Genomic DNA, 55,577 nt, shown 5'->3' on the forward strand with positions numbered 1-55,577 from the left:
GCGCCGACGAGGCCGAAGAAGCGCTCGAATCCGCCAAGCGCGAGGGCGAGGCGTACTTCTCGAACGACTCGGTGTACCTCGAGCGCTACCTCCAGACCCCCCGCCACGTCGAGGTCCAGATCGTCGCGGACGACCCGGCGGCCGCGGGGTCCGACGGCGGGAGCGGCGACGGGGACGCCTCGGTGTCCGAGAGCGACGTGGTCCACCTCGGGGAGCGCGACTGCTCGCTCCAGCGCCGCCACCAGAAGGTGATCGAGGAGGGGCCCTCCCCCGCGCTCTCCGACGAACTGCGCGAACAGATCGGCGAGGCGGCCCGCCGAGGGGTCGCCGCCGCGGACTACACCAACGCCGGGACGGTCGAGTTCCTCGTCGAGGAGGACCCCGACCGCGACCCGTCGGAGCCGCTCGGCCCGGACACGCCGTTCTACTTCCTCGAAGTCAACACGCGGATCCAGGTCGAACACACCGTCACCGAGGAGCTGACGGGGATCGACATCGTGAAGGAACAGCTCCGGGTCGCGAGCGGCGAGGGGCTCTCCGTCTCGCAGGACGACGTCGAGCTGGAGGGCCACGCGATCGAGTTCCGGATCAACGCCGAGGACGCCGCGGACGAGTTCCAGCCCGCGAACGAGGGGTCGCTGGAGACGTACGACCCGCCGGGCGGGATCGGCGTCCGCGTCGACGACGCGCTCCGGCAGGGCGACGAGCTCGTCACCGACTACGACTCGATGATCGCGAAGCTGATAGTCTGGGCCCCGGACCGCGAGGAGTGTCTCGCGCGGTCGAAGCGCGCGCTCGCGGAGTACGACCTGGAGGGCGTCGTCACCATCGTCCCGTTCCACCGCCTGATGCTCGACGATCGGCGCTTCGTCGACGGGACGCACACGACGAAGTACCTCGACGAGGAGCTCGACCGCGAGCTGGTCGCCGAGGCGCAGGAGAAGTGGGGGACGGAGTCCGTCTCCGCGGGCGACGGGGACGACGAGGAAGTCACCGAGCGCGAGTTCACGGTCGAGGTGAACGGGAAGCGCTTCGACGTCGAGCTAGAGGAGCGCGGCGCGCCCGCGATCCCGGTGCCGGAGGGCGGCGGGGGCGGCGGAAGCGGCGGACAGCAGCGCCCCCCGCAGGCGAAGCCGGACGACGGCGGGGACGACGGCGGCGTCGACGTCGCGGAGGGCGGCGAGGCCATCGACGCGGAGATGCAGGGGACGATCCTCTCGGTCGACGTCGCCGAGGGCGACGAGGTCGCCGCCGGCGACGTGGTCTGCGTCCTCGAGGCGATGAAGATGGAGAACGACGTGGTCGCCGAGCGCGGCGGCACCGTCGCGAGCGTCCACGTCGACGAGGGCGACAGCGTCGACATGGGCGACGTGCTGATCGTGCTGGAGTGAGGTCGGGATTCTCAGGACGCGGCTATTTGTAATAGTGGACGGCGTTGCGGTGAGCCGTTCTGAGGCTAAGCTGTTCACTTGGCTTCGCTGAAATCCGCAGTGAGTGACATACGCAGCTCTCTGCCGGTCAGTACAGAGCGTGCGTATATCCCTAATCCCCGTTGCGATGTCAGAATCCCCTAACTACTTAGCTGCTGTTCATCTGTGGATCTCCACGCCCACTGTATTGCTCGTAGTCAATATACGGTCGGACAAGTTCGTCTTCTTTGTACACGGCCACCTCAAGCAGTCGGGGGCCTTCCACGGAGTCGTCGGGGTTCGGAAAGTAGTGATAATGCTGTGTTACGTCTCGGTAGCCACCGAGCGATGCTCGAATGAGGTAGCGTTGCTCATCGACCACGGGTGGGTCCGGGAACTGGTAGATACCCCCGGTATCGCTCGCCTCCAGTTCGAAAAATCGGTCGAACACGACGGCCTCATCTCTCGTTTCCTCGTCAGTCCGGAGGAGTTCGATTTCAAGTCCCTGTGGCTCTGCGGTGGCATTGCTAGGTAGAATTTCGAGTTGGGAGGGTGAAGAAGACGAAAACGGGAGTTGATTACATCCCGACAGAGCCCCAAGTATGACTGAACCACTTCCAGCGAGAGCTCTTCGTCTGGAACACGGGCTGGTCATGACTCTTGACAAGAACGAACTAATGATATACCTAGTGAAATAAACTACGGCGATGAATTTGTAAGCGAATTCTACCGGCTGTTTCAGTCGAAAACACATCTGAAAATGGAATTTCAACGGAAGCCATTGTTTATAAATAGCCGCTGGCGGATCGACGGTGAGTACCGCCAAAGCTCCAGCCGCTCGCTTATAAATAGCCGTTACCAGGCCGACGGCGAGGACCGCCAAAGCCCCAGTCGCGAAGCGGCCGCACACTCGCTGCGCTCCTCGCTCGCGCTGCTCGCTGCGGTGCTTGCGTCGTCTGCGGCCGCTTCGCGACTGCCCCTTTGAGTCCCACCCCTACAGCACCGCACCTCACGCCTCCCCAGCCTCGTCAGTCGCCGTCGCTTCGCTCCGGCGACTGACTCCCTCGCGCGGTGCCGTTCGCGGCCGCCGATGGCGACCGCTCACGGGCACGCGCCACCGCGTCGTTCATTTATAGTCAATCGTCGCCGTCTCTCGGGTGTTTTAAATACCGTCTCGCTATCGAGGCTCGCGTCGCGCACTCAGGTTACCGACCGCGTAGCCCCAGTAGCTCCCGCGTCTGCTCGGGCGTCGCCACGGGCCGACCCAGTTCCTCGGCGAGCCGCGCCGCCCGCGCCACGAGCTGCTCGTTCGTCGCCAGTTCGCCCCGCTCGTAGTACCGGTTGTCCTCTAAGCCCACCCGGACGTGGCCCCCGAGCAGCAGCGACTGCGTCGTCAGCGGGAGCTGGTGCGGGCCGAACCCGATCACGTTGAACTCGACGCCCTCGGGCAGGGCCTCGACCCGATTCATCAGGTTCCGCGGGTGCGGCGGGGTGGTGGTCCCGCCGCCGAACAGGAAGTTGAGGTACGGCGGGTCGTCGAGCTCGTCGAGAATCGCCAGCGACTCGTTGAGGTGGCCGTCGTTGAACACCTCCAGCTCGGGCTTGATGCCCCGCTCTTTCATCTCCGCGTGGAGGGAGGAGACGAGTTCGCGCGTGTTCTCGGAGGTGAGCCGGTCGTAGCGGTTGAGCGGCCCCATGTCGAGCGACGCCATCTCGGGCGCGGGGTCGGTCCGGAGCGGCTCGTGTCGGAGGGCGTCCGGCGCCGCCGTCCCCCCGGTGGAGTGCTGGAGGACGGCGTCGTCGGTCGCCTCGCGGACCGCGTCCGTCACCTCCTGAAACCGCTCGGCCGAGAAGGCGCGCTCCCCGTTGTCGCGGCGTGCGTGGAGGTGGAGGACGCTCGCGCCCGCGTCCTCGCAGGCCGCCGCGGCCGCCGCGATCTCCGCGGGCGTCTCCGGGAGGTCCGGATGCGCCTCCTTCCCGTGGACGCCGCCGGTAAGCGCCGCGGTGATGACGACGGGCTTCCCGTCGAGGTAGTCGTCGTAGCTCATCGGTCGGCGTCGGGCGCGTCGGGCGCGTTCGACTCGGCGTCCGGCGCCGCCTCCGAGTCCGGTTCGACGTAGAACTCGCAGTCCGTCGCGGGGTCGAGCTCGTACCGGGCGTTACAGACGTCGGCGCGCATGGACTGGACGAACGACTCCGTCACGGTACAGAACGCGCGGGCCGTGTCGAACGACTTCCCGTCTCCCTCCTCGCGATACGACAGGTGCTGGCACGTCTCGTCCATGGCGGACGGAGGCGGGCGAGCGGCTTGAAACCACGCGTCGGAAGTTTCGCCCCCGTCCGGCGCGGCCCGCGCCGGCGCGCCCCCGATCCGACCGACGCTGTTTAACCGAACGCCCGAGAACGGGCGGGCATGGAGCCGGTCGACGACTGGCGGTCGGCGATCGAGGAGGCCGGGGAGCTGACCGGCCCGATCGCGGCGGCCATCGTCGAGGCCCACGGCGACCGCGGGCAGCGCGCCATCGAGGCCGTCGGCGAGGGGCGGGTGAAACGCTACCGCGATTTCACCGTCGTCGTGGGGCACGAGGACGAGTACGTGGTCGAGGAGGGGGAGTGTACCTGCGCGGACGCGACGTACAACCTCGACGCGGATGACCCCGACGACCGCTGCTGGCACGCCATCGCGGTCGACGTCGCGGACGCGCTCGACGCCGTGGACCACCACGACATGTGGTACTCGGAGGTCCGCGAGTTCCTCTGACCCGTCTCGGCGGCCCTCCGCTCCCCGGGTCGCAAATTCGGCTATCGAGCAGCCGCCGCTCGGCCGCGTGACGCGCCCGTTTTCGCGAAGCTCGGTCTGAGAGTCGAAAACGTTTACAACGGCGGCCGGTCTCCCCTACGGTATGGCGGACTGTCCACTCGCAGACGACTGCCCCAGCTTCGACGAACGGATCGAGGGGATGGGGTGTCAACACTACGGCAACAAGGGCGGCGCGGAGTGGTGTAACCACTACGACATGCCGATCTACGAGCTGAAACAGCAGCCGGTCCAGCCCGGCGAGGCGGTCGTCGTCGAGGTCGACGACATCCACGAGAGCGGTGCCGGCGTCGGCCGCACCGACGACGGGTTCATCGTCCTCGTCGACGGCCTCCTCCCCCCGGCGCGCGCCGAGGTCAAGATCCACCGCGTGAAGTCCAGTCACGCGACGGCCCAAGAGGTGGTCGAGCGCCTCCCCGACGACCCGGAAGCGGAGGAGGGGGACGACGAGGCCGTGGAGGGCGACGAGGCGGGAGACGAGGACGGAGACGACGACCGCAGCCGCCGCGACCGCCCGGACCGCGAACGGCTCGGCAGCCGCGAGAACTTCTGGGGCAAGTGACGGCGTCTCGGGGGAGCCCCGCCCCACGGACAGTCCGGACGCCGTCGATCCGCCGACCGCTCTCGGAGGCCGATCGATCCGCCGCGCGACCTCGCGCGACGAAACCGCCGTTTTTTGAGCGACCGGCCCGTCGGTGAACGCATGGCAGACGACGGGCGACCCGACCCCGCCGACGTCGACGCCGACTCCATCCTCGAACGGGCCGGGTTCGACGCCGACGAGGGCGTTCTCACCCGCCGGCAGGCCGAGGTGTTAGCGCTCCGCGAGCGCGGGCTCCGGCAGTCGGACATCGCGGACCGGCTCGGCACCTCGCGCGCGAACGTCTCCAGCGTCGAGGCGAGCGCCCGCGACAACGTCGAGCGCGCCCGCGAGACGGTCGCGTTCGCGGAGGCGCTGTCGGCGCCGGTCCGCGTCGAGATCGAGGCGGGAACCGACCTCTACGACGCGCCCAAGCGCGTGTACGACGCCTGCGACGAGGCGGGCGTGAAGGTGAACCAGACCGCGCCCGAGCTGATGAAGTCGATCGGCGACCGCGCGGGCGACGCGGTCCGCGGGCGCGAGGTCCATCGCCGGCTGTTCGTCACGGTCGCGGCCGACGGGCAGATCCGGGTCCGCCGGCCGTAGCATCGGTCCCTCGACCCCTCCGCCGTCAGTCCCCGTCGATCCGCTCCGCGACCCCGACGAGCGTCGCGCCCGCGGCCACGGTCGCCTCCCGGGCGACCGAGTACGCGATCCCGTCGCGGTCGGCGCGCGCGACCTGGAGCGTCTCGAACGTCGTCGGGTCGAACACCTCGCCGACGCGCTCGCCCTCGCGCACCCGGTCGCCGACGGCGAGGTCGGGCTCCGGGACGAACAGCCCGGAGTCGTCGGCGATGGCGCGCCCGAGGTGGTTGCGCGCGACGACGCCGTCCCACGGGTCGGACTCGCCGTCGAGCAGCCCCTCGTGGCGGAGGGCGCCGACCATCCCCGCCACGCCGGTCTCGACCGCCGCCGCCACGATTTCGCGGCTGTGGGCGAGCTCGGGCGTGATCGTCGGGATCCCCTCGCGCGTGGCCGCGACGCGGAGCTTCCCCGCGAACCCGCGCTCGTCCCATTCGGTGTCGGCGTCGTCACCCGCGGCCTCCGCGAGCAGGAGGTCGGTGCCGAACGCCTCCGCGAGCCCGCGGCAGGCCTCGTCGCCGCGCATGTACACCGCGTGCGTCGCCATCGACGGCGACCCCGTGTGGAGGTCGACGATCGCGTCCGCCGCGCCCGCGAACCGCCAGAGCCGGGCCGCCATCCGCTCGTGGAGCGACCCCTCCGCGTCGCCGGGCCAGCAGCGGTTCATGTTCGGCTGCCGCGAGTCGAGCGACTCCGGCGTCGTGTACGAGACGCGATCGAAGGTGAGCGGGTCCGCGACGGGAACCGTCACGAGCGTCCCGTCGAGGTCGGCGGCGGTCGGCCCGTCGCTCGCTCCGCCGGCGTCGGCGCTTCCGGACGCGTTCCCGACGAGGCGGTCGTGAAGCCGCCGCAGGACCGCGACACCGTTCACCTCTCGCCCGTGCTGGGCGGCCTGCGCGTACACGACGGGACCGTCGCCGGGCGCGTCGAGTTCGGGGCCGTCGTCGCCGTCGACGAGTTCGCCCTCGCCGTACGCGTGGACCGTCGTCCGGATCGGCACGCCCGAGGGGAGCCGAGCGAGGGTGAGGGTGCGACTGGTGTGCATGGTCCGGATCCGAGCGGCTCGGAGTTATACGTCGGGGTTGTGGTCGCGGCGCGGTCGCGTCGGTCTCCGACTTCCGCCCGCCGATCCCGACGGGTCCGACCGCGGACGCTAAGGCCGTGGCCCGCGGAGCGGGATCCGTCATGCGGGTCACCCTCCTCGGGACGGGCGACACGACGGGGACGCCGACCGTCGGCTGCGACTGCGACACCTGCGAGGCGGCCCGCGAGCGCGGGGTGTCGCGGTCGCGCTTCTCCGTCCACGTCGCCAACGAGCGCACCGGCGAGTCGCTGCTCGTCGACTTCAGTCCCGACTTCCGACAGCAGTTCCTCGCGGCCGACGTCCCGCTCCCCGACGCCGGGCTGGTGACGCACATCCACTTCGACCACCTCGACGGGCTGGGGAACGTCTACCGGCTCGTCGACGGGCTCCCGGTTCACGCGCCGAACGAGACCGACCCCGCCACCGACCGGAGCGTCGCCGGGACGATCCGCGACAAGTACGACTACCTCGAAGACCGGATCGGCGTCCACGCCCGCGACCCGTTCGAGCCGTTCGAGACCTGCGGGTTCGAGGTGCGGTTCGTCCCGGTCGACCACCCGCCGCTCCTCTGTTACGGCGTCGTGATCGAGGACCCGGAGACGGGCGCGACGCTCTCGCTCACCGGCGACACCAGCTACGACGTCCCCGAGCGCTCCCGCGAGGCGCTCGCCGGCGCGGACCTGCTGCTCGCCGACGCCATCGTCCCCGCCTCGCTGTGCGAGCACCACCCGATCGGCGGCCGCCACGCGGGCCCGGACGGCGTCCCGCGCACCTTCGGCACGAAGCACATGACCCGGGAGGGGGCGCTCGCGCTCGCCGACGAGCTCGACGCCGACCGCACGCGGCTCGTCCACCTCGCGCACTACTACCCCGCCGACGAGGCGTTCGAGGAGCCGCTGGCGGTCGACGGCGAGACCTACGAGCTGTGACTCGGGTCGTCGCGCGCCGAACGCCGCGGTCGACCGGCCGCACCGTTTTGTCTCGCCAGCCCGTAGTCCGTTCCGAGATGGCCGTGACGGACCGCTTCCGGACCGCACTCGACCGCCTGGAGCCGCCGCCGCGCGCGGTCGACTGGTCGCTGTTCGCGTTCGTCGTCGCCGAGGCGGTCACGGGGCTGGTCTCGTTCACCGTCGGCGTCCCCGAGGGGTGGCCCCTCTTCTGGCTCCACCGCGCGCTCGGGCTCGGGATCGTCGCGCTGCTCGGGTGGAAGCTCGCGCGAGTCCGCCGCCGGCTCACCGATCCCGACCTGTGGCAGCGGTCGACGGCGCTGTCCGTCCTCACGCTCGTCGCGGCGCTCGGCGCCATCGGCACCGGCGTCGCGTGGGTGTTCGGCCTCGACGTGCGGCTCTCCTACTGGACCCTCCTCTCGGTTCACGTCGGGTTCGGCCTCGCCTTGGTCCCGCTCGTCGCCGCGCACGCGGCGACCCGGTTCCGGCTCCCCCGCCGCGTCGACTTCGAGCGCCGGCGGACCGCGGTGCGTTACTTCGCGCTCCTCGCCGCCGGCGGCGCGACCTACCGCCTCCAGCAAGGGGTCAACGACGCGCTCGACACCGCCGGCGCCGACCGCCGATTCACCGGCTCCCAGCCCCGCGAGGGCGAGGGGAACGGCGCGTTCCCGATCACCTCGTGGGTCGCGGACGACCCCGATCCGATCGACCGCGACGACTACCGGCTCACGGTCGAGGGGCTCGTGAGCGATCCCGTCGAACTGACGGCGGACGAGCTGGGGGCGGGCCACGAGACCGAGGCCCTGCTCGACTGTACGAGCGGCTGGTACACGGTCCAAGAATGGGGCGGGATCCGGGTCGGCGACCTGCTCGACGGGGCCGGCGACCTCGACGACGACGCGGCCTACGTCCGGTTCACCTCCGTGACGGGCTACCGCTGGAGTCTCCCGATCGGGGAGGCAGAGAACGCGCTGCTCGCGACGCACGTCGGCGGCGAGCGGCTGAGCCACGGTCACGGCGCGCCGGCCCGACTCGTCGCGCCCGACAAGCGGGGGTTCCAGTGGGTGAAGTGGGTAACGCGCGTGGAGGTCCGGTCGGAGTACGACCTCGGACAGTGGGTGGTGACGCTGGTGAGCGGGTTCGACTGATCGGCGGTCGCGTTCACGACCCCGCTGCGCCCGGCTATTCGTACTCGCTCCCGACGACCTCGCGGATGCGCTCCGCGGTCACCGGGCCGACGCCCTCGACCTCCAGCAGGTCGTCCTCGGGCGCGGTCATCACGGCCTCGACGGTGCCGAAGTGCTCCAACAGCGATCGGGCGGTGACCGGGCCGATGTCCGCGATGGAGGAGACGACGTACTCCTGCTGTTCGGCGCGCGTCTTCGTCGTCTTCTCGCCGTGGACGCTCACCTCGCGGTCGCGCGTCTCCTGCTCGCGTTTGGCGATCGTCGCCAGCAGCTCGGTGGTGTCGTCCTCGCCTTCGGTGCGGAGCACGCTCACGTCGAAGTCGACCGCGAGCGACGCGAGCGCGCCGCGGATCGCGTTGGGGTCGATGTCGCGCTGGCCGTAGAGGTTCGTCCCCTCGACGACCATCACGGGGCGGGCGTACGCCCGCGAGAGCTCGCCCACCTGCTCGAACATCGAGCGGTCGGCGTCGAGCATCGAGTCGACGAAGTCGGCCGCCGACTTGCGCTCGACGGCGACGCGGTCGGAGAGCACGTAGTCGCCGACCGCCAGCGTCTCCAGCCGGGTGACGAGCCCGTCGCGGGTCGAGAGGTCCTTCGCGATGGAGGAGTCGAGCTCGCGCTGGTCGACGACGACCTCGACGCCCTCGTCGACGCCCGCGGTCGCGACGAGAGCGTCGTCGTCGGAATCGGCCGCGGTTTCCTCGCTCTCGGCGGTGTCGTCGCCGGCGGCGTCGCTTTCGTCGCTTTCCCCGTCGTCGCGCTCGCGTACCTCCTCGGCGAAGTCGGTGAGGCCGGCGTCGTCGTCGCTCGTGTCGGCACCCTCGGTCGCGGCGGCGCCGTCTGCCGCGCCGTCCTCGTCGCTCGTCGCGTCGGCGTCGTCGTCGGACTCCCCGGATCCCCCGCCGAACGCGTCGAGGCCGGCCTGTCCGTCGTCGCCGACGGACTCCTCGATGTCGTCGGTGGCCTCCTTCAGCTCCGCGAGCTGGCTGGCCATCTCCTTCTCGCGGCGCCGCGAGATCCAGAAGAACGCCTCGTCGCGGGTGTCCTCGGCCATCAGGACGACGACCTTCCCCTCCGCCTGCCGGCCGGTCCGGCCCTTGCGCTGGATCGAGCGGATCGCGGTCGGGACCGGCTCGTAGAAGCAGACGAGGTCCACCTCGGGCACGTCGAGCCCCTCCTCCGCGACGCTCGTGGAGACGAGCACCTCGAACTCGCCGGCCTTGAACTCGTCGAGCGTCTCCTGCTGCTGTGTCTGGCTCATCCCGTCCGAGCCCTCCTTGTCGCCCTGCCCGACGAACTTCCGCACGTCGAAGCTGGCGGAGAGGAACTCCACGAGCGCCTCCGCGGTGTCGCGCGACTCCGTGAACAGGATCGCGCGCTCGCCGCCGTCGATGCCGAGGGTCTCGGCCAGCAGGATCCGGGCCTTCGAGAACTTCGGGTGGAGCCCGTCGAACGACTCCGCCTTCCGCATCGCCTCGCGCACCTTCGGGTCCGCGACCATGCGCTGGCTCGCCTTCGACGCGCCCGACGAGCGGGCGGCCTCGCGCTGGCGCTCGAAGTAGCGCCGGACGGACTCGACGGACTGCGTCTCGACCAGCTCGGTCGCGCGCCGGAGCTTCATCACCTCGGCGTGGGTACTCATCCCCTTGTACCCCTCCGACTGGTCGTTGTCCATCATCTGCTTCAGCTGCCCGCGCATCTTGTTGAGGTCCTTCTGCGAGAGGTCCGGGTTCGTCGTGTTCGTCACGCCCAGCGACTTGAGCTTCTCCAGCCGGTCCGTGATCACCTCGTTGAGCGCGTCGCGGATCTCGAGGACCTCGTCAGGGAGCGTGACTCGCTCCCATCGGACGTCGGTGTCGTGGGTGTACTCGTCGACGTCGGCGTCCGCTTCGGTCATCACCTCGACGTTCGAGAGCCCGAGGTTCTCACAGACCGTCTCGATCTCATCGGTGTCGCCGCCGGGCGAGGCCGACATCCCCGTCACGAGCGGGTCGGCCGCGTCGGCGTGGTACCGCTCCGCGATGTAGACGTACGCGTAGTCGCCGGTCGCGCGGTGGCACTCGTCGAAGGTCAGGTGGGTCACGTCGCGCAGCGAGATCCGGTTGCCGACGAGGTCGTTCTCGACGACCTGCGGGGTCGCGATCACGATCCGGGCGTCGTCCCACAGCGCGGCGCGGTCGTCGGGCTTCACGTCGCCGGTGAACACGACGATCTCGTCGTCCGGAATCCGCAGCGCCTCGCGGTAGAAGTCCGCGTGCTGCTGGACGAGGGGTTTGGTGGGGGCCAAAAAGAGGGCCTTCCCGCCGACCTCGCTGAGCCGTTCGGCGGTGACGAGCAGGCTGACCGTCGTCTTGCCGAGGCCGGTCGGGAGACAGACCAGCGTGTGCTCGTCGGCGGCGGCGTCCGCCAGCTGGAGCTGGTAGCGCCGCCGCTGGAGGAAGTCGTCGACGAGCAGATCCCTGTCGATCCCGGCGGCCTCGGTCGCCATCGGCGGTGCTTCGCCGCCGTCGGCCTAAAGCCTTCGCGAAGCGCGGTGAAAGTTATCGGTCGGCGGAGCGCTCCTCGCGGAGCTCGTCGGGCACGTCCTCGTCGACCAGCTCCGCCCACTCGGCGAGCCGGTCGTCGGATCGGGTTTGCGCACTCATCACGCGACGGATCTCCGTGATACGTCTTAACAGTTACCCCGATTCTACATGATCTAGCATCGATCCGAGCGGATCCCACCGCTCGATCGCCCACGACGCGCGCCGTTCCGGGCCGGAGGGCCCGCGCTCTCCTTCGGGCCGACTCGCACGCCTTTTACCGCTCACGCGCCTCCGGCCGCCATGAGCAACCTCGACGAGTTCCTCGCGGGCGAGCGGCTCGACGACGTGGTCTTCTACGTGAGCGACGCGTACCTCGACGACGACTCCCGACTGCGCGAGGTCGGGGCCGAGACCGACGGCGGCGTCCGGCTGATCCTCGACGGCGAGACCGGACGGTCCGCGTTCCAGGCCGGCACCGGCATGGGCGCGATGGAGTTCGCGAAGACGGCGATGGACGCCGAGGGGGAGATCGCGCGCACCCTCGACGACGGGGCGTGCCCGTTCGCGGGCGAGGCCGACGACGCGAACGACGCGGGCGAAGGTCCCGACGGCGACCACGCGATCCGGTTCGTCTTCGCGTTCGCGGAGGCGCAAAACGAGGAGGTCGGCGGCCTCTACGCCGAGGGCGACGTGGTCCACGCGTACGCCCACTGTACGTGCGGCGAGAGCTACTCGCACAAGTGGGTCGTCGGCGACCGCGACGACTGAGAAATCGGTTCGGGACGGACGGGTACGCCCGGCGGCGCGTTACTCCCCGTCGGGCGCGTCGTCCTCCGGCACCGCGCCCTCGACGAGCGACTGGTCGCCGTACTGCTCGCGGAGGTCCTTCTTCGAGAACTTCCCGGTGGCGGTCTTCGGCACCTCGTCGATGAACTCCACCGCGTCCGGCACCCACCACTTGGGGTACTCGTCGCGGAGGCCGGCCTCGATCCGCTCGACGAGCTCGTCGCGGTCGACGCCGTCGGCCACGACGACGAAGGCGACGGGCCGCTCCTGCCAGCGCTCGTGGGGCACGCCGACCACGGCCGCCTCGCTGACGCCGTCGTAGGCCATGATCGCGTTCTCCAGCTCGACGCTGGAGATCCACTCGCCGCCGGACTTGATCACGTCCTTGGTGCGGTCGACGAGCTGCACGTAGCCGTCCTCGTCGACGGTGACCACGTCGCCGGTCTTCAGCCAGCCGTCGACGAACTCCTCTTCGCTGGCCTCCGGACGCGCGAAGTACTCCTTCGTGACCCACGGGCCGCGGATCCGCAGCTCGCCGAAGTCCTCGCCGTTCCACGGCACCTCCTCGCCGTTCTCGTCGATAACTTCGAACTCCAGGCCGGGGGCGACGAGCCCCTGCTTCGCGCGCTTGTTCACCTGCGTCTCGTAGTCGGCGCCGCGCAAGTCGTCCTTGAGGTGCGAGACGGTGCCGATCGGTGAGAGCTCGGTCATCCCCCACGCGTGGAGCACCTCGACGTCGCGCTCGTCGTACCACTCGATGAGCGCCTGCGGCGCGGCCGCGCCGCCGATGATCACGGTGTCGAGCGTCGAGAGGTCGACGTCGTTCCCCTCTTCGATGTACTCGCGCAGGCCGAGCCACACCGTCGGGACGCCGGCGGAGATCGTCACGCCCTCCTCCTCGATCAGCGCCGCGAGGTCGGCCGGGTCCGGCGAGGGGCCGGGGTAGACGTGCTTCGCGCCCGCGGCGGCCGCGGTGAACGGCATCCCCCACGCGTTGACGTGGAACATGGGAACGACGGGCATCACGACGTCGGAGTCCTCCATCGGGATCCCCTGCGGCGTCTGGGAGGCCATCGTGTGGCTCCACAGCATCGACTGGGTGTACTCGACGCCCTTCGGGCGCCCCGTCGTGCCGGAGGTGTAACACAACCCGGCGGGCTGGTCGCCGTCGAGGTCGGGCCAGTCGTACTCGGTCGAGTAGTCGCCGATGAACTCCTCGTAGGCCGGCGCGTCGAGCGCGTCGATCCCCTCCGACCCCATCGCGACGAAGTCGACGTCCTCGAACTCCTCCGCGCCCTCCGCGGCGCCAGCGATCTTCTCGGCTAGCGACGGGTCGACGAAGACGATCTCGTCGTCGGCGTCGTCGACGATGTACCGGATGTGTTCGTCGGGCAGCAGCGGGTTGATCGTGTGGAGCTGCGCGCCCGTGTTCGGGACGCCGAAGTACGTCTCGAAGTGCCGCGTGTGGTTCCAGCAGAACGTCGCGACGCGGTCGCCGCGCTCGATCCCGTAGTCCTGGAGCGCGTTCGCGAGCCGCGCCGTCCGGTCGGCGTACTCGGCGTAGGTGTGCCGCGTGCGCCCCTCGTGGGTACGCGAGACGATCTCGGTGTCCGGGTACAGTCGCTCCGCGCGCCACATGAACGGTCGCAGGGTCTGGGCGTGTCCGCCTGGCATACCTTACACACCACGGGGCCGGGAACTATGAACGTTATCATGATTGATCGTGATTTTTCGGAGAGAGCGACACTCCCGCATCGGTCGCGCGGTTATATTTCGACGTTGCTACCGCGGAGGCTACCACCGAAGCCCCAGCGGTTCGGCCGTACGATTGTGGCGGTTATACATACCCGATCGTCACGAATACCGCCTCGCGGCTGGGGCTTCGAGTCCCGCCCAGCACCGTAACCGCGGCCTCACGCCTCCCCAGCCTCGTCACCGGACTACGTCCGGTTTCAAGCGAGAGCGAAGCTCTCGCCCTGTCGGTCGCCCGTCGCTCCGCTCCGGGCGACCGACTCCCTCGCGCGGTGCCGTTCGCGGCCGCCTCCGGCGGCCGCTCACGGGCACGCGCCACCGCACAGACGTCGTTTAAATGGTGGTTTACCCCCGGAACAGGCTCGCGTGGACGGGCGCGTGGTCGGAGTCGGGCCGGGGGTCGTCGCCGTCGGAGCCGCCCTCGTCGGAGACCGCGCGGCCGTCGACGCCGTCGGCGAGGAAGTCGCGGACGGGCGGGCCGACGTGTTCCGGCTCGACGAGGAACGCGTCGTGGCCGTGGTCGGAGTCGACCACGTGGTGCGCGACCGGGACGTCGGTCTCGCGGAAGGCGTCCGCGAGGGAGGCGGACTGCTCGACGGTGAAGTGCCAGTCGGCGGTGAAGCTCATGAGGAGGGTCTCGCCCTCGAAGGCCCCGAGCGCGTCGGCGTCGGTGCCGTGGCCCGCGGCGAGGTCGTACTCGTCCATCGCGCGCGTGAGGTAGAGGTAGCTGTTCGCGTCGAACCGGTCCCCGAACCCCTCCGCCTGGTAGTCGAGGTACGACTCCACCTCGCGGTACGGGAAGAAGCCGGCGGTCGGCTCCGGCGGCAGCCCGAGGTCGCCGTCCTCGCGCGTCAGGGAGTCGCGGCCCGCGGAGCGCCGCCCGAACTTCCGCTCCATCGACGCCTTCGAGAGGTACATGATATGGCCGATCTGACGCGCGATCGCGAGCCCCTCGGTCGGGTCCGGGCGGTCGTCGCCGTAGTAGCCGCCCCCGTTCCAGTCCGCGTCCGCGCGGATGGCGCGGCGCGCGACCGCGTCGAGCGCGAGACACTGCGCGTCGAGCCGCCCGGCGGTCGCGATGGCCACCACGCGGTCGACGTCGTCCGGGTACCGCTTCGCCCACTCCAAGGCGTTCATCCCGCCGACGCTCCCGCCGACGACCGCCCGCAGCCGCCCCACGCCGAGGCGGTCGAGGAGGCGGCGCTGCGCCCGCGCCCAGTCCTCGACCTGGACCGGCGGGAACGCGGTCCCCCAGCGGTCGTGGTCGGGCTCCTCGCGTAAGTCGAGGTCCGCGGGCCGCTCGCTGGCCGGGCCGGTCGTCCCGTAACAGGAGCCGGGGACGTTCGCGCAGACGACGTAGTACTCGGTCGTGTCGATCGCCTTCCCCGGGCCGACGACGTCGTCCCACCACGCTCGGGCCTGCCCGGCCTGTCCGGCGCCGGTGGTCTCGGCGTCCCGCTCCGGCTCCGGGGAGCGCGCGACGTTCTGGCTCCCGGTGAGCGCGTGGCAGATCAGCACGACGTTGTCGCCGTCGAACTCCCCGTGTGTCTCGTAGGCGACCTCGAGGTCCGGCACCGACTGCCCGCACTCGAAGGCGAACTCGCCGAGCGAGGCGACCCCGTGGTCGGTCGGCACCGCGCTCATCGGTTCACTCCCCGCCCCCGCTCGCGGTTCGCTCCCCGCCCGCGGCGCGCTCTCCCCCCGCGGCCCGCTCGCCCGCCGCCAGCCCCGCGTCGAGGTCGGCGATCACGTCGTCGGCGTCCTCGATGCCGACCGAGAGCCGGAGCATCTCCGGGTAGACGCCGGCGAGCCTTTGCTGGGTCTCGTCCATCTGCGCGTGCGTCGTGGAGGCCGGGTGGATGACGAGCGTCTTCGCGTCGCCGATGTTCGCGAGGAAGCTCGTCAGCTCGACCGACTCGCAGAACGTCTTGGCGGCCTCGTAGCCGCCGTCGACCCCGAAGGTGACCATCCCGCCGAAGCCGTCGAGGTACTCGGCCGCGTTGCCGTGGCTCTCGTGGTTCTCGAAGCCGGGGTAGCTCACCCAGTCGACGCGGCCGTCCTCGCGGAGGAACTCCGCGACCCGCCGCGCGTTCTCGCAGTGGCGCTCCATCCGCAGCGGGAGCGTGTTGAGCCCCTGGATCGTCTGCCACGCGTCGAAGGGGGACTGCTGACCGCCGGTCGGGCGCACGCCGCGCTGGCGGACCACGTTGGCGAACGCGGCGTCGCCGAACTGTTCCACGAAGTCGATCGGGAACGCGGGCGACTCCCCGTCCAGCTCGTCGTAGTCGGCGTCGGGGTGGTCCCACGGGAACTGCCCCCCGTCGACGACGACCCCGCCGACGGTGGTGCCGTTGCCGGTGATCCACTTCGTCGTCGACTCCCAGACGACGTCGGCGCCGTGCTCGAACGGCCGACAGCAGTACGGCGTCGCGAACGTGTTGTCGACGACGAGCGGGACGGCGTTCTCGTGGGCGATCTCGGCGAGCCGCTCGAAGTCGGGCGTGACGAGCGAGGGGTTCGCGATCGTCTCGACGTGGACGAACGCGGTGTCGTCGTCGACCGCGTCCGCGTACGCCTCGTAGTCGAGCGTGTCGACGAGCCGCGACTCGATCCCGCGGCGGTCCGCGATCGTGGTGAGGTACGCCGCGGTCCCGCCGTACATCTCGGAGCTGGCGACGACGTTGTCGCCCGCGCTCGCGAGGACGGTCGTGATCGCGTCGAACGCGGCCATGCCCGACCCGGTCGCCACCGCGTCCGACCCGCCGGAGAGGTCGGCTATCCGCTCCTCCAAGACGTTCACCGTCGGGTTCGAGAGCCGGGAGTAGATGTGGCCCTCCGCCCGGAGCGCGTACATCTCCGCCGCCGTGTCCGCGTCGTCGAAGACGTACGAGGTCGTCTGGTGGATCGGGGTGGCGCGGGCGCCGGTGGCCGAATCGGGCTCGGCGCCGGCGTGGAGACTCCGGGTGTTGAACCCACGTGTCATGTTTGTTGCTCATACGTCTACGCACGTCTATAACTGTCAGTTACGGCAATTGATGCCCCTTCGCCGGACGGCGTCCGCGAGGTCGCCCGACGACTCTCTCGCGCCGGTCCGCGCCGGTCCGCGCCCGCCGCACCGAAGCGTGCGTTTATGCCCGATCGGGCGCCAACCGGTGGTAATGGCAGTCGCCGCCCCAGTCCCCGACCTCGCCGACCGCGCGACCGACTGCGCCGACCGCCTGCGCGAGGCCGGCCGCGTGCTGCTCGCGTCGCACATCGACGCCGACGGGATCACGAGCGCCGCGATCGCCTCTACCGCGCTCGCCCGGGCCGGGATCGACCACGAGGTCGTCTTCGAGAAGCAGCTCGACGCCGACTCGATCGCCGGGATCGCCGCCCGCGAGTTCGACGTCGTCTGCTTCACCGACTTCGGCTCCGGCCAGCTCGACGCCATCGCCGACCACGAGGAGCGCGGCGACTTCGTCCCCGTCATCGCCGACCACCACCAGCCCGCGGACCGCGACACGCGCTACCACCTCAACCCCCTGCTGGAGGGGATCGACGGCGCGAGCGAACTCTCCGGCGCCGGCGCGAGCTACCTCCTGGCCCGCGCGCTGGAGGGGCCCGACGGCGACAACCGCGACCTCGCCGCGCTCGCGGTCGTCGGCGCGGTCGGCGACATGCAGGACTCCGACGGCGGCCTCGTCGGCGCCAACGAGTCGATCGTCGCCGACGGCGTCGACGCGGGCGTCCTCGAGGCCCGGACCGACCTCGACCTGTACGGCAGACAGACCCGACCGCTCCCCAAGCTCTTGGAGTACGCCTCCGACGTGACGATCCCGGGGATCTCGAACGACGAGGTGGGCGCTATCTCCTTCCTCACCGACCTCGACGTCGACGTGAAACGCGACGGGGAGTGGCGGCGCTGGGTCGACCTCGACGCCGAGGAGCGGCGGACCCTCGCGTCGGCGCTGATGCGCCGCGCCGTGGCCTCCGGCGTCCCCTCCGACCGGGTCGAGGCGCTCGTCGGCACCTCCTACACGCTGGTCGACGAGGAGCCCGGAACGGAGCTCCGAGATGTCAGCGAGTTCTCCACGCTGCTCAACGCGACCGCGCGCTACGAGCGCGGCGACGTCGGACTCGCGGTGTGTCTCGGCGACCGCGGCGACGCGCTCGCGGAGGCGCGCCGGTTGCTCCGTACCCACCGGCAGAACCTCTCCGAGGGGCTCCAGTGGGTCAAAACCGAGGGCGTCACTCACGAGGAGCACCTCCAGTGGTTCGACGCCGGCTCGCGCATCCGCGAGACGATCGTCGGCATCGTCGCCGGGATGGCGGTCGGCTCGCCGGCGGTCGACCGCTCGAAGCCGGTGATCGCGTTCGCCGAGGAGAGCGCCGAGGAACTGAAGGTTTCCTCGCGCGGCTCGCACGGACTCGTCCGGCGCGGACTCGACCTCTCCGCGGTGATGCGCGAGGCGAGCCGGGCCGTCGGCGGCGACGGCGGGGGCCACGACGTGGCCGCGGGCGCGACGATCCCGACCGAGGAGCGCGACGCGTTCCTCGCCGAGGCGGACCGGATCGTCGGCGAGCAGCTCTCGTGAGCCGGTCCGGCCGTCGCTCTGGAGCCCGAAGCGACCCGTCCGCCCGTCACTTCAGCGTGGCGTAGGTCAGCAGCGAGACGGCGAGCAGCTCCAGCACGCTCATCGCGAGCACGACCCGTCCCACGAGCGGGTCCATCGCGTACAGCGTCCGCATGTTCGCGAAGAAGAAGGCGACCGAGACCAGGTTCTCGACCAACAGCACGGCGCTGAAGCCCACCAGCCCCAACAGGAGCGTCGACCCGAACTCGCGGTAGTTGCGGATCCATACCGTCGCCAGCACCGCCAGCAGCGCGCTGTTGACGATCCCGATCAACACGGCGATCCCGGTCGGCGACGCCGGGTTCATTCGGCGTCCACCTCCGCGGTGATCTCCTCGAACGCCTCCGCGTGCTGCTCGAAGCGGTCGGTCAGGAAGTAGAGCTTCCCGTAGTCGTGGTCGCTCGGCTCGACGACGTCGTGGTCTTTCAACATTTCGAGGTGGTGGGTGATCGTGTTGTAATCGACGTCCAGTTCTTCCGCGAGCTCGTTCGCGTTCCGGGGGCGAGCGCGGAGCTCCCGGACGATCCGGACCCTGTTGGCGCCACCGCGGCTCGCGACGAACAGGTACCACAGGGCCTTCTTCATCTAGCGTACTGGTGTGTCGAGTAGGCGCTGAAAGTCGTTTCGGCCGGGACGAAGCGGTCCGGACGCGCTCGCGGGACGGAGGGGGACGCGTCACCCGACGGTTCGGCGGACCCACCCCGACGCGCCGCTCGGGACGGAGCCGGACGACTCCCGGGTCTGAAGGGTCCCCGTCCCGTCGGTCGCGCGGACGACGACCTCGTGCTCGCCGTCGGGGGCGAAGACGTGCCGCCACTGCCGCCAGACGTCCGCGTCGGGGAGCGGGGCGGAGAGCTCGGCGTCGGTCCACGAGTCGCCGCCGTCGGTCGACACCTCGACGCGCTCGATCCCGCGCGTCCCGGCGTAGGCGTGGCCGGCCAGCTCGATCCGACCGTCGTCGAGCTCCGTGATCCCCTCGTCCCAGAGCTTGGCGACCGTCTTCACCTCGCCGGTCCCCTCCCAGCCGCGCTCCTCCCAGTAACCGTCGTCCTCGACGTTCAGCAGTTCGATCTCCGAGAGCCACTTCACGTTCGTCTCTCCCCAGTGACCCGGGATAAGCACCCGGACCGGGTGGCCGTGGCCGGTCGGGAGCTCCTTCCCGTTCATCCCCCACGCGAGGAACCCCTCGGCGAGCACGTCGACCGGGAACTGGACGTAGTACCCGTCCTCGCCGCGCAACATCGCGCAGTTGCAGTCCCCCTGCGGGTCGACGGACTCGAGCAGCGGGCGGATCGGGGTCCCCGTCCAGACGGCGTTGTCCAGCTTGCGGCCGTTCAGGTCCTCGCCGACGCACCGCAGCGTCACCGCGCGGTGTTCGACGGGTCGGTCGATCAGCTCGTCGAAGGCGACCGTCCGCTCGCTTCCGGTTTCGCCGGTGAACGTCAGCGACCACTCGGCGGCCGTCACCTCCGGGTCGAACTCCGCGATGTCGACGTTGTAGAACTCCCCGATCGGGCTCACCAGCCCCTGGAGGCCGTCGCTTTCCAGCTCCAGCGAGGCCGAGTCGAGCTCCCGAAGCCGCGCGGCCGAGCCCTCGGACCGCGGGGCGTCGGCGAGGGGCTCGTCGTCCGTCGCGAACGACCGCCGGCCCACGGCGGCCGCGGCGACGAACCCGAGCGCCCCGGCGACGACCCCGAGGGTCCGGCGGCGCACCGCGTCCGCGACTGCCGACGAGTCCCCCTCGGTCGAGGCGTCGCTCTCGGACGGGACCGCGGACGGGGATAACCACCCGATCCCGACGACGGCCGCGGCGGGGAGCGCCGCGCCCAGCGCCCCCGCCGAGACGCCCGTCAGCCCGGCGGCGAGCAGCCAGGATCCGACGCCGGAGACCGCGGCACCGGCGGCGCGGCGGTCGGTGCGCGTAGCGAGTCGAAGGCCCGCGAACGCGACCGCACCGAACAGCCCGACCGCGACCGCGAACGCCATGGCGATGTGAATCAGGTGGCCCGCGTCGCCGAACGTCTCGATCGCGAACGTCACGATCGGCCCGGGCGTCAGGTTGACGACGGTCTGGTCGACGGGCCGGACGACGAACGACGGCGTCCACCCCGTGACGAGGTACGAGCCGGCGACCGCGGCCGTGCCGGCCGCCGCCGCGAGGAGCCCGTCTCGGCGTTCGCTAACGCTGATCATGGATAACCTCTGGGTTACAGTCACTTGAACCACGTCCTCGACGGCCGGGTACTCGTGGCCGTCGTCGATCTCGCTCAGTCGGCGCACGGTGCCGCCCTCGTCGACGCCCTAGTCGGGAGCGTCCTGCGCGGGGGCCTGGTCGGGAGCGTCCTGCGCGGGAGCCTGGTCGGGGACGGTTCCCGGAGCCCCCGCGTTCGGCTCCGTCTCCGCGGCCCGTCCCGTCACTCGCCTCTCCGTCGCTTCCGCCTTCGCCGAGGCGACCGGCGAGCGTCGGCGCCGCGAGTCCCCCGCTCGTCGCCAGGACCCGTCGCCGCGTGTCTCGTCCCGTCATGGTCACGGCGAGGTCCGCGACGGGGATATAGATTTTTCAACTACCGGACAAATTCGGTGCGGAGTCGGGGCGAGGTTCGTTCAGACTTCGTTCGGTATCCCGCCGCGGTCGGCGGTTCGCTGCGATCGCTCGACGCCGTCGTCGACGGAACGCGGTGACACCGAAACCGACGGGAGCCGTGTCGAGCCGAACGACGCCGCGTCAGGCCTCGCCGAGGTCGCGGAACATCGCGCGGTAATCGTCGGTCGACAGCGACTCGCCGAGGTCGTCGATGTCGGCGTCCAACTCCTCCAAGCGCTCGACGAGGTCGGCGTACGCCTCGTTCCCCTCGCGCTGTGCGGCCGGCTTCTGCGAACTGAGCACGGCGCGCTTGCTGGCGAGCGCGGCGGCCTCCTGGACGAGGTCGTCGTACTCGCTGCGGGTCAGGAGGGTGTCGATGGCCGCGAGCAGCTTCGATCGGCTCACCGGCTTGGTGAGATAGAGGTCGAACCCCATGTCGATGATGTCGAAGTCGGGTTCGACCGCGGTGACCATCGCCACCCGGCAGTCGTACCCCTCCCCGCGGATGTATTCCAAGACGTCGTCGCCGCTTCCGTCCGGCAGCCGGCGGTCGAGGAGGACCACGTCGACGGCGGCGTCGACCCGGTCGATCGCCTCGGCGGCGGTCTCGGTGACGTCGACGGCGTACCGCTCCTCTAAGAAGCCGGCGTACAGCGCCGCGATGTCGGGCTCGTCCTCGACGACGAGTATCGACGGGTCGCTCACCGTCGACCACCGTCGACAGCGACGAGGCACGCTTCACCGGGCATACACGAACGAGCGGCATGTCGAGAGATAAAACTGTCGCCGTGCGTTCGGCCGATGCGCTGAACCGTCTTTTATATACTCCGACCGCCAAAGGGGAGACGAATGTCAGAACTCGTCTCCACCGGGGTCGAGGGGCTCGACTCCATCCTCACCGGCGGCATCACCGAGCGGTCGACGGTCCTCGTCTCCGGGAACCCGGGCACCGGCAAGAGCATCTTCGGAATCCAGTACCTCCATCACGGCGTCTCAGAACACGACGAGCGCGGCGTCTACGTCTCCTTCGAGGAGGACGAGGCCGACATCCGCGGCGCGGCCGAGTCCGTCGGCTTCGAGGGGTTCGACGAGATGGTCGACGACGGCGACATCGTCATCTTGGACAAACGCGAGATGCTTCGGGAGACCGACTTCTCGACCGCGGTCGACCGCCTGCTCGACACCGTCGAGGACGGCGAGTTCGACCGGCTCGTCCTCGACTCGCTGTCGATGTTCCAGCTGTTCTTCGACGCCGAACAGGAGAAGCGCACGTACCTGCTGAAGTTCTCGGACATCCTCAAGGCCAACGGGCTCACCTCGCTGCTCATCAACGAGCAGGGCGCCGTCTTCCCCGACACCGAGGTCGGCTTGGAGAACTTCCTCACCGACGGGAACATCTACTTCATCCAGACGCCGACCGACTCCGGCGTCAACCGCTACGTCTGGGTGGCGAAGATGCGGAAACAGGACATCGACACCGACATCTTCCCGATGGAGATCGGCCAGGGCGGGATCACGGTCCACGAGCGCGCGGGCGGCTTCTCGATGATGGGCGGCTCCGACGACCAGCCGTCGTTCTGACTCGCTCGCCTTCCGCTTCGGTTCGGCGAGACCGCGCCGCGGTCAGTCCCCGGACGAGAGGTCGCGCCAGACGTCGTCGAGGCGGTTCTTCACCGCCGACCGCTCCTCGACCTCGATGGTGAGCCCGTCGCGGAAGTCGACCTCGACGCCGTCGACCTTCCGGCGGTACACCTTCACGCGCCGGTGTTCGTCGGAGAGCGGTCGGTCGTGTAGCTCGAGGAGGTCCGCTTCCTCTAACTCGTTGATCCGTCGGTAACACGTCGCGATCGGGACGTCCAACTGGTCGCTGAGGTCCTGCGCCGACTTCGCGTCGCCCGTCGCCGTCAGGATCTCCGTGTTGTATTTGTTACCGAGTACGGTGATCAGATCGTCCCCCACCATTCACGTTATCGAGATTGATTTCTTTGGTTTATAATGGTACCGGTGGTCGACTCGATTGCCGAATGTCTCTATTCGACGTGCGGGAGGGGACCGCGACCGGTTCGGCGCTCCGCCCCGCGGAACCGTGTTATCGCCGCTGATACCCGCCACCGTGGGTTTATTATCCGCGTTCCAGCAGGGCGTGTATGGAACTCATCGAGGGGTTGTACCTGATGACGACCACCGTGTTGGCCGGCGCGAGCGTGACGCTCGTCGCGTTCGCGGTCGCGGCGTACCGCTCGTCCGGCCGCACGGCGATGGCGTACCTGGCGGTCGGTTTCGGGCTCGTCGTCGTCGCGGCGGTCGGCACGCCCGCGGCCGCCTTCCGGACGGGATTCGGCAACGCGGAGGCGCTACTCCTCGTCAACACCGGGTTGATCGCGGCGTCGATGGCACTCGTCGCGGGGAGCCTCGCGGTCTACGAACCGGGGACGCAGGAGTTCGTGATACCCGAGTCGGAGCTGTCACGACTGCGCGACCGCTGAGCTGGACGCGACCCGGCCAGTCCGGACCGGGACGACTTCGCTACCCCCGCGTGGATGTCGAACCGATCCCGAACTTATTCGTCCGCGAACGAGCCGATAACGCCCCTCCCCGACGGCCTTTTGATTTCCCGCCACGTAGCGATCCCGATGACGGATCGCCGCCGGAACGAGTGCGTGGACGCGGGCGTGCGGGCGGCTCCGCGACCGGACCGACCCGCCGACCCACCTCGGTGTTCGGGGCCACCGCGATGACGACCGCCGACGCCCACGCCGACCGCTCGACGGTCGCTCGGCTCTCGGATCTCATCGCGCGCGCCGGCGTCGGTGCTGGAGTCACGATGCTCGTGAGCGTCCTGCCGGTCGTCGGCCTGATCGCGCCCGCGGTCGGCGCCGGCGTGGCGAGCTGGACCGACGAGTCCGAGACGCCTCGCGGCCCGCGGATCGGCGCCGCGACGGGCGCGCTGGTCGCGCTGCTGTCGCTGCCGCTGACGTTCTTCGCGGTCTGGATCGCCGCCGCGGTGTCGCCGGCGGCGACGGTTGGCGTCCTCGCGCTCACGCTGTTCGGCGCGGCGTACGTCGTCGGCAGCGGCGCGCTCGGCGGGTACCTCGCGGATCGGATCGCGGCGGAGCGCGACGCGTCTCGTTCGGGCGCCGATCGCGTGGAACCGACGACCCCGGTCGAGCGGCTCAAACACCGCTACGTCGAGGGCGAACTCACCGACGCGGAGTTCGAGCGACGTCTCGACCGACTGCTGGCCGCCGACCGCGAGCGGGACCGCTCCGAAGTGCGGTCACAGTCTGAACCGGCGAACTCGAAGACGCGCGAACGCGAACGCTGACGAGCCTCCAAACTCCTGACGCGGACGCGTGGCCTGACCCGCGAGACGCTCTCCCTACCGATTTGATCGGTGATTCGCCCCGTCACCGACTGTCCGACATCGAAACGCGCTATTCGCCCGTTCGTTGTTCCCAGCAGATCCAAATTTGATACCGACGCAGAGATTTCGTTAATATATTCTGTAACTAAGTCTATACAAATAACACCAAAATCGCAAGAAGACAGATGTTTATCAGCCTAGATAACCGGAGACGTAATCTTAAGTAGGAATTCCCCATCGCTACCGATAACGCCCGCCGGGCAGGCCGGGGGCCGACGCAACACACAATGTTCGAAACCATACTGGACGAGGAAGAGCGCGGGCAAGTGGGGATCGGGACCCTCATCGTGTTCATCGCGATGGTGCTGGTGGCGGCGATTGCCGCCGGCGTCCTGATCAACACGGCCGGCTTCCTCCAGACGCAGGCGGAAGCAACGGGCGAAGAGAGTACGAGTCAGGTCTCCGACCGGCTTCAGGTCGTGAGCACCTCCGGGAACGTGACTGAGAACGGAAGTACGGGGAACTACGTCGTTGACAACGTCACCTTTGTCGTCGCGAAAGCGCCTGGTGCTGGGCTGGTTGACTTAGGGGAAACTACCGTCCAAGTTATCGGTCAAGATGGTCAGAATAGTACTCAGCTCGGGGATCTCAATGCTGACATTGAGAATGTTCTCGGTGTTAATAACGATGTTCTAACTGACAACAGTGATCGCGCTGCGGTTCACATTAACTTCTCCGCCCCTGGTGACTTCGCTAACTACAACCTTCTTGAACCTGGACACAGGATGAGTGTCACATTCACGACACCATCTGGTGCGTCCACAACGAAAGAAATTCGCGTCCCGACGACGCTCACGCAGGATCAGGACTCGGTGAGGCTGTAACAATGTTCGAATTCATCACTAACGACGAGGACCGCGGGCAAGTGGGGATCGGGACCCTCATCGTGTTCATCGCGATGGTGCTGGTGGCGGCGATCGCCGCCGGCGTCCTGATCAACACGGCCGGCTTCCTCCAGTCGCAGGCGGAAGCGACGGGTCAGGAGAGTACCGATCTCGTTTCCGAGCGGATCGACGTGACGAGCGAAGTCGGGATCGTCGAATCTGAGAGTAACCCCACAAATCTCAGTGCGATCCGCGTTACCGTGGCCGGCGCTGCCGGTGCCGACCAGATTGACCTAAATAAGACGACAATTCAGGCCGTCGGACCGAACGGTCAGGAAACGCTTACGTTTAATCGTACCAAGGTTACCAATGGTGCCGCCAGCATCCAGCCTGAATCCTTCGCGGTTCAAGACGCGTCCGGTTCGTACGTCACATCTTCGGAGGCGGTACTCAATTCGACTAACTCGTTCACCATTATTCTCAACCCAGAGAGCCGCCCGTTCGGCGGAGCTAACGCGACGTTCGGGCAGGGCGACTCCTCGTCGCTCGACATCGTCTCGCCGGCCGGTGCGACGACGACCGTCGAACTGAACGCTCCCGACCTGTTCAGTAAGAAAGGCGCGGCGGTCCGGCTCTAACGAGTCAAACAGCGCAGTAACCAGTTCGCGGCGGCTCGGCCGCCCGCAACACCTATTTTTCGGCGTGCGCTACCACGACTCATGAGTGACGACGACGCGGTCCCGGCCGACCCGGACGAGCTCGACTTCACCGACGACGAGGACGTCGTCGAGATCGGGGAGGGCCGCTACGTCGTCGGGACGAACGGCCGCCCCAACGTCGGCCGGTCGCGGGGCCAGCGCCGCGCGCCGCCCGAGGACGACTCCGGCTTCACCGCGGCCGACCCGACGAATCCGTCGGAGCGGCGCCCCGCCGGCGACGACCCGCGGTCGAGCGCGGCCGGGCCCGGCGTCGGCGAGCGCGGACAGCAGGGCGGACAGCCCGGCGGCGGTCAACCCGACGCACAGCCCGGCGGGGGACAGCAGTCCGGGGCCCAACCGGCCGGCGGCGGACAGCCGCCGCCGAACGCGCAGGGGCAGCGTCGAAACCAGGCCGCAGCGGGCGGTAACGCGGTCGACCGACAGGCGGTGAGCCGGTGGCTGGCGACCTCCTTCGACGGCGACGGGTTCGACTACGGTATCGACGCGACGCTCCACGCGAACGGCGACACCACCCGCCAGCGGATGGTGTCGAACGACGTGACCGCGACGTTCGACACGCTCGTCACGTGGTTCGCGTCGAACGCCGGCCCGAACTCGCCGACGCCGGAGGCGATCGGGCTGCTGCTCGCGGCCTCCGAGACCACCGTCGACATCCCCCCGGTGATGATAAAGCGGTTCGCGGCGAGTCAGGGGCTCTCCGCGAGCGACAGCATCGGCGACCTAGTGCGCGCCGCCGAGGACGCGGGCGGGTTCCGGATCGAGTGATCGTCGTCGAAGTGCTATCGCCGTCGAAAGACGATAAGACGCCTTCTACTCACCTTACAGCAGCACGAACAGCGCGATCCCGATCAGCGCGAACACCGCGTACAGCCCCGCCATCACCTCGCGTTTCAGCGGGCTGCCGAGCGGCTCCGCGGTGAGCCGTCGAATCGGCGGCAGAACCGCTATTCCGCCGAGGATCAACGGCCACGATTCCGGCGCCGGGACCCGCGTGAGCGCGACGACGACCGTTCCGTATCCGAGGGCGTACGACCCCCGCCGCCAGAGCTGTTCGCGGTCGGTCAGGTCCGCCTTCGACGGGAACGCGTCGCCGCTCCCCGAGTCGCCGCCGTCGGATCCGCCACCGCCGCCACTCCCCGCGACTTGCTCCGCCTGCCGCTGGACGTACTCGTCGAGCTCCTCGGCCGCGTCCTCCGTCTGCGGGGCGCCGCACTGGGCGCAGTACCGCGCCTCGTCGTCGACCGGAGCGTCACAGCGGGGACACGATGGCATCTTGGCGTGGATCGGGCGCCGCCCGGGCTTAATTCTTCGGACCGAGGACTCCGCCCACGTCGGGCGATTTCCTCGTTCTCCCGCCGTTTCTCGTCGTCTCGTTACTCGCCTTGATAATCGGGTGGGTACGCTTTAGTCGGTGACCCGCGGAGGCGTAGCTAACCGACTCGGGCCGCTCGCCGGCCCGCTCGCTTGACCACGCCCCCATGACGATGGACCACGACGACGCGACCGACGCGCGCCCGACGGACCCGACGGCCGCCCACGGCGACCGGTCGGTCGACTCCGGGAAGAGCCGACGAGTCCGATCGCTCGGAACCGATCTGTCGGGGTTCCAGGCGAGCAGTATCGCCCTCGTCGTCCTCGTCGCGCTCGGCGGCGTCGTCGCGACCCCGGTCGCGGCCGGCCTCACGGCCGGTTCGTCGGCGTCGTCCGTCGCCGCCGGACCGACGGCGCCCGTCGCGGTCGAGGCCGCCGGTCCGGTCGGTCCGGCGGACCGTCCGGAGATCGACGGTGGGTTCTCTCGACCGACGTACACCGGCGTCGCGGGCGACCCGATCGAGGTCAGCTTCACCGCCGAAAACCCGGACGGCCCGACGTACCTGCTGATCGGCGGGAACCGGCTCACCGACACGGGGGAGCCGGTCGGCTTCGTCGACGTGGTCAAGGTCTCTGGCACGAGCGACATCACGATCAACACGCGGACGCTCGGCACCGACGCGAGCAACGTCGAGAGCTGCGGGCTGGAGGCCACGTCGTGTGACCTGACGTTCGTCGACGAGAACGGCGACACGGTCGCCGAGAACCTCAGCGCGCTTCCGACCGCGACCGGGGCGGGCGGGCTCGCTCGCCCCCTCGTCCCGCAGCGCTATCGGCTCGCGATCACCAACGGGACGTTCGTCGTGGAGGACTCCGGCGTGGTGACGCCCACCGCCAGCGCGGACCAGGCGGACCTCGTGTTACAGAAGCCGAAGTTCCGCGAGGAGGTCGAGGTGTTCACCACCGCCGACCGGGACGCGCTCGGCGAGGACGTCGACGCCGAGTCGCTCGACGCGCTCCGGGAGAACGGGCTCGACCGGTCCGTCGTGACAAAGGGGAACAGGATCGTCCTCGGCTTCGAGTCGACGGGCATCTGGGGCGCGCTGTCGCACTTCGCCGCGGAGCGCGGCGCGGGCCCGATCGAAGCCGGCGAGGCGGTCGACCACCGGGTGCTGACCGACCTCTTGAAGAGGGAATCGGGCGTGTCGCTCCGGGTCCGACAGACGAACCCGGGGATGAACGAACCGCCCGCGAGGCTCGACCTCTCGCGCGCCGATCCGGAGGACGTTACGCTCATCCCGGCGGCCGCGACCGAGCTGGAGACCCCCGACGCGCCCGGCCGCTTCTACCTCGTCATCGACACGAGCGGCGGGGACCACTTCACCGAGGAGCCCGAACCGGGCGACGAGTTCGCCGTCGAGTTCGCGCTGGAGGGGACGGAGGGCGACCGGTACGCGTTCGCGGACGGCGCGGAGCCGCCGGCGGCGTTCGGGTCGGCGTCCGGACCGAGTGACGCCGCCCAGTTCCCCTACTGGGAGACGGGCGACAGCACGGTGCGCGCCGAGGCGACGTTCACCGTCCGCGAGCGGTTCCTCCGATACGACCACGTCACCGACGACGGGGAGATCCTCGTCGAGGCGGCGAACGGACGCATCACGGGGACGACCTCGCTGCTGCCGCGGCGGGAGATGACCGCGACGTTCGTGAACGACGCCGGCGACGCTCCGTTCCGCACGGAGTCCCCGCTGGAGATCGCGGACGGGAACTTCACGATCGGCGTCGACCTCGAGGAGATTTCACCCGGAACGCGCCTGAACTACGAGCTGTACGAGGGGTCCACGCTCCGCGACAGCCGGACGGTCGTCGTCGTCGGCGACGCCGACAACCCGGACGAGCTGGTGATCGACGACGCCCCCGAGAACGTCACGGTCACCGAGGGCGGGAACCTCTCCGCGCTCCGGGCCACCGCCCGCAACGCGGGCGGACTCACGGGGGAAGGGCAGCTCACCCTCACCGTCGACAACGGCAGCGCGGTGGGGTCGTGGGGAGTCCGGCTCGAACCGGGCAAGTCCCGAACGTACGCGTTCGGCTCCGTGACGGTCGACCTCGACCCGGGAACCTACCCGTTCACGCTTCGACTCGACGGCGACTCTCACGGCGGGACGCTCGTGGTCGAACAAGACCCAGCGACGACGACGATCGACGACGAGGGCGACGGGAGTATCGAAAACGGCACCGACACCGGCGACGGCGGCGCGGACGACGGCACCGACGTCGACGGGAGCAGCGACGACGGCGACTCGGAACCGAACTCGACCGCCCCGAACGGGTCGGACTCCGGCGCCGACTCGAACGACACCGAAACCGACGGCGACGAGGGTCCCGGCGCGACGAGCGATGGCGACGCGCCCGCCGATCAGGAGACGGACTCCGTCGGTATGCTCCCGCTGCCGTTCGGGACCCGCGAGGCGTTCGGCGGGACCGTCCTCGTCGGCGCGATCCACGTCCTCGGCCACTGGGTGTGACCGCCGCTTCGAGTGTAGGGCCGTTCCCCGTCGTTCGGAGCTCCGTTCTCATCGCTGAGAACCGCGGGGGAGCGATTAAGTGATCGCTGAACCCCGCTTCAGACAACAATGGCTACGCGGGTACTCATCGCCGACGACTCGGAGTTCATGCGGAACCTCCTCCGGGAGATCCTCGAAGGCGAGTTCGAGATCGTCGGGGAGGCGGAGAACGGCGTGGAGGCGGTGAACATGTACGAGGAGCACGGGCCGGACCTCGTGATGATGGACATCGTGATGCCGATCCGCGACGGGATCGAGGCGACGACGGAGATCTTAGAGGAGCATCCCGACGCGACGGTGATCATGTGTACCAGCGTCGGGCAGGAGGAGAAGATGAAGGCGGCGATCAAGGCGGGCGCGGAGGGGTACATCACGAAGCCGTTCCAGAAGCCGAACGTGCTCGACGCCATCGGCTCGGCGGTATAATGCGGGTCGACGTCCGCGCGCTCGGCGCCTGTAACCGCCTCGCTGAGCGGGGGGCGAAACAGGCCGCCGGGGCGCTCTCGGACCTGACCGGGACCGACCTCGCGGTGGAGGTGACGGGCGCGAGCGTCGCCAGCGGCGAGGACCTCGCGGAAGCGTTCGCGGGCCGGGAGTCGATCGGCGTGAGCGTCGGGCTCCGCGGGGGGTTGGACGGCGAGGCGGTGCTCGCCTTCGACGCCGTGAACGTCGACGCCCTGCTCTCGCTGCTCCCCGGGGGGCAGTCGATGGAGCGGAGCGCGGTGACGGAGGTCGGCAACATCGCGCTCGGCGGCTTCCTCGACGGCTGGGCGAACTTCCTCGGGAAGGCGATCGACATGTCGCCGCCGCGGTACTTCGAGGCCGACGGCGCGGCGGTGCTGCCGGACGGCGCGCTCGCCGGCGACGGCGTGTTCCTCTTCGAGAGCCGGCTGGACGCGACGACGACCGACCTCGACTTCTCCATCTACATGCTGCCCGACTCGGGGCCGTTCCGCGATCTCATCGTCGGGAAGACGGCTCCCGCGGCGGCGGCCGGCGGCGAGGCGAACGGCGGCACGACGAGCACCGCGGTGCCGTACGAGTCGCTGTCGACGTTCTCGTCGCTGGCGAAGCGGGGGTCGTCGAACGCCGCCGACAACATCGCGATGATGACCGGGCTCGAGACGAGCGTCGACGTGAGTCGGCTCCGGTTCGTCCCGCTCGCGGACGTGCCCGCGGAGGTCGGGACCGAACCGCACGCGGGCACGGTGTTCGAGCTTCAGGGAGAGCCGAGCGGCTACCTCGCGATCCTCTTCGAGGAGTCTTCTGCGGCCGCGATCGCGGACGCGATGCTCCCCATGGACCCGGACGAACCGCTGGGCGACATGGCCGAGAACGCGCTCTGCGAGCTCGGCAACGTGATGACGAGCGGGTTCATCGACGGGTGGGCGAACGTGCTGGGCACGTCGATCACTCACTCGCCGCCGGAGTTCGTCCACGACATCGGCGCGTCGACGATCAGCCCGCTCGTCGCGAAGCTGAGCGAGCGGCAGGACTACGGGTTCGTGATCGACACGGCGATCGAGACGGAGGGGATCCAGGCGCGGTGCGACGTGTACGCGCTCCCCGACGAGCGCGAACTGGCTCGGGCGCTCGATCGGCTCTCCGACCCGTGACCCGCTCGCTCTCCGACGATCGGCCGGACGAGCCGGCGGACCGAACGGAGAGCGACGGGGACGCCGTCGCTGACGCGGACCCCGCGGCGGTCACCGGCGGCGCGGTCCCCGACGACCCCGGCCGGATCAAGGTCGGCGTGGGCGAACTGGCGGTCACGAGCGACGACGCCGTCCTGACCACCAGCGGGCTGGGCTCCTGCGTCGCGGTCGCGCTCGTCGACGAGCGAGCGGGCGTCCGCGGGCTCCTCCACGCCATGCTGCCTGCGGGCGAAGAGAAACCGACCGCCGCCGCGCGCCCCGCGAAGTACGTCGACACCGGGGTCGACTCGCTGATCGCGGCGCTCGACGACGCCGGCGCCGACCCCCGCCGCCTGGAGGCGCGGGTCGCCGGCGGCGCCGAGATGCTCGATCTCACGGACGCGGTCGGCCCGCGGAACGTCGAGCGGGTGGGCGAGGTGCTCGACGCGGCGGGCGTCCCTGTCGTCGCCAGCGACGTCGGCGACGCCGTCGGACGGACGGTCCGATTCGGTCCGGACGGCCGGCTCGTCGTCCGGGCGGCGGACGGCTTCGAACGAGCGATCTGACCGTCGATCGGGACTGGTTTCGCCTCTGGTCGCTTCCGGATTTATCCGTTCTCACCCCACTCAATCGACGATACTCGTGTCTCAGCGTGCTTTCTCACGGCTGATATTTTGAGGGGTGAATTGAAGTGGGTTCTGCGGGTGGTACACGGTAATGGGCCTCGAACTACCGGTGTGGGGAGCCTCAACCGCCGTCTGGGCAGTCGCCACGCTGGGGCTCGTCGGTGCGAGCGTCCTCGACAGGTTCCTCGACGACGACGGATCCGACGACGACGGTTCCGGAGGTATGGACGGCGACGACGATCCCTTCGGCGGCGACATGGGCGGCGGCGACATGGGCGGCGGCGACATGGGCGGCGGCGACATGGGCGGCGGAGGGATGGGCGGCGGCATGGGCGGTGGCGGCGGTGGCGGCGGCGACGGCTTCGACGACTTCGACGGCATGGACGAGTGGGACGACGAGTTCGACGACGGCGGGGGCGGTGGTGGCGGGGGTGCCGCCACCGACGAGCTCGAGAACCGGCTCGACGAGCTCGAGAACGAGGTCGCGTCGCTGTCCTCGACCGTCTCGACGGTTCGCTCGGAGAACGAGGAGATCTCGAACGCTGTCGACGACATCGAGGAGGACGTCCGCAACCTGCTCGACATCTACGAGATGGTCACCCGCGGGATCAACCCGTTCGTCGACGACGGCGGCGGCTTCGACAACGTCGCCGGCGGCGGCGAGGGCTCGTTCGGCATCTTCGACGACGAAGACGGCGGCGAGGAGGAGGACCTCGACGAGGACGTCGCGAACGCGGACGCGGACGGGTTCTTCGACGACGACCTCCTCGACGAGGAAGCGGACGACGACGAGTTCGACGACCTCGACGACGGCGACGATACCGGTGAAGACGGGTTCGACGACCTCGACGGCGACGACGAATTCGACGACCTCGACGAGGAGTTCGAGGAACCGGACGACGACAGCACGGACGACGCCGCGTCCGAGACCGAAACGGCGGCCGACGGAGACGACATGAACGACGATGGAAAGAGTTTCAGCGAACTGAAAGAAGAGTACGACTCCGGGGAGGCCGACTGGGCCGAGGAGGGCGACGACGGGGACGACGACCCGTTCGAGGACGGGAACGACTCGTTCGACGACCCCGGCGACGAAACCGACTCGTTCGAGGACGGGGACGACTCGTTCGACGACCCCGGCGACGGGTTCGACGGCGACGGCCTCGGTGGCGGTGCCGAGGGCGACGGCTTCGACGAGTTCGATGAACCGGCGGATCCCGAGCCTGCGGGCGGCGCGTCCGACCCCGAGCCGGCGGCTGGCCGTGCCGACCCCGACCCCGAACCGGACCGCCGGCCCGGCGGCGACCCCGCCGAGGCCTCCGGCGGCTTCGAGTACGTCGGCGAGGACGACCTCTCGGGGAGCGGCGGTCGCGGCAAGCCGTACCTCACCGAACTCCCCGGCGACTACGTCGGCGACCTCCTCGTGATGGAGTGGCTGGAGTTCCTCGTCTCCGAGAGCGACGTCACCGACGCGGTGCGCGCCATCAACTACTACGAGCGGATCGAGTGGATCGGCCCCGACGCCGCGGCGCGGCTCCGGGACTTCCTCTCCGGGTTCGGCACGATCGACCGCAACCTCGTCGACCGGCCGGGGACCGACCGGCTCGCCCGCGAACACCACACCCGCAGCCTCCGGTACGTGACCCAGCTCAACGGCACCAGCAGCCACACGGTCCTCTTGGACCGCTGGGACGACCTCGCCGGCGGGTCGCTCGTCGGCGGCGGGCCCGTCGGCGGTCGCCGCGGCGACCGGCGCGGCGGGCGAACCGACTCCGGCCGCAACGGACGCGGCGGCCGGAACGGTCGAAACGGCCGCGCTCCGCGGGACGACCGCTCGGCGGCCGAGCGAAACGGCCGCGACGCGTCCGGCCGCCGAGACGCGCCCGACGAGGGCGAGCGACGCGAGAACGGTGCGGGCCGCGAGGCGGACGCGGACAGTCGCGACGGGCACCGCGACGACCGACGCGACGGGCACCGCGACGACCGGCGTGACGGGCACCGCGACGACCGGCGTGACCGGAACGGTTCGACCCGACCGATGAACGATCCGAATCCCCGTTCCGACCGCGCCGATCCGGCCGACGGAGGGTGGGGAGATGGGCGTTAGCGTCTCCGCGTCCACGGCCATCATCGTCGCGGGGCTGTTCTTCGCGTTCACGACGTTCTACCCCGTGGCGGCCAACGGGTTCGACCGCGTCTCCGACGCCCAACACGGCGTCAACGAGCGCGCGCTCGAGCGGCAGAACACCGACTTCGCGGTGACGAACGCGACCTTCGACGCCGGCACCGACACCCTCACCGTCAACGCCACCAACGAGGGGTCGATCGGACTCGTCGCCGGCGACGCGACGCTGGTCGTCGGCAACGAGTACGTGGACGTGGGCGGGCCGAACGCCTCCACGACCGTCGACGGCAACGCCGACACCGACCTCTGGCTCGGCGGCGAGAGGCTCACGGTGCGAGTCGCACAGGGGAACACGACGACGGCGATCGGGAACGGCACGCGCGTCGTCCTCGTCGTCGAGTCCGGCGTCCGCGACGCCGCGACCGTGACGGAGGTGGGCGCGTAGATGGCCAGCGTCCCCGTCTCTCACCTCATCCTGTTCATCGCGAGCCTGGTGATCGCCGCGGGCGTCGTCGGCACGATCACGACCGGCGTCGACCGGGTGAGCGCGGCGGTCGAGGACGCCGGCCTCGACGCGACCGAACAGCTCCGGACCGACGTGACGATCATCTCGGACCCCAGCGCGGGGGTGTACAACGCGAGCGGCGACCAGAACGTCACGCTGTTGATAAAGAACACCGGCACGTATCGGTTGGCGCCCGACGGCTCCGACCTCGACGTCGTCTTCGACGGCGCGTACGTCCGACCGGACGCGCTCTCCGGGACGCTGGTCTCCGCCGACGGCGCGAACGCGTGGAGCCGCGGCGACGTGCTCCGACTCACGATCGACGTGAGCGCGATCGAGGGTCGGGACGGCGGACTCGTCGACGGCGACCACCGCGTGTTCCTCTCCGTGAACGGCGACGAGGAGCTGTTCCAGTTCCGCGTGGAGGGAGGTAACTGAGATGCCACACGACAATCTCCTCTCTTTAGGCCTCGGCGAGCGCGACCGGCTCAACAAGGAACTGGGCGGCGGCATCCCGCGCGGGAGCATCGTCCTCATGGAGGGCGACTACGGGGCCGGGAAAAGCGCCATCTCCCAGCGGTTCGCCTACGGACTCGTCCAGGAGGGCGCGTCGGTGACGATGATGTCGACGGAGCTCACCGTCCGCGGGTTCATCGACCAGATGCACTCGCTGGAGTACGACATGGTAAAGCCGCTCTTACAGGAGGAGCTCCTCTTTCTCCACGCCGACTTCGACTCCGGCGGGGCGTTCTCCGACGGCGACGGCGAGCGCAAGGAGCTGCTCAAGCGGCTGATGGAAGCCGAGGCGATGTGGAACTCCGACGTCGTCTTCCTCGACACGTTCGACGCCATCTTCCGGAACGACCCCACGTTCGAGGCCTTGGTGCGGAAGAACGAGGAGCGACAGGCCGCCCTGGAGATCATCTCCTTCTTCCGCGAGATCATCTCGCAGGGGAAGGTGGTGGTGCTCACCGTCGACCCCTCGGCGGTCGACGACGACGCGATCGGCCCGTTTCGGTCCATCGCGGACGTGTTCCTCCAGCTGGAGATGATCGAGGTCGGCAACGACATCCGCCGGCAGATCAACGTCAAGCGGTTCGCGGGCATGGGCGAACAGGTCGGCGACACGATCGGGTTCTCGGTTCGCTCGGGAACCGGCATCGTCATCGAGAGCCGCAGCGTCGCCTAACACCATGACCCGTAGACGCACAGCCGGTCCGCCTGCCCGGGCCGAGACGACCGCGACGACTCAGCGTGGGACATGACCGAACACGGCACCGCCAAACCGTCCGAGGAGCTCCGGAAGGCCGCCATGCGGCGACCTCACCTCCGGGAGCACCTCCGGGAGTTCAAACAGATCACGGGGGAGTTCCCGCAGTTCATCGAGGAGCCGAAAGACGAGTACGAGTCCGACCGCCCGAACGTCATCTACCCGGTCGGCGGCCCAATCTACAGCCACATCTACGGCGACCTCGGCCAGGACACGAAGTACTACGCCATCGAGCCGGAGGTCTCCGGCCCGCAGGCGGAGATCCTCAACGAGGTGAAGAACCGACTGCTCACGGCCAGCGGCCAGCACACCGCCCCCGACAACGAGGCTGAGTACGACGACCTCATTGAGGAGCTGTTAGAGGAGGTGACCCACGTCGACGACACCGCCTCGGGCTGGCGCCGCGGGCTCTCGAAGATCCGCAACTTCGGGAAGCTGTCGATCACCGAGGAGACCTACGAGAACATCCGCTACCGGCTCAACCGCGACATCGTCGGGCTCGGCCCGCTCGAACCGGTGATGCGCGACCCGGCCAACGAGGACATCCACGTCATCGGCCCCAAGGAGTGTCACGTCGACCACGGCACCTACGGGATGTTGGAGACGACCGTCGACTTCGGCACGCCCCAGGAGTTCGACAGCTGGCTTCGCAACATGGGCGAGCGGATCGGCGACCCGCTCTCCGACTCCGACCCCATCGTCGACTCCACGCTGCCGGACGGGTCGCGTATCAACATCATCTACTCCGACGACGTGTCGCTGAAGGGCTCCTCGCTCACGATCCGACAGGGGGACGAGGTGCCGCTGTCGATCAACCAGATCACCAACTGGGGGACGCTCTCGCCGCAGTTGGCGGCGTACCTCTGGCTCTGTCTGGAGAACGAACAGACCGTGTTCGTCGTCGGGGAGACGGCGTCCGGGAAGACGACGACGCTGAACGCCATCCTCTCGTACATCCCGGACGACTCGAAGATCTACACCGCGGAGGATACCGCCGAGGTCATCCCGCCGCACAGCACCTGGCAGCAGCTGTTGACTCGCGAGGGGGGCGGCGAGGGGTCCTCCGACGTCGACATGTTCGACCTGGTCGCCGCCGCGCTGCGGTCGCGCCCCGACTACATCATCGTGGGCGAGGTCCGCGGCGCCGAGGGGCGGATGGCGTTCCAGGCCGCTCAGACCGGCCACCCGGTCATGCTGACGTTCCACGCGTCCGACATCGTCTCGATGATCCAGCGGTTCACCTCCGAGCCGATCAACGTCCCGGAGACGTTCATGGACAACGCCGACGTGGCGCTGTTCCAGAACCGGGTGAAACAGGGCGATCAGGTCTTGCGCCGCGTGACGAGCGTTCAGGAGATCGAGGGGTACTCGAAGGAGATGGAGGGGGTCGTCACCCGCGAGGTGTTCAGCTGGGACCCCGTCGAAGACGAGATCGTCTTCCAGGGAATGAACAACTCCTACGTGCTCGAAGAGCAGATCGCGACGCTGTTGGGCTACGCCGACACCCGCGACATCTACGACGACCTCGAGTTCCGCGCGGAGCTCATCGAGCGGATGATCCAAGAGGGCATCTTGGGCTATCACGAGGTGAACGACGCGATCAACGCCTTCCAGCGCGACGGCGTCGAGGGGCTCCCCTTCGACATGCACCGGAACACGAGGTAGCGACGATGGAGGTACGATACTGATGGCCGTAAAGGAGATGGGCGACGGGTTCGCGACGGCGCTCAAACTCACCTCCGAGGTGATGGAGTCGTACGACCAGCTCGACATCTCCAAGCGGAAGTACGTCGGGCTGGTGTTGCTGCCGGCCGTCCTCGTCTTCCTCGCGAGCGTCGTCGGGCTGATCGCGCTCCCTCTCCCGATCGCCGCTCGCGTCCCGATCCCGATGTTCGGCGGGCTCGTGCTGTTCGCGGCGGTCATCTACCCGAAGATCTACCTCTCCGGGCTGGAGACGAAGATCGACAACCAGCTACATCTCGTGATGACGCACATGACGGTGTTGTCGACGACGAACATCGACCGGATGGAGGTGTTCCGGACCCTGGCGAAAGAGGAGGAGTACGGCGTCGCCGCCGAGGAGATCGGCCGCGTCGTCCACCTCGTCGACACGTGGAACCAGAGCCTCGACGACGCGTGTCGCCGCCGTGCACAGGAGGTTCCCTCCGACGCGATGGCCGACTTCTTCGACCGACTCGGCTACACGATGGGCGCGGGGCAGTCGTTAGAGGAGTTCCTCGTCTCCGAGCAGGACGTCATGCTGGCGCAGTACGAGACCCGATACGAGTCCGCGCTCTCGAACCTGGAGGTGATGAAGGACCTGTACATGTCGATGATCCTCTCGATGACGTTCGCGCTGGTGTTCGCCGTCGTCCTCCCGATCCTCACCGGCAACAACCCGACTGCGACGGTGGCGGCCGTCATCGTGCTGTTCGTGTTCGTTCAGCTCGGCTTCTACGCGATGATCCGCGCGACCTCGCCGTACGACCCGATCTGGTACCACCCGGACGAGCGGTCCCCCGGCGACCTGAAGCTGTGGGGGTCGCTGATCGCCGGCGGCGGGCTCTCGCTCCTGCTCATCGGGATCACGGCCGCCGGGATGTTCGGATACGGTCCCGGCCTCCCCGGCCTCCTCTTCTTCCTCGACGACGTCCGGCTACCGCTGTACCTCGCGGTCCCCATCTCGCCGCTCATCATTACCGGGGTGATACTCCGGAGCGAGGAGCAGGCGATCACGGCCCGCGACGGCGAGTTCCCCTCCTTCGTCCGCGCGCTGGGCGCGACCGAGAGCGCGAAGCAGTCGACGACCACCGACGTGCTGACGACGCTGCGCGACAAGAACTTCGGCGAGCTCTCCGAGTCGATAGAGCGGCTCTACCGCCGACTCAACATGCGGATCAGCACTGAGGGCGCGTGGCGAGCGTTCTCGCGTGACACGCGCTCGTACCTCATCCAGAAGTTCTCCGAGATGTACCTCGTCGGCCGGCGGATGGGCGGGGACCCGAAGATGCTCGGCGAGCTGATCTCGAAGAACATGAACGCCGTCAACCAGCTGCGCGAGCAGCGGCGGCAGGCGGCGATGACGTTCATCGGCCTCCTGTACGGGATCACCGCGGCCGCGACGTTCGCCTTCTTCATCGGGCTCGAGATCGTCGCCATCCTAGCGGACCTGACCGCCGATTTCGGGCTCGACCAGATGGACATCGGCCAGATCGTCTATCCCGGCGCCTACGACATCCCGCTCATCGAGTACCTCCTCCTGACGGTCGTGTTATTCAACGCGGCGCTCTCCTCGCAGATGATCCGCCGGATCGACGGCGGCAACCCCGTGAACGGCTACATCCACTTCGTCCTCCTGACGTGGCTCGGCGCGGGCACCGCCATCGCCACGCGGACGCTCGTCAACGCGATCCTGTCGATCTGACGGGGCGTCTCTCCTCTCCGGCCCCGCGTCACTCCTCGAACAGCGCCGGCTCGGCGACCGACTCGTCGGCCGCGTCGCGCCACGAGCGCGACGGCATCCACCCGAACAGCCGCTCCGCCTTCTCGATCGCGTAGGCGCCGCGGTCGTCGCCCCCGGCGAGTCGGCCCTCGTCGATCGCGCAGTCGTCCGGGATCTCGTCGTAGGACTCCCGCAGGAGGTCGAGCAGCGGCCGACCGAGCGCGTTGTCGGCCGCGACGCAGTTGACCGCCTCGTGGGCCCCCGGCTCGACGGACGGGTCGTCGCCGAGGAGGTCCGAGAGCGCGACCGCGACGAGGTCCGCGACGTCGCGCACGTCGACGTACGACCAGAAGTTACCGGCGCCGGCGTCGAGATCGGAGACGTACTCGTCCGCGCGACAGGCGTACGCGCCGGGGTACTGGATCCACGACGGGCGGATCGAGACGGCCGGCACGTCGCGGCGGCGCGCCACGGCGCCCGCGGCCGCCTCCGCGGTCACCTTCGAGAGCCCGTACGGGTCCTCGGGTCGGAGCGGATGGGCCTCGGTGATCGGTAACTCGTCCGGGAACGGGGTCGGATCGGCGAAGAAGAAGCCGTAGGCGCCGTCGCTGGAGGCCTGGACGACCGGGGCGTCGGCCCGGCCGGCGGCGTCGAGGACGTGTTTCGCGGCGAGCGCGTTCGTCTCGAACACCCGTCCCTCGGGATGGGTGCCGGCGACGGGAATCGCCGCCCAGTGGACGACGGCATCGGGGTCGACGGCGGCGACGACGTCGAGCGCCTGGTCGCGCTCGGCGAGGTCGGCCGCGCGGAACGAGACGTTCGGCGCGGGGTCGACGTCGAGTCCGGGGTGGTCGTAGTCGACGACGACGACCTCGTGGTCGCCCGCGAGGCGGTCGACGACCCAGCGCCCGGAGGCGCCGCGGCCGCCGGTGACGAGGACTGTCTCCATGCGTCGGGGTCGCCGTCCCCGGGCAAAAACGCACCGTTGCGGCGGCGAGCGCACCGGCCGCGGTCCGGGGGATTCGGGCGCGCACCGTCCGGGGCTCCGGCAGGCTTTAACGCGCCGAGCGGTAACTCTCGGGTATGGACTGGAAGACAGACTGGGGACTCCGCGGACGCATGGGGTTCACGATGTTCCTCCTCTTCGCCCTCTACGTCGTGTTCATCGGCGTCCTAATCCAAGTGTTCAACGTCGGGATCATCTTCACGCTCGCGATGTTCGGCGCGTTCTCGCTGGCGCAGTACTTCTTCAGCGACAAGCTGGCGCTGCGGAGCATGGGCGCCCGCGAGGTGAGCGCGGACGAGTACCCGGACCTCCACCGCCGGATCGAGCGCCTGAGCCAGCAGGCCGACCTCCCGAAGCCGACGGTCGCGGTCGCGGACACGCAGGTGCCGAACGCGTTCGCGACCGGCCGGAACAAGAAGAACGCGACGGTCGCGGTGACGACCGGGCTGCTCCGGGCGCTCGACGAGGACGAGCTCGACGGCGTGCTCGCCCACGAGCTCGCGCACGTCAAGAACCGCGACGTGATGGTGATGACCATCGCCTCGTTCCTCTCGACGATCGCCTTCTTCATCGTCCGGTGGGGCTGGCTGTTCAGCGGCGACAACCGGCAGGGCGCGCCCGTCATCGTGGCGATCGTCGCGTCGCTTCTGGTGTGGGTGATCTCGTTCCTGCTCATCCGGGCGCTCTCGCGGTACCGCGAGTACTCCGCCGACCGCGGCGCGGCGCTGATCACGGGCAAGCCCGGCGCGCTCGCCTCGGCGCTGATGACGATCGACGGCCGGATGGACAAGGTGCCCGAGGAGGACCTCCGCGAGGAGGCGGAGATGAACGCGTTCTTCATCATCCCGATCAAGGCCGGCTTCGTCGGCAAGATCGCCTCGACGCACCCGTCGACGGAGAACCGGATCGAGAAGCTCCGCGAGCTGGAAAAGGAGATGGAGACGGCCTAAGACGGATTTGTCTCGGAGTTTCTAGTCGGTCATTTATAAGCCGTTGAGCGCGGACAGGTGACGAACATCGCCGAAGTCCCAGCCGCTTGTTTATAAATCGTTGCGGGCAGATCCGTGACGACCACCGCCGAAGCCCCAGCCGCTCGCTTATAAATGGTTGTGAGTAGATCCGTGACGACCACCGCCGAAGCCCCAGCCACTCGGCTGTACGGTGGTGCGGTTTATAAACGACTGATCGACGCGAACACCGCCGAAGCCCCAGTCGCGAGGGCGGCGCACGCTCGCTGCGCGCCTCAGTCGTTCGCTTCGCTCACTCCTTGCGGTGCTTACGTCGCCTGCGCCGCCCTCGCGACTGCCCCTTCGAGTCCCGCCCCGCTCCGCACAGCACCTCACACCTCCCCAGCCTCGCGGCTCCCTCCGCTTCGCTCCGGTCGCCGCGTCCCTCGCGCGTGCTGTCTCGCGGCCGCCGGTGGCGGCCGCTCGCAGGCACGCGCCACCGCAGTCATTTATAAACAATCACGTGGCAGTCGCGCCGCTGGTCGGTGTGAGCGGACTGAGGGGAGTAAGCCCCCTTCGGTTCGTCCCGACATTCGGCTGAGCGTCCGCGCCGCGGCCGGACTACCTTGTGGCGCGGACTTGCACCGGCGAGGATTCGCCGTTCCATCCGTTCCCGCCCGTCGGCCCTCCTCGGGTTAACTCCCTTCCCTTGCGGGTCGGTTCGCACGAATCACGGGTCGGGGCGGGGGGTGTCGTTGCTGTTCCAGAGCCAGCCGTCTCCGACTCCGGGCGTGTGCCCGGTCGCCTGTCCGGCCGGTGGGGGGACTTTCCTCATGCCGGAGGCACGGGAGTCGGGCTCCCTCTGTCCGGTTCCGGCTTCTTTCCGCCGGCGAATAAGCCGTTCGGTCGGCGGCCTTTCTGGCGAGACGCCGCGAACGAGGCGAGAACGGTGCCACAAGGGAAGCGTTCAAGTCGTCAGCAACGTAATGGACTCTCATGTCCGAGGCTCAGACCGTTCAGCTGTCGTACGACGACGGTGCACGAGCGGTCGAACTCGCGCGGGAGGCGGTCGAGTCGTTCGTTCGACACGGACAACGCGAACAACCCGGCAGTATGCGCGAGGCGTTCTACGCCCGCACCGGAGCGTTCGTCCGACTCGAATCCACTCGGGGCCGCGGTCGCCTCCGCGGCTGCGCCGGTGCGTGGGAGACCTCCGACCAGCTCGGGCACGCCATCGTCGAGGCCGCCATCAAGGCGGCGTCCGACGACTCCTGCGGCTCCGAGGTGGAGCCGAAAGAGCTCGATAACCTCACCGTCTCGGTGTTCGTCGTCTCCAACTCCGTGCTCACGAACGACCCGCTCGCGGACCTCGAAATCGGCACCCACGGCGTCGCCGTCGACAGCGGCAACGCGCACGGCTGGCTCTACCCGACGGTCCCCGTCGAGAACGGCTGGTCCGGCGCCGAGTTCCTCTCGCGCGCCTGCCGCAAGGCGAAGCTCTCGCCCACCGCTTGGCAGGACGAGGAGACGATGGTGACGCTCATCGAGGGGCAGGTGTTCCGAGAGCGCGCCGACGGCGGCGCCGTCGAAGAACTGTAAGACCGCCGACTCGCCGGACGGGTTGCTTTCCTTCTCCGCCCTCCTCACCTGTTCGCGCCGTATCCCACCGCCTCCGCGTCCGCGAGCGCCCGCGTCGTCGCGGCCGACAGGTCGAAGGCGTTCTCGTCGACGACCTCGCCGTCGCGGATCACCGGCTCCATGAGCGACTCGGCGCCCTCGGGTCCCGAGCGGTCCGCGAGCCCGACGGCGTGGGCCCCGTCGGCGGTGCGGTAGGCGTCTTTCGCGCCCGAGAGCTTCCCGCGCTTGGCCGCCGGTTCGCCGTCGACGGCGACGATGTCGAGCGCGAAGTCGACCGGGTCCGCGTTGGAGACGTACCCGCCCACCCCGAACCCGTCGACCGCGTCGCGCAGGTCGCGGAGGTCGTCGGGGCCGAGCCCGCCGGAGACGTACACGTCGACGTCCTCGTGGCCCCGCGCGTCGAGTTCCCACTGTACCTCGCGGACGATGTGCCGGAAGTTCCCCCTCCGCGAGCCGGTCGTGTCGAGGCGGACGCCGTCGAGGTCGTCGCCGAGCGTCTCGACCGCCCGGAGCACCTCGTCGACCTCGTCTGAGTAGGTGTCGCACAGCGCGATCCGCGGCGCGTCCGCGGGGACGCCCTCGTCGTAGGCGCGCCAGGCGGCCTCCTGTGCGCCGCGCCCGAAGCAGATGGCGAGCGCGTGGGGCATCGTCCCGGACGCCTCCCGGCCGATCAGGTCGCCGGCGGCGACGTGCGAGAAGCCGTCGAACCCGCCGACCAGCGCGGAGCGCTCGACCGCCGCGGTCATCGCGGGGTGGACGTGGCGAGCGCCGAACGAGAGCACCGACGACTCCGGCGCGGCGACCCGGCAGTCGAGCGCCGCCGTCGCCATCCCGGACGCGTGCGAGACGAAGCCCAGGAGCGACGTCTCCAGCCGCGCGAACGCGAGGTACGGCCCCTCGATCCGCATCACCGGCCCGCCGTCGAACAGCCGACCCTCCGGGATCGCGTGAACGTCGACCTCGCGGCCGGCGAGCAGTTCGACGGCGTTGCCGAGACCGGCGAACAGCTCGAACTCCCCGTCCGGGAACTGGTCCGCGGTCACTTCTGCGACCACGCGTGGGTTCCGGCCCGCCGCCTCCAGCGCCGCCTCGGTCCGCTCGAAGTACGCGTCGGTCGCGCGCCCCTCCCGGACCGCGGCCGCGTCGACGATGTCGAACTCGCTCATACCCGGCGGTTCGACCGCCGGGACGAAAAGCCACCCGTGTCGCGGCGGGCCCGCCTCGCCCCCGCGGCGACCGCGCCGCAGCGAGCGTCGGGTTACGCCGCTCGCCGCGCGAACAGCCCCAGCGCGGCTGCGAGGGCGACCAGCGCCGCCGCGACCCCGAACCCGGGAGCGCTGGTACCGGTGCTGTCGCCCCCGTCTCCGTCCTCGCTGCCGTTCGCGCCGTCGGAACCGTTGGTGCCGTTTCCGCCGTCACCGGTACCGCTTCCGTCGCCGCTCTCGTCCGTCCCGTTCGCGTCGGGGAGCGCGAGGTCGGCGTTCGGACGGAGCTCGAGGACGCCCTCCGGCGAAGGCGCGTGGGTTATCGTCACGCTCGTCCCGTCGCGCTCGACGCCGTACGCGCCGGGGAAGTCGGCGCCGTCGCCGTCGTCGATGGTGTACACCGTCCCGTCGTCGTACTCGCGGTCGCCGTGCGCGGTCAGCATCCGGACGTAGGCGTCGCGGAACGCGGCGGCGTCCGCCTCGGTCTGCCACTCGGTCGCCCAGACGTAGCCGTCGCGGTCCCCGTTCCGGTAGGGGTACAGCTCGTCTCCGGCCCACCCGTCCGTCACGGGATGCGCGTAGTCGTAGTTCTGTCGGGTCCGGAGCTGCGCCTCCGCGTCGAGGTGGATCTGGACGTTCTGCCGGACGGTCGCGTCGGGCTCTAACACGGCGTACCGGTACTCCAGGCTCTGGTACCAGAACATCACGAACATCGACGCCTCGCCGGCCGTCTCCGCGCCGTCGACGCCCTGATCCGGGTAGGTCTCCCACCCGCCGGTCGCCGTATCCTCGAAGCTGACGTTGCGCTCCTCGTAGTCGGGGTTCCGATGGATGACCTCCGCCGTCGACTCCGGCGGGGCGTTCATCGTCTCGTTGACGGCCGCCCATCCCCCCGCTTCGACGAGGTCGCGGACGTAGAGCGCGCCGTCGCCGTACGGCTGGAGCACGGTCTGGAGGATGCCGAAGTTGAAGTCCGGAGCGTCGCCGCCCCCGCCGCCGCCCGCGGGCGCCTCGACGCAGGTCCAGTTGTCCGCGCATCGGGCGGCGTACCGCTCCTCGACGTGGACCGCCTCCCCCTCGATGATCCCGTCGATCGCGAGGTCGCCGTCCTGGGTCGCGCCGACGTAGCGCGGAGCGGTCAGGTCGTGGTACTGGTCTTGCATCGCGTGGAGCAGTTCGTGCGCGAGCGTCGAGGGGCCGATGGCGGCGGACTCGCCGTCCGGAACGACGATGACGATCCGGTCTCGGGACGGCGAGTAGAAGCCGGAGACCGCGCCGCCGAACACCGAATCGATCTCGTCGTTGGCGTTCGTCTCGTCGCCGACGACGAACAGCGCCTCCCACACCTGGTCGTTCCAGCGCCGGAACGCCTCGGAGCTGTTCCCGCCGCTCGCGGTGTCGTTGGCGTACTCGCTCCGGGAGACCGTCTCGACCGGTACGTCCTCGCGGAAGGGGCGCTGACGGATGTGTTCGACGCGCGCCATCGTCAGGTCCGTCAGGGCCGCCAACTGCGTCTCGTTGAGTCCGTCGGTCTGCTCGAAGCTCAGCGACTCCTCGTAGTGGGTCCCGTTCCAGCAGCCGACCAGATCGGTGCCGTCTCCGGGACCGCACTCCTCGGCGGACGCGGAGGGGACGGCGCCCGGCGCCGCGGGCCCGGTGTCGGCCGACGCGGAGGGAGCGATGTCGACGTTCGGCGCGGCCGCGGCGCCGGCGGTGAACGCGACGCACAGGACGGCGACCGCGGCGACGGCGGCGGCCGCGGTCGAGGGGGTGAGAACCCGTCGCATACGGATCGCATCGTGCGCCCCGGTAAGTAGTCTGTCGGTTCCTTCGGCGCCGTGGCCGGCGGATTTTTCGGGACGGGTCGCCGCCGCGGACGCGGACCGGGACGACGGTTTTTGAGGCGGGCGCTCCAACCGCCGATATGGCGTTCGATCCGACAGCAACCGCGGTGGTCGTCGTCGACATGCAGAACGGGTTCTGTCATCCCGACGGGAGCCTCTACGCCGAACCGAGCGAGGCGGCGGTCGGGCCCGTGACGGCGCTCGTCGACCGCGCCCGCGAGGCCGGCGCGAGCGTGGTCTACACCCGCGACGTCCACCCGCCGGACCAGTTCGACGGGGCCCACTACTACGACGAGTTCGACCGGTGGGGCGAACACGTCGTCGAGGGGTCGTGGGACGCCGAACTCGTGGCCGACCTCGACGTCCGCGACGCGGACCACGTCGTCGAGAAGCACACCTACGACGCCTTCTATCGGACGGAACTGGAGGGGTACCTCGACGCGCACGGGATCGACGACCTGCTGATCTGCGGCACGCTCGCGAACGTCTGCGTCCTCCACACCGCGGGCAGCGCCGGACTCCGAGACTACCGCCCGGTCGTCGTCGAGGACGCGCTCGGCTACATCACCGAGGACCACCGCGAGTACGCCGTCGACCACGCCGACTGGCTGTTCGGCGAGACGACGACCCGCGACGCGGTCTCCTTCGCGTCCGAGTAGCCGCGGTCGTCGTTCTCGCGTCCGCGGTCCCGAATCCCGCGACTGCGATTATCACGCGCGACAACCGGCGTGTAACCCTTTTTGTCGCTCGCCGGAACCGCCGGGTATGGACATCTCTCGACGGGGCGTACTCGGCGGCCTCGGCGCGGTCTGTGCGGTCGGCGCCGTCGGCTTCGCGGGCGCGACGCGGGTGACGGACGGCGACGCGATCGCGGGCGTCGGCGGCGACGGTCCGGGACCGGCGGGCGGCGGCACGGCCGCGCCCGGCGACGGCGCTGCCGGCGCGAGCGGCTCCGGTCCCTCCGCGGCCGCCGTCGACCCCGACGCGCCGTTCGTGGCCCGGATCACCGGCGACGACGGCACCGACACGCGGCTGTTCGACGCGAGCGACCTCGGCCGCGTCAAGGGCGTCTTCGTCGAGGGCGACGAGTACCTCGTCCAGGTCGCGCTCTCCGACGCGGGCGTCGAATCGTTCCGGAGCCGCCTCGAAGCCGCCGGCGCGACCGACGACCCGGCGGCGTTCGTGGTGTCGATGACGCTCGACGGGACCGAGGTCAGGCGCGTCGAACTCGACCGGGAGACGGTCGACGGGCTCACCTCGTCCGAGTGGGGCGGCGTGTTGACGCTCCCGTTCGGCGAGGAGTCGGTCGCCCGGTCGGTGTTCGACCGACTGGCGAGCGACGACTGAGCGGTCGTCGAACCGCCCGGAACGACTGACTGGTCAGGTTTCCCGCTGGGGTGGCGGTGAACGGACCGTGGGTGGCGGAGGATAGGACTTTGGCTTTCGAGCCCGTGGGGTCCGACGTGAGAGACGGAGCCGCGGACGACGGCGGCCGCCCCTGTCCGGCCTGTGAGACGCCGATGTACCGTCGACACTGTAAGTACGTCTGCCCGGCGCACGGCGTCGTGTACGACTGTAGCGACACGTTCTACTGATCGGACGATCGCTCCGCACGCCCCACCGGCCGTCGGAATCTCCGCGCTCGACCGAGAGCCAAACTGAGTCGTGCGAACTGTTATGTTCTTGGAGGCCGACTTTTCTTCCATGATGGGCGACCCGTATGTGACCCTCCACGCCGACCCACCGAGGTCAGCATGGTAGAGCAAAACCAGGTTGCCCGGAGCAAGCGGATCCAGCGCCGCACCGGGAAGACGTTCCACGTCGCCACCCGGCTACTGCCGAAGCGGATCCGCCACCCGACGTACGTGCTGTACGGATTCTTCCGGATCGCGGACGAGGTCGTCGACGCCGAAGACACCGGATCGCCAGCCGAACAGCGGGCCGAACTCGACCGGCTCCGGGCGGCCGCGCTCGGCGAGGAGCCGACCGACGACCCGGTGTTGGAGGCGTTCGCCGAGGTGTGCGAGCGCAACGGCATCCCCGACGAGGACGTCCACTCGTTCGTGGACGCCATGGAGAGCGATATCGACACCGACCGCTACGAGACGTACGCCGACCTGGAGGCGTACATGGACGGCTCCGCGGCCGCCGTCGGGCGGATGATGACGGCGATCATGGATCTCGACCCGGAGGCGGAGGCCGAGGCGCTCCCCCACGCGACGAAGCTCGGCGAGGCGTTCCAGATGACGAACTTCCTCCGGGACGTCCGCGAGGACGCCGTCGAGCGCGACCGGATCTACCTCCCGCTGGAGACGCTGCGGCGCCACGGCGTGAGCGAACAGCAGATCCTCGATCTGGAGTTCGACGAGAGCGTCGCGGCCGCGGTCCGCGAGGAGATGGCCCGCACCGAGCGGCTCTACGAGGAGGGCATCGCGGGGATCAAGTACCTCCCCGAGGACTGCCAACTCGCGGTGCTGCTCGCGGCGGTGCTGTACGTCGACCACCACCGCCTCATCCGAAACCTCGGGTACGACACGGTATCGACCACGCCCGAGCTGTCGCTCACCCGGAAGCTGTCGCTGCTCGTTCGTACCCGCTGGAAGTGGCAGTGGAACCGCGACCCGGAGGCGGTGTTTTACGACATGTGTACCGACTTCGACCCCAGCCGCGAGCGCCACGGCCACGGTCCCCACGGCACGGGCGTCCCGCAGACGGACTAGGCGGTCCGCGTGGATCGCTCCCGGTTCGTCGCTCTCGCGTTCGCCGCCTTCGGACTCGTGTTCCTCTCGTTTCTCCTCCGCGGAGTCGCCCGGCTCGTGGCGCCCTACGGGGTCGCGGTCGCCGTGTCGGCCCCCGTCCTGGTCGCGGCGGCCGGCCTGCTCGCCGCGCTCGTTGTCCTCGCGCTCCTCGACGTAACCGGGATCAGTCCGCTGGAGTGAACGCGCCGACCGGTTCGGGGCGTTCCGACCGAGTCGGAACGCCCTTGCCCCGCCGCGCCCGAGGGCGCGCATGGACGTACGAACGGTTGCCGACCTCTCGCCGGCCGAGCGTCGCGCCTTCTTCGAGCGCGACGCCGGCGTCGAGGGGGTCCGCGAGGACGTGCGAGGCATCGTCGAGCGGGTCCGCGAGGAGGGCGACGTCGCGGTCCGCGAGTTCGCGGAGGAGTTCGACGGGGTCGCCGTCGGCAACGTCGACGTGACGGACGCGGCGGAACGGGCGCACGACGAACTGGCCGACGCGGACGACCCGGTCCTCGACGCCGTTCGGGAGGCGGCCGCGAACGTCCGCGAGTTCCACGAGCGCCAGCGCCCCGAGGACTGGCGCGACGACTTCGACGGCCGAGAGCTGGGTCGCCGCTTCCGCCCCATCGACCGCGTCGGGGTGTACGTGCCGGGCGGGTCGGCCGCGTATCCCTCCAGCGCGCTGATGGGCGTTATCCCCGCGGTCGTCGCCGGCGTCGACCACGTCGCGGTCGCGACCCCGCCCGCGGAGGAGCTCAACCCCGTCACGCTCGCGGCGATCCACGAGGCGGGCGCCGACGCGGTGTATCAGGTCGGCGGCGCGCAGGCCATCGCCGCGCTCGCGTACGGGACGGAGACGGTGACGCGGGTCCAGAAGGTGGTCGGCCCGGGCAACAAGTGGGTCACCGCGGCCAAGTCGATCGTCCAGGGCGACGTGGAGATCGACTTCCTCGCCGGCCCGAGCGAGGTCCTCGTCCTCGCGGACGGGACCGCCGACCCGGACCTCGTCGCGGCGGATCTGGTCGCGCAGGCCGAACACGACCCGAACGCATCCGTGGTCGCGGTCACCCCCGACGCCGACCTCGCCGCGGCGGTCGCCGCGGCGGTCGACGACCAGGCCGCCGAGCGCGAGCGCGAGGAGACGATCCGGGCCGCCCTCGACAGCGACGCCTCCGGCGTCCTCCACGCGCGTTCGATGCCCGAGGCGGTGCTGTTCGCCGAGGAGTACGCGGCCGAGCACCTCTCGATCGCCGCCGACGACGACGAGGCCCTCCTCGACCGGATCACGAACGCCGGATCGGTGTTCCTCGGTCCGTACTCCCCGGTAGCCGCCGGTGACTACGCGGCCGGAACGAACCACGTGCTGCCGACGAACGGCGGCGCGAAGCGGTACGGCGGGCTCTCCGTCGACACGTTCCTCCGGTCGTCGACGGTCCAGCGGCTCGACCGCGACGCCCTCGACGACCTCTCGGAGACGATCACGTCGCTCGCGGAGGCCGAGGGGCTGGAGGCGCACGCCGAGAGCGTGCGGAAGCGGTTCGAGTGAGGGGCCGACCCGCCCGATCGGATCGACCCGGTCGGCAGGGTTTTGAGTGTCGGCACCGAACAGGTTCGCATGAGTACCGAACCGGCCGACACCGGGACCGAGGGGAACGACCCGGCGATCGAGGTGACTCCGGACGCCGCCGAGGAGGCGCTCTCGCTGCTGGAAGGCGAGGGGCTCGACACCGACGTCGCCGGACTGCGGCTGTTCGTCCAGCAGGGCGGCTGTGCGGGGCTGTCGTACGGGATGCGCTTCGACACCGAGCCGGAGGACGACGATCTCGTCGTGGAGCACCACGGGCTCCGGGTGTTCGTCGATCCCGCGAGCAGGAACTACATCGGCGGGAGCACGCTCGACTACGAACACGGGCTCCAGGCCGCCGGCTTCGAGGTCGAGAACCCGAACGTCGTCTCGGAGTGCGGCTGCGGCGAGTCGTTCCGGACGTAGCGAGTCGCGGTTCGATTCTCAGGTTTTCTACCGACGTGCGAGTCCGCCGCTTAAGTCGCTCCGACGGGTAGCGGGAGCCATGAGTCTAGAAGCGTCGACGACGCCGAGCGGCGAGCGGGTGTACACCGACCGGTCGCGCACCGAGCGCGGCGCGGACGGCCCCTTCTACCTCGTGTTCGCGGACGAGGCGGGCGAGTCCCGCTGGGGGTTCCGCTGCGGCAACTGCGAGTCGTTCGACACCGCGATGGACACGATGGGCCGGATCCAGTGTACCGAGTGCGGCAACCTCCGGAAGCCGGACGAGTGGGACGCGGCCCACGAGTGAGGATCCGCCGGACCGCTCGTCTCCGGAGACGGGCCGAGTTCGCGGTTCTCCCGGCCGTTCCGGGCGACCAGCGTGATTCTCTGAGCCCGAAATCGTGGGAAAGTTTATCACGGATGGTGCCGAACTCCGAAGCAGATGGCCACTGCGAGCATCCCCCCGACGACCGAGGCCAGAGACGTCTTCCGCGAACTGGGATACACCGTCTCCGAGGGCGGACGAGAGTTCGTCGCCGAGCGCAAGTGGCGGCGCGTGTTCGTGACGGTGCTGTGTCTGGACGACGACGATCTCGACCCGTATCTCGCAGACGGCGGCGACACGCCGAGACTCCGGTGTTTCGTCACGTGGCGCGACCGCGCGGCCGACCTCCAGGAGCGGCTCGTCGCCGCGAAACCCCCCTACGACTGGGCGGTGATCGGCATCGACCGCGACGGCGAGGACTTCGCCGTGATGGAAGGCGCGCCCGGCAGTCCGTAGCCGGGCGGCGACTCCCTCCGTCTCCGCCGTCCCCCGACGCGTATTTTTATCCCCCCGTGTTCCCTACCGACACGTGACATGGTCTTCAAGAAGATCACGCTGATCGGGACGAGCGAGGAGAGCTTCGACGCCGCGGCCGACGACGCCATCGACCGCGCGGAGGACACCCTCGACAACGTCTACTGGGTGGAGGTAGAGGAGTTCGGGGTAGAGCTCCAGTCCGCGGCCGACCGCGAGTACCAGGCCGAGGTCGAGGTCGCGTTCGAGCTGGAGGGCTGAGCGCGGTCCGCGGTTTTTACGGTTTATAAACGGTCGCGAGCGGTGCCGGTGTCTCTTTATAAGCAGTGGAGCGCGGATCGTCGACTCACACTGCCGAAGCCTCAGCCGCTCGGCTGTACGATGGGGCGGTTTATAAACGATCGATCGACGACGAACACCGCCGAAGCCCCAGCCGGGAGGCGGCCTGACGCTCGCTGTCGCCCGAAAATCTCCGATTTTCGGGATGACGAGAGAGCTTCGCTCTCTCGAACCACGCTCCTCACTCGGTCGCTCACTTCGTTCGCTCCCTCGTTGCGGTGCTTGCGTCGCCTCAGGCCGCCTCGCGCCTGCCCCTTCGAGTCCCGCCCCCGCACCGCACAGCACCTCACGCCTCCCCATCCTCGTCGGGCGCGTCCGTCGGGCTCCCTTCGGTCGCCCTCGGGGCGCCCGACTCCCTCGCGCGGGCTCCTCGCGACCTCCGCTTCGCTCCGGCCGCTCGCAGGCACGCGCCGCCGCACCGCAGTTCGTCGATGAGTTCCCGCGCGGCGGCCACCTATTTATCCGCCCGTGCCCACGACCCGGCAATGACCGCTTCACGCGCGCCGGCCGAGCCGACGGTCCGGGAGTTCGAAGCGACGGTCGACCGCGTCGACGGCCGCGAGGTCGTCCTCGACGAGACGTACTTCTACCCCGAGTCGGGCGGGCAGCCCGCTGACCGGGGAACGCTCGACGGCCACCTCGTCGACGACGTATTCGAGCGCGACGGGGAGGTGGTCCACCTGCTCGACGACGACGCGGGGGGTTCCCTCGCGCCCGGCGACGAGGTGACGGGCCTGATCGACGACGCGTTCCGCACGTACTGCGCTCGCGCGCACACCGCCTCGCACGTGCTGTACGGGGCCGCGCGTCGGATCGCCGACGACCTCGGCTACGCCGGCTTCGACATCTCTCCGGAGAAGGTCCGCGTCGACCTGACGACGGCCGAGCCGCTGGGCGACGACGAGCTGATCGAGTTAGAGCGGCTCGCCAACCGCGCAGTCTGGGACTCGCTGCCCGTCTCGTGGGCGACCTACCCGGCCGACGAGGCCCGCGACATCGACGGGATCGCGTTCAACACCAAGACCGAGGAGGGCGCGATGAGCGGCGGCGACGCGGTCCGCGTCGTGACGGTCGGCGGCGGCGCGGACGCCGGGGGAAACCCGGCTGCGGACCCGGACGCCGCCCCGTGGGACGTCGCCGCCTGCGGCGGGACCCACGTCGAGAACACCGCGGAGATCGGCCCGATATCGGTGTTGGACCGGTCGAACCCCGGCGAGGGCGTGACCCGCGTCGAGTTCGCGGTCGGCCCCACCGCGATAGACGAGATCGGCGCGGTCCACGGCGCCGCGCTCGACGCCGCGACGACGCTCGACGCGCGCGTCGGCGACCTCCCGGACGCGGCCGCCCGCCTCCGCGACGAGGTCGACCGGCTGGAGACGGAGCTCCGAGACGCCCGCGGGGAGCTGCTCGCCGCCCGACTCCGCGACCTCCCGACCGCCGACGTCGACGGCGCGCACTGGGCGATCGGGACCGTCGACGACGCCGACCCGAACGAACTGCGGGAGCCGGCGACGGCGGCGGTCGAGGCCGACGGCGACCTCGACGCCCTCGCCGCGGTCGGGACCGGCGACGCTCCCTTCGTCGTGGTTGCGGCCGACGGTGGCGATGACGCCGGAGTCGACGCGGGCGACGCCGTGAGCGCGGTCACCGACGAGTTCGGCGGCGGCGGTGGCGGCGGCCCGACGTTCGCGCAGGGCGGCGGCCTGGACGCCGACCCCGAGACGGTCGCCGCGTGGCTCCGGGAGCGATGACCGGGAAGCTCGGTCCCGACGCGCTCGCGGCGGCGCTCGCGGCGACCGGCGCGGCGGACCCGACCGTGACGCAGGGGCCCGCTTACGGCGAGGACGCGGCCGCGATCGACCTGGCCGGCGCCGGCGAGACGCTCGTCGTCGCGGCCGATCCCCTCTCGCTGGCCGCGGCGTCGGTCGGCACTTTGGCGGTCCACGTCGCCTGTAACGACGTCGCCGCGAGCGGCGCCGACCCGCGGTGGCTCACGCACACGCTCTTCCTGCCCGACGACGACCTCGACCGGCTCGGGGCCGTCGTCGAGCAGGTCGACGCGACCGCGAGCGACCTCGGGTGCGCGGTCGTCGGGGGGCACACCGAGGTGCTGGACGCGCTCTCCCGTCCGCTCTGCTCGATGACGGCGATGGGAACCACGGACCGCTTCGTGTCGAGCGGCGGCGCCGAGCCGGGCGACCGCCTCCTCCTCACGAAGGGGGCGGCGATCGAGGCGACCGCGATCCTCGCGAGCGACTTCCGCGAGGCGTGCCGCGAGGCCGGCGTCCCGGCCGCGACGCTCGATTCCGCCGCCGACTTCCTCGACGAGGTGAGCGTCGTCCCCGACGCGGCCGCGGTCCGCGACGCCGCGACCGCGCTCCACGACCCGACCGAGGGCGGCGTGGCGACCGCGCTCGTCGAGATGGCCTCGGCCAGCGGGGGCGCCTTCGCCGTCGAGCGCGACGCGGTCCCGGTCCGCCCCGAGACCCGCGCCTGCTGTGACGCGCTCGGCGTCGACCCGCTCGCGGCGTTCGGCTCCGGCGCGCTGCTGGCGGCCGTCCCGCCGGAGCGGGTCGACGACGCGCTCGACGCGCTCGACGCCGCCGGGATCGAGGGGGCGGCGATCGGCGTCGTCGAGTCCCCCGCCGACGAGTCGGCGGCGGGGACCGTCCGGATCGACGGCGAGCCGCTCGCGGAGCCGCCCCGGGACGAGCTGTACCCGTTGTGGGAGGCGCGCGAGGCGGAGACGTAGGTCGCCCCGATACCGGCCGACGGTCCGTCGGTCGAGCTCGCCTCGCCGATCGCTCACCTTTTTCGGTGAGGGACCGAACTCCGTCTCATGACCGGAGCACGCGTCGGGTCGGCGCTCACCGACGAGCAGGTAGCGGTCCGCGACCTCGTTCGCGAGTTCGCGGCCGAGGAGGTCCGGCCCACCGCGGCCGAGGCGGACGAGACGGAGGCGTTCCCCGAAGACGTCTGGGACGGGCTCGCGGAGCTCGGCCTCACGGGGCTGACGGTCCCGGAGGAGTACGGCGGGTTCGGCGCCGACGAGACGACCTACGCGGTCGCGAACGAGGCGCTGGCGCACGGGTCGCTCGCGGTCGCGACCGCCCTCTCCGTCCACTGTCTCGCGACCTCCTGTATCGCCGAGTTCGGCACGGAACCGCAGCGCGAGGCGTGGCTGCCGGAGATGGCGGAGACGGGTCGGCCGGTCGGCATGTTCTGTCTCTCCGAGCCGCAGGCGGGCTCGAACCCGGCCCAGATGGCGACCACCGCCACGTACGACCCCGAGACCGACGAGTACGTCCTGAACGGCGAGAAGCAGTGGATCACGAACGGGGAGCGCGGCGGCGTCGCCGTCGTCTTCGCGAAGGCCGCGCGCGAGGGCGGCGACGGCCGTTCCGCCGAGGCCGACGACGCGATCACCCAGTTCCTCGTGCCGGCCGACACTGACGGCTTCGAGGTCGGCAAGAAGGAGGAGAAGCTCGGCCTCCGCGCGTCGGACACCACCGGCATCACGTTCGACGACTGCCGGATCCCCGCCGAGAACCGGCTCACCGAGGAGGGGAAGGGGCTCTCTGCGGCCTTCCGGACGCTCACCGAGGGGCGGATCGGCATCGCGGCGCAGGCGGTCGGCGTCGCGCAGGCCGCGCTCGACGAGGCGAAATCGTACGCG

The 55,577-nt window shown here is 69.9% G+C and carries 56 protein-coding genes and 1 other RNA gene (2 of these 57 only partly in view); 39 read left to right on the forward strand and 18 right to left on the reverse strand.

What is annotated here, in order from left to right; translation table 11 throughout:
- Nucleotides 1-1,391, forward strand: the 3' portion of a protein-coding gene (locus BM286_RS01405; RefSeq protein ID WP_092919701.1) for an ATP-binding protein. It extends 520 nt beyond the left edge of the window; 1,391 of the gene's 1,911 nt are visible here — the last part of the coding sequence; the start codon falls outside the window, past its left edge; the stop codon is at nt 1,389-1,391.
- 187 nt (nt 1,392-1,578) lie between these two features.
- On the opposite strand, the gene BM286_RS15085 is transcribed toward BM286_RS01405, so the two are convergent.
- The 3 genes from BM286_RS15085 to BM286_RS01420 form a co-directional block, all read right to left on the reverse strand.
- On the reverse strand, nt 1,579-2,064 hold the full coding sequence (locus BM286_RS15085; RefSeq protein WP_137717994.1) for a hypothetical protein: 486 nt from the start codon (nt 2,062-2,064) through the stop codon (nt 1,579-1,581).
- Between the two features lie 550 nt (nt 2,065-2,614).
- On the reverse strand, nt 2,615-3,457 hold the full coding sequence (locus tag BM286_RS01415; RefSeq protein ID WP_092919706.1) for a BKACE family enzyme: 843 nt from the start codon (nt 3,455-3,457) through the stop codon (nt 2,615-2,617).
- Nucleotides 3,454-3,693, reverse strand: coding sequence for a hypothetical protein (locus BM286_RS01420; protein ID WP_092919708.1), 240 nt, complete (start codon nt 3,691-3,693; stop codon nt 3,454-3,456). Before BM286_RS01420 ends, BM286_RS01415 begins: the two co-directional genes overlap by 4 nt.
- A 129-nt stretch (nt 3,694-3,822) precedes the next feature.
- Here BM286_RS01420 and BM286_RS01425 point away from each other — a divergent pair, with 129 nt between their 5' ends.
- The 3 genes from BM286_RS01425 (at nt 3,823) to BM286_RS01435 (ending at nt 5,413) form a co-directional block, all read left to right on the forward strand.
- Complete coding sequence (locus BM286_RS01425) at nt 3,823-4,170, forward strand: hypothetical protein (protein WP_092919710.1); 348 nt, start codon at nt 3,823-3,825, stop codon at nt 4,168-4,170.
- A gap of 142 nt (nt 4,171-4,312) precedes the next feature.
- The gene (locus BM286_RS01430; RefSeq protein ID WP_092919712.1) at nt 4,313-4,789 is read left to right on the forward strand and encodes a TRAM domain-containing protein; all 477 of its coding nucleotides are present in this window, start codon (nt 4,313-4,315) and stop codon (nt 4,787-4,789) included.
- 141 nt (nt 4,790-4,930) lie between these two features.
- A complete protein-coding gene (locus BM286_RS01435; protein ID WP_092919714.1) occupies nt 4,931-5,413 on the forward strand; it encodes a Tfx family DNA-binding protein in 483 nt (160 codons plus the stop codon).
- A 25-nt stretch (nt 5,414-5,438) separates the two neighbouring features.
- Here the strand turns inward: BM286_RS01435 and BM286_RS01440 are convergent, their stop codons facing one another.
- Nucleotides 5,439-6,494, reverse strand: a complete 1,056-nt coding sequence (locus tag BM286_RS01440; protein ID WP_092919716.1) for a succinylglutamate desuccinylase/aspartoacylase family protein — start codon at nt 6,492-6,494, stop codon at nt 5,439-5,441.
- Between the two features lie 140 nt (nt 6,495-6,634).
- Between BM286_RS01440 and BM286_RS01445 the strand changes: the two genes are divergently transcribed.
- Complete coding sequence (locus BM286_RS01445) at nt 6,635-7,462, forward strand: MBL fold metallo-hydrolase (RefSeq protein WP_092919718.1); 828 nt, start codon at nt 6,635-6,637, stop codon at nt 7,460-7,462.
- Between the two features lie 77 nt (nt 7,463-7,539).
- Nucleotides 7,540-8,628: a molybdopterin-dependent oxidoreductase gene (locus BM286_RS01450; RefSeq protein WP_092919720.1), complete on the forward strand. Its 1,089-nt coding sequence runs from the start codon at nt 7,540-7,542 to the stop codon at nt 8,626-8,628.
- Between the two features lie 34 nt (nt 8,629-8,662).
- Here the strand turns inward: BM286_RS01450 and BM286_RS01455 are convergent, their stop codons facing one another.
- Nucleotides 8,663-11,155: a DEAD/DEAH box helicase gene (locus BM286_RS01455; protein ID WP_092919722.1), complete on the reverse strand. Its 2,493-nt coding sequence runs from the start codon at nt 11,153-11,155 to the stop codon at nt 8,663-8,665.
- 337 nt (nt 11,156-11,492) lie between these two features.
- Here BM286_RS01455 and BM286_RS01460 point away from each other — a divergent pair, with 337 nt between their 5' ends.
- A complete protein-coding gene (locus tag BM286_RS01460) occupies nt 11,493-11,960 on the forward strand; it encodes a DUF5807 family protein (RefSeq protein WP_092919724.1) in 468 nt (155 codons plus the stop codon).
- Nucleotides 11,961-11,999: 39 nt separating this feature from the next.
- Here the strand turns inward: BM286_RS01460 and BM286_RS01465 are convergent, their stop codons facing one another.
- The 3 genes from BM286_RS01465 to BM286_RS01475 form a co-directional block, all read right to left on the reverse strand.
- On the reverse strand, nt 12,000-13,652 hold the full coding sequence (locus tag BM286_RS01465; RefSeq protein WP_092919726.1) for a long-chain fatty acid--CoA ligase: 1,653 nt from the start codon (nt 13,650-13,652) through the stop codon (nt 12,000-12,002).
- Between the two features lie 423 nt (nt 13,653-14,075).
- Entirely contained in the window at nt 14,076-15,374 is a 1,299-nt protein-coding gene (metX, locus tag BM286_RS01470) for a homoserine O-acetyltransferase MetX (protein WP_092919728.1), read from the reverse strand.
- A 4-nt stretch (nt 15,375-15,378) separates the two neighbouring features.
- Nucleotides 15,379-16,713: an O-acetylhomoserine aminocarboxypropyltransferase/cysteine synthase family protein gene (locus BM286_RS01475; protein WP_092919730.1), complete on the reverse strand. Its 1,335-nt coding sequence runs from the start codon at nt 16,711-16,713 to the stop codon at nt 15,379-15,381.
- Between the two features lie 175 nt (nt 16,714-16,888).
- On the opposite strand from BM286_RS01475, the gene BM286_RS01480 reads away from it, so the two are divergent.
- Nucleotides 16,889-18,307: a single-stranded-DNA-specific exonuclease RecJ gene (locus BM286_RS01480; RefSeq protein ID WP_092919732.1), complete on the forward strand. Its 1,419-nt coding sequence runs from the start codon at nt 16,889-16,891 to the stop codon at nt 18,305-18,307.
- A 46-nt stretch (nt 18,308-18,353) separates the two neighbouring features.
- On the opposite strand, the gene BM286_RS01485 is transcribed toward BM286_RS01480, so the two are convergent.
- From BM286_RS01485 to BM286_RS01505, 4 genes are all read right to left on the reverse strand, one after another.
- Nucleotides 18,354-18,653, reverse strand: a complete 300-nt coding sequence (locus BM286_RS01485) for a hypothetical protein (protein ID WP_092919734.1) — start codon at nt 18,651-18,653, stop codon at nt 18,354-18,356.
- The gene (locus BM286_RS01490) at nt 18,650-18,931 is read right to left on the reverse strand and encodes a winged helix-turn-helix domain-containing protein (RefSeq protein WP_092919736.1); all 282 of its coding nucleotides are present in this window, start codon (nt 18,929-18,931) and stop codon (nt 18,650-18,652) included. Before BM286_RS01490 ends, BM286_RS01485 begins: the two co-directional genes overlap by 4 nt.
- 90 nt (nt 18,932-19,021) lie before the next feature.
- Nucleotides 19,022-20,539 (reverse strand): molybdopterin-dependent oxidoreductase, encoded by a 1,518-nt coding sequence (locus BM286_RS01495; protein WP_092920473.1) that lies wholly within the window; start codon nt 20,537-20,539, stop codon nt 19,022-19,024.
- Between the two features lie 532 nt (nt 20,540-21,071).
- The gene (locus tag BM286_RS01505) at nt 21,072-21,635 is read right to left on the reverse strand and encodes a HalX domain-containing protein (protein WP_092919738.1); all 564 of its coding nucleotides are present in this window, start codon (nt 21,633-21,635) and stop codon (nt 21,072-21,074) included.
- 144 nt (nt 21,636-21,779) lie between these two features.
- On the opposite strand from BM286_RS01505, the gene BM286_RS01510 reads away from it, so the two are divergent.
- Entirely contained in the window at nt 21,780-22,511 is a 732-nt protein-coding gene (locus BM286_RS01510) for an RAD55 family ATPase (RefSeq protein ID WP_017343750.1), read from the forward strand.
- A gap of 42 nt (nt 22,512-22,553) precedes the next feature.
- On the opposite strand, the gene BM286_RS01515 is transcribed toward BM286_RS01510, so the two are convergent.
- Nucleotides 22,554-22,892: a helix-turn-helix domain-containing protein gene (locus BM286_RS01515; RefSeq protein ID WP_092919740.1), complete on the reverse strand. Its 339-nt coding sequence runs from the start codon at nt 22,890-22,892 to the stop codon at nt 22,554-22,556.
- Nucleotides 22,893-23,077: 185 nt separating this feature from the next.
- Here BM286_RS01515 and BM286_RS01520 point away from each other — a divergent pair, with 185 nt between their 5' ends.
- The 5 genes from BM286_RS01520 (at nt 23,078) to BM286_RS01540 (ending at nt 26,662) form a co-directional block, all read left to right on the forward strand.
- Nucleotides 23,078-23,416 (forward strand): hypothetical protein, encoded by a 339-nt coding sequence (locus BM286_RS01520; RefSeq protein WP_092919742.1) that lies wholly within the window; start codon nt 23,078-23,080, stop codon nt 23,414-23,416.
- 248 nt (nt 23,417-23,664) lie between these two features.
- On the forward strand, nt 23,665-24,255 hold the full coding sequence (locus BM286_RS01525; protein WP_092919744.1) for an SHOCT domain-containing protein: 591 nt from the start codon (nt 23,665-23,667) through the stop codon (nt 24,253-24,255).
- A 326-nt stretch (nt 24,256-24,581) separates the two neighbouring features.
- Nucleotides 24,582-25,178, forward strand: a complete 597-nt coding sequence (locus tag BM286_RS01530) for an archaellin/type IV pilin N-terminal domain-containing protein (RefSeq protein ID WP_092919746.1) — start codon at nt 24,582-24,584, stop codon at nt 25,176-25,178.
- A gap of 2 nt (nt 25,179-25,180) precedes the next feature.
- Nucleotides 25,181-25,816, forward strand: coding sequence for an archaellin/type IV pilin N-terminal domain-containing protein (locus tag BM286_RS01535; protein WP_092919748.1), 636 nt, complete (start codon nt 25,181-25,183; stop codon nt 25,814-25,816).
- Between the two features lie 81 nt (nt 25,817-25,897).
- Nucleotides 25,898-26,662, forward strand: coding sequence for a DUF7500 family protein (locus BM286_RS01540; protein WP_092919750.1), 765 nt, complete (start codon nt 25,898-25,900; stop codon nt 26,660-26,662).
- Nucleotides 26,663-26,716: 54 nt separating this feature from the next.
- Here the strand turns inward: BM286_RS01540 and BM286_RS01545 are convergent, their stop codons facing one another.
- Nucleotides 26,717-27,169 carry a zinc ribbon domain-containing protein gene (locus tag BM286_RS01545; RefSeq protein ID WP_092919752.1) on the reverse strand — a complete coding sequence of 151 codons (453 nt, stop codon included), beginning with the start codon at nt 27,167-27,169 and terminating at the stop codon, nt 26,717-26,719.
- A 206-nt stretch (nt 27,170-27,375) separates the two neighbouring features.
- Between BM286_RS01545 and BM286_RS01550 the strand changes: the two genes are divergently transcribed.
- The 10 genes from BM286_RS01550 (at nt 27,376) to flaJ (ending at nt 39,356) form a co-directional block, all read left to right on the forward strand.
- Nucleotides 27,376-29,733, forward strand: a complete 2,358-nt coding sequence (locus tag BM286_RS01550; RefSeq protein WP_092919754.1) for a BGTF surface domain-containing protein — start codon at nt 27,376-27,378, stop codon at nt 29,731-29,733.
- Nucleotides 29,734-29,841: 108 nt separating this feature from the next.
- Nucleotides 29,842-30,198, forward strand: coding sequence for a chemotaxis protein CheY (gene cheY, locus BM286_RS01555; protein WP_092919756.1), 357 nt, complete (start codon nt 29,842-29,844; stop codon nt 30,196-30,198).
- On the forward strand, nt 30,198-31,388 hold the full coding sequence (locus BM286_RS01560) for a chemotaxis protein CheC (protein WP_092919758.1): 1,191 nt from the start codon (nt 30,198-30,200) through the stop codon (nt 31,386-31,388). Before cheY ends, BM286_RS01560 begins: the two co-directional genes overlap by 1 nt.
- Nucleotides 31,385-31,972 (forward strand): chemotaxis protein CheD, encoded by a 588-nt coding sequence (locus BM286_RS01565; RefSeq protein WP_092919760.1) that lies wholly within the window; start codon nt 31,385-31,387, stop codon nt 31,970-31,972. Before BM286_RS01560 ends, BM286_RS01565 begins: the two co-directional genes overlap by 4 nt.
- A gap of 151 nt (nt 31,973-32,123) precedes the next feature.
- The gene (locus BM286_RS01570) at nt 32,124-34,139 is read left to right on the forward strand and encodes a FlaD/FlaE family flagellar protein (RefSeq protein ID WP_092919762.1); all 2,016 of its coding nucleotides are present in this window, start codon (nt 32,124-32,126) and stop codon (nt 34,137-34,139) included.
- A complete protein-coding gene (locus BM286_RS01575) occupies nt 34,129-34,602 on the forward strand; it encodes a flagellin (protein WP_092919764.1) in 474 nt (157 codons plus the stop codon). Before BM286_RS01570 ends, BM286_RS01575 begins: the two co-directional genes overlap by 11 nt.
- Nucleotides 34,603-35,100 carry a flagellar protein G gene (locus tag BM286_RS01580; protein WP_092919793.1) on the forward strand — a complete coding sequence of 166 codons (498 nt, stop codon included), beginning with the start codon at nt 34,603-34,605 and terminating at the stop codon, nt 35,098-35,100.
- Nucleotide 35,101: 1 nt separating this feature from the next.
- Nucleotides 35,102-35,851 (forward strand): ATPase domain-containing protein, encoded by a 750-nt coding sequence (locus BM286_RS01585; RefSeq protein ID WP_092919795.1) that lies wholly within the window; start codon nt 35,102-35,104, stop codon nt 35,849-35,851.
- Nucleotides 35,852-35,923: 72 nt separating this feature from the next.
- A complete protein-coding gene (locus BM286_RS01590; protein ID WP_092919797.1) occupies nt 35,924-37,597 on the forward strand; it encodes a type II/IV secretion system ATPase subunit in 1,674 nt (557 codons plus the stop codon).
- Between the two features lie 22 nt (nt 37,598-37,619).
- Nucleotides 37,620-39,356, forward strand: coding sequence for an archaellar assembly protein FlaJ (flaJ, locus tag BM286_RS01595; RefSeq protein WP_092919799.1), 1,737 nt, complete (start codon nt 37,620-37,622; stop codon nt 39,354-39,356).
- Nucleotides 39,357-39,384: 28 nt separating this feature from the next.
- Here the strand turns inward: flaJ and BM286_RS01600 are convergent, their stop codons facing one another.
- The gene (locus BM286_RS01600) at nt 39,385-40,323 is read right to left on the reverse strand and encodes an NAD-dependent epimerase/dehydratase family protein (RefSeq protein ID WP_092919801.1); all 939 of its coding nucleotides are present in this window, start codon (nt 40,321-40,323) and stop codon (nt 39,385-39,387) included.
- Between the two features lie 134 nt (nt 40,324-40,457).
- Here BM286_RS01600 and htpX point away from each other — a divergent pair, with 134 nt between their 5' ends.
- Nucleotides 40,458-41,330, forward strand: a complete 873-nt coding sequence (htpX, locus tag BM286_RS01605) for a zinc metalloprotease HtpX (RefSeq protein ID WP_092919803.1) — start codon at nt 40,458-40,460, stop codon at nt 41,328-41,330.
- 551 nt (nt 41,331-41,881) lie between these two features.
- Here htpX and rnpB read toward each other — a convergent pair.
- Nucleotides 41,882-42,194: RNase P RNA component (rnpB, locus tag BM286_RS01615), an RNA gene on the reverse strand.
- 129 nt (nt 42,195-42,323) lie between these two features.
- Between rnpB and BM286_RS01620 the strand changes: the two genes are divergently transcribed.
- Nucleotides 42,324-42,926 (forward strand): TIGR00296 family protein, encoded by a 603-nt coding sequence (locus tag BM286_RS01620; protein ID WP_092919807.1) that lies wholly within the window; start codon nt 42,324-42,326, stop codon nt 42,924-42,926.
- A gap of 44 nt (nt 42,927-42,970) precedes the next feature.
- Here BM286_RS01620 and BM286_RS01625 read toward each other — a convergent pair whose 3' ends face one another.
- Both BM286_RS01625 and BM286_RS01630 read right to left on the reverse strand, forming a co-directional pair.
- Nucleotides 42,971-44,131 (reverse strand): nicotinate phosphoribosyltransferase, encoded by a 1,161-nt coding sequence (locus BM286_RS01625; protein WP_092919809.1) that lies wholly within the window; start codon nt 44,129-44,131, stop codon nt 42,971-42,973.
- A gap of 92 nt (nt 44,132-44,223) precedes the next feature.
- Complete coding sequence (locus BM286_RS01630; protein WP_092919811.1) at nt 44,224-45,957, reverse strand: Hvo_1808 family surface protein; 1,734 nt, start codon at nt 45,955-45,957, stop codon at nt 44,224-44,226.
- Nucleotides 45,958-46,094: 137 nt separating this feature from the next.
- Between BM286_RS01630 and BM286_RS01635 the strand changes: the two genes are divergently transcribed.
- The 13 genes from BM286_RS01635 to BM286_RS01690 form a co-directional block, all read left to right on the forward strand.
- Complete coding sequence (locus BM286_RS01635) at nt 46,095-46,673, forward strand: cysteine hydrolase family protein (RefSeq protein ID WP_092919813.1); 579 nt, start codon at nt 46,095-46,097, stop codon at nt 46,671-46,673.
- A 106-nt stretch (nt 46,674-46,779) separates the two neighbouring features.
- Nucleotides 46,780-47,361 carry a hypothetical protein gene (locus tag BM286_RS01640; RefSeq protein ID WP_092919815.1) on the forward strand — a complete coding sequence of 194 codons (582 nt, stop codon included), beginning with the start codon at nt 46,780-46,782 and terminating at the stop codon, nt 47,359-47,361.
- 116 nt (nt 47,362-47,477) lie between these two features.
- On the forward strand, nt 47,478-47,609 hold the full coding sequence (locus BM286_RS15890; protein ID WP_255510258.1) for an HVO_2523 family zinc finger protein: 132 nt from the start codon (nt 47,478-47,480) through the stop codon (nt 47,607-47,609).
- Nucleotides 47,610-47,768: 159 nt separating this feature from the next.
- Nucleotides 47,769-48,734 carry a phytoene/squalene synthase family protein gene (locus tag BM286_RS01645; protein WP_092919817.1) on the forward strand — a complete coding sequence of 322 codons (966 nt, stop codon included), beginning with the start codon at nt 47,769-47,771 and terminating at the stop codon, nt 48,732-48,734.
- A gap of 9 nt (nt 48,735-48,743) precedes the next feature.
- A complete protein-coding gene (locus BM286_RS01650) occupies nt 48,744-48,953 on the forward strand; it encodes a hypothetical protein (protein ID WP_092919819.1) in 210 nt (69 codons plus the stop codon).
- Between the two features lie 70 nt (nt 48,954-49,023).
- Nucleotides 49,024-50,301 (forward strand): histidinol dehydrogenase, encoded by a 1,278-nt coding sequence (hisD, locus tag BM286_RS01655; RefSeq protein WP_092919821.1) that lies wholly within the window; start codon nt 49,024-49,026, stop codon nt 50,299-50,301.
- 69 nt (nt 50,302-50,370) lie between these two features.
- Complete coding sequence (locus tag BM286_RS01660; RefSeq protein WP_092919823.1) at nt 50,371-50,745, forward strand: HesB/IscA family protein; 375 nt, start codon at nt 50,371-50,373, stop codon at nt 50,743-50,745.
- 79 nt (nt 50,746-50,824) lie between these two features.
- Complete coding sequence (locus BM286_RS01665) at nt 50,825-51,070, forward strand: DUF5816 domain-containing protein (protein WP_092919825.1); 246 nt, start codon at nt 50,825-50,827, stop codon at nt 51,068-51,070.
- 135 nt (nt 51,071-51,205) lie between these two features.
- The gene (locus BM286_RS01670) at nt 51,206-51,544 is read left to right on the forward strand and encodes a DUF7116 family protein (protein ID WP_092919827.1); all 339 of its coding nucleotides are present in this window, start codon (nt 51,206-51,208) and stop codon (nt 51,542-51,544) included.
- 78 nt (nt 51,545-51,622) lie between these two features.
- Entirely contained in the window at nt 51,623-51,823 is a 201-nt protein-coding gene (locus tag BM286_RS01675; RefSeq protein WP_092919828.1) for a dodecin, read from the forward strand.
- A gap of 563 nt (nt 51,824-52,386) precedes the next feature.
- Nucleotides 52,387-53,652 (forward strand): alanyl-tRNA editing protein, encoded by a 1,266-nt coding sequence (locus tag BM286_RS01680; protein ID WP_092919830.1) that lies wholly within the window; start codon nt 52,387-52,389, stop codon nt 53,650-53,652.
- On the forward strand, nt 53,649-54,653 hold the full coding sequence (locus BM286_RS01685; protein WP_092919832.1) for an AIR synthase family protein: 1,005 nt from the start codon (nt 53,649-53,651) through the stop codon (nt 54,651-54,653). Before BM286_RS01680 ends, BM286_RS01685 begins: the two co-directional genes overlap by 4 nt.
- An 87-nt stretch (nt 54,654-54,740) precedes the next feature.
- Nucleotides 54,741-55,577 carry the 5' portion of an acyl-CoA dehydrogenase family protein gene (locus tag BM286_RS01690; protein WP_092919834.1) on the forward strand. The gene runs 348 nt beyond the window's last position, so only the first 837 of its 1,185 coding nucleotides appear in the window; it begins with the start codon at nt 54,741-54,743; its stop codon lies off the right edge, out of view.

Origin of the sequence: Halorubrum sodomense (genome assembly GCF_900111935.1) — an archaeon.
Lineage (GTDB): Archaea > Halobacteriota > Halobacteria > Halobacteriales > Haloferacaceae > Halorubrum > Halorubrum sodomense.

Coding starts and splice junctions, on each gene's coding strand:
- BM286_RS15085 (WP_137717994.1), bottom strand. CDS start 2,064: ATGACCAGCCCGTGTTCCAGACGAAGAGCTCTCGCTGGAAGTGGTTCA.
- BM286_RS01415 (WP_092919706.1), bottom strand. CDS start 3,457: ATGAGCTACGACGACTACCTCGACGGGAAGCCCGTCGTCATCACCGCG.
- BM286_RS01420 (WP_092919708.1), bottom strand. CDS start 3,693: ATGGACGAGACGTGCCAGCACCTGTCGTATCGCGAGGAGGGAGACGGG.
- BM286_RS01425 (WP_092919710.1), top strand. CDS start 3,823: ATGGAGCCGGTCGACGACTGGCGGTCGGCGATCGAGGAGGCCGGGGAG.
- BM286_RS01430 (WP_092919712.1), top strand. CDS start 4,313: ATGGCGGACTGTCCACTCGCAGACGACTGCCCCAGCTTCGACGAACGG.
- BM286_RS01435 (WP_092919714.1), top strand. CDS start 4,931: ATGGCAGACGACGGGCGACCCGACCCCGCCGACGTCGACGCCGACTCC.
- BM286_RS01440 (WP_092919716.1), bottom strand. CDS start 6,494: ATGCACACCAGTCGCACCCTCACCCTCGCTCGGCTCCCCTCGGGCGTG.
- BM286_RS01445 (WP_092919718.1), top strand. CDS start 6,635: ATGCGGGTCACCCTCCTCGGGACGGGCGACACGACGGGGACGCCGACC.
- BM286_RS01450 (WP_092919720.1), top strand. CDS start 7,540: ATGGCCGTGACGGACCGCTTCCGGACCGCACTCGACCGCCTGGAGCCG.
- BM286_RS01455 (WP_092919722.1), bottom strand. CDS start 11,155: ATGGCGACCGAGGCCGCCGGGATCGACAGGGATCTGCTCGTCGACGAC.
- BM286_RS01460 (WP_092919724.1), top strand. CDS start 11,493: ATGAGCAACCTCGACGAGTTCCTCGCGGGCGAGCGGCTCGACGACGTG.
- BM286_RS01465 (WP_092919726.1), bottom strand. CDS start 13,652: ATGCCAGGCGGACACGCCCAGACCCTGCGACCGTTCATGTGGCGCGCG.
- metX (WP_092919728.1), bottom strand. CDS start 15,374: ATGAGCGCGGTGCCGACCGACCACGGGGTCGCCTCGCTCGGCGAGTTC.
- BM286_RS01475 (WP_092919730.1), bottom strand. CDS start 16,713: ATGACACGTGGGTTCAACACCCGGAGTCTCCACGCCGGCGCCGAGCCC.
- BM286_RS01480 (WP_092919732.1), top strand. CDS start 16,889: ATGGCAGTCGCCGCCCCAGTCCCCGACCTCGCCGACCGCGCGACCGAC.
- BM286_RS01485 (WP_092919734.1), bottom strand. CDS start 18,653: ATGAACCCGGCGTCGCCGACCGGGATCGCCGTGTTGATCGGGATCGTC.
- BM286_RS01490 (WP_092919736.1), bottom strand. CDS start 18,931: ATGAAGAAGGCCCTGTGGTACCTGTTCGTCGCGAGCCGCGGTGGCGCC.
- BM286_RS01495 (WP_092920473.1), bottom strand. CDS start 20,539: ATGATCAGCGTTAGCGAACGCCGAGACGGGCTCCTCGCGGCGGCGGCC.
- BM286_RS01510 (WP_017343750.1), top strand. CDS start 21,780: ATGTCAGAACTCGTCTCCACCGGGGTCGAGGGGCTCGACTCCATCCTC.
- BM286_RS01515 (WP_092919740.1), bottom strand. CDS start 22,892: ATGGTGGGGGACGATCTGATCACCGTACTCGGTAACAAATACAACACG.
- BM286_RS01520 (WP_092919742.1), top strand. CDS start 23,078: ATGGAACTCATCGAGGGGTTGTACCTGATGACGACCACCGTGTTGGCC.
- BM286_RS01525 (WP_092919744.1), top strand. CDS start 23,665: ATGACGACCGCCGACGCCCACGCCGACCGCTCGACGGTCGCTCGGCTC.
- BM286_RS01530 (WP_092919746.1), top strand. CDS start 24,582: ATGTTCGAAACCATACTGGACGAGGAAGAGCGCGGGCAAGTGGGGATC.
- BM286_RS01535 (WP_092919748.1), top strand. CDS start 25,181: ATGTTCGAATTCATCACTAACGACGAGGACCGCGGGCAAGTGGGGATC.
- BM286_RS01540 (WP_092919750.1), top strand. CDS start 25,898: ATGAGTGACGACGACGCGGTCCCGGCCGACCCGGACGAGCTCGACTTC.
- BM286_RS01545 (WP_092919752.1), bottom strand. CDS start 27,169: ATGCCATCGTGTCCCCGCTGTGACGCTCCGGTCGACGACGAGGCGCGG.
- BM286_RS01550 (WP_092919754.1), top strand. CDS start 27,376: ATGACGATGGACCACGACGACGCGACCGACGCGCGCCCGACGGACCCG.
- cheY (WP_092919756.1), top strand. CDS start 29,842: ATGGCTACGCGGGTACTCATCGCCGACGACTCGGAGTTCATGCGGAAC.
- BM286_RS01560 (WP_092919758.1), top strand. CDS start 30,198: ATGCGGGTCGACGTCCGCGCGCTCGGCGCCTGTAACCGCCTCGCTGAG.
- BM286_RS01570 (WP_092919762.1), top strand. CDS start 32,124: ATGGGCCTCGAACTACCGGTGTGGGGAGCCTCAACCGCCGTCTGGGCA.
- BM286_RS01575 (WP_092919764.1), top strand. CDS start 34,129: ATGGGCGTTAGCGTCTCCGCGTCCACGGCCATCATCGTCGCGGGGCTG.
- BM286_RS01580 (WP_092919793.1), top strand. CDS start 34,603: ATGGCCAGCGTCCCCGTCTCTCACCTCATCCTGTTCATCGCGAGCCTG.
- BM286_RS01585 (WP_092919795.1), top strand. CDS start 35,102: ATGCCACACGACAATCTCCTCTCTTTAGGCCTCGGCGAGCGCGACCGG.
- BM286_RS01590 (WP_092919797.1), top strand. CDS start 35,924: ATGACCGAACACGGCACCGCCAAACCGTCCGAGGAGCTCCGGAAGGCC.
- flaJ (WP_092919799.1), top strand. CDS start 37,620: ATGGCCGTAAAGGAGATGGGCGACGGGTTCGCGACGGCGCTCAAACTC.
- BM286_RS01600 (WP_092919801.1), bottom strand. CDS start 40,323: ATGGAGACAGTCCTCGTCACCGGCGGCCGCGGCGCCTCCGGGCGCTGG.
- htpX (WP_092919803.1), top strand. CDS start 40,458: ATGGACTGGAAGACAGACTGGGGACTCCGCGGACGCATGGGGTTCACG.
- BM286_RS01620 (WP_092919807.1), top strand. CDS start 42,324: ATGTCCGAGGCTCAGACCGTTCAGCTGTCGTACGACGACGGTGCACGA.
- BM286_RS01625 (WP_092919809.1), bottom strand. CDS start 44,131: ATGAGCGAGTTCGACATCGTCGACGCGGCCGCGGTCCGGGAGGGGCGC.
- BM286_RS01630 (WP_092919811.1), bottom strand. CDS start 45,957: ATGCGACGGGTTCTCACCCCCTCGACCGCGGCCGCCGCCGTCGCCGCG.
- BM286_RS01635 (WP_092919813.1), top strand. CDS start 46,095: ATGGCGTTCGATCCGACAGCAACCGCGGTGGTCGTCGTCGACATGCAG.
- BM286_RS01640 (WP_092919815.1), top strand. CDS start 46,780: ATGGACATCTCTCGACGGGGCGTACTCGGCGGCCTCGGCGCGGTCTGT.
- BM286_RS01645 (WP_092919817.1), top strand. CDS start 47,769: ATGGTAGAGCAAAACCAGGTTGCCCGGAGCAAGCGGATCCAGCGCCGC.
- hisD (WP_092919821.1), top strand. CDS start 49,024: ATGGACGTACGAACGGTTGCCGACCTCTCGCCGGCCGAGCGTCGCGCC.
- BM286_RS01660 (WP_092919823.1), top strand. CDS start 50,371: ATGAGTACCGAACCGGCCGACACCGGGACCGAGGGGAACGACCCGGCG.
- BM286_RS01665 (WP_092919825.1), top strand. CDS start 50,825: ATGAGTCTAGAAGCGTCGACGACGCCGAGCGGCGAGCGGGTGTACACC.
- BM286_RS01670 (WP_092919827.1), top strand. CDS start 51,206: ATGGCCACTGCGAGCATCCCCCCGACGACCGAGGCCAGAGACGTCTTC.
- BM286_RS01675 (WP_092919828.1), top strand. CDS start 51,623: ATGGTCTTCAAGAAGATCACGCTGATCGGGACGAGCGAGGAGAGCTTC.
- BM286_RS01680 (WP_092919830.1), top strand. CDS start 52,387: ATGACCGCTTCACGCGCGCCGGCCGAGCCGACGGTCCGGGAGTTCGAA.
- BM286_RS01685 (WP_092919832.1), top strand. CDS start 53,649: ATGACCGGGAAGCTCGGTCCCGACGCGCTCGCGGCGGCGCTCGCGGCG.